The sequence below is a fragment of the Pseudomonas sp. NFIX28 genome (assembly GCF_900107395.1).
Lineage (GTDB): Bacteria > Pseudomonadota > Gammaproteobacteria > Pseudomonadales > Pseudomonadaceae > Aquipseudomonas.
The window spans coordinates 309,787-365,841 of the sequence record NZ_FNPW01000002.1 but is presented as its reverse complement, the minus strand read 5'-3'; the positions used below and the strand labels follow the sequence as shown (position 1 = coordinate 365,841).

Here is a 56,055-nt window from a genome sequence, read left to right as displayed (position 1 = left end):
TGCCGGAGCCCTGAATGACCCTCGAACGCGATGCCGCCGCCAATACCGCCAAGGTCCTGTCCGAAGCGCTGCCTTATATTCGCCGCTATGTCGGCAAGACCCTGGTGATCAAATACGGCGGCAACGCGATGGAAAGCGAGGAGCTGAAGACCGGCTTCGCCCGCGACATCGTGCTGATGAAGGCCGTGGGCATCAACCCGGTGGTGGTGCACGGCGGCGGTCCGCAAATTGGTGATCTGCTCAAGCGCCTGTCCATCGAAAGCCACTTCATCGATGGCATGCGCGTCACCGACGCGGCGACCATGGACGTGGTGGAGATGGTCCTCGGCGGCCAAGTGAACAAGGACATCGTCAACCTGATCAACCGCCATGGCGGCAGCGCCATCGGCCTGACCGGCAAGGACGCGGAGCTGATTCGCGCGAAGAAGCTCACCGTGACCCGCAAGACGCCGGAAATGACCACCCCGGAAATCATCGACATCGGCCACGTCGGCGAAGTGGTCGGCATCAACACCGACCTGCTGAACCTGCTGGTCAAAGGTGATTTCATCCCGGTGATCGCACCGATCGGCGTCGGCGCCAATGGCGAGTCGTACAACATCAACGCCGACCTGGTGGCCGGCAAGGTGGCCGAGGCACTGAAAGCCGAGAAGCTGATGCTGCTGACCAACATCGCCGGCCTGATGGACAAGTCGGGCAAGGTCCTGACCGGCCTGACCACCCAGCAGGTCGATGCCCTGATCGAAGACGGCACCATCTACGGCGGCATGCTGCCGAAGATCCGTTGCGCGCTGGAAGCAGTACAAGGTGGCGTAGGCAGCTCGTTGATCATCGACGGTCGCGTACCCAATGCGATTCTGCTGGAGATCTTCACCGATACCGGCGTCGGCACCCTGATCAGCAATCGCAAGCGTCCTTAAGCAACACAAACAAAAAGACCCCGCTCAGCCAGGCTGAACGGGGTCTTTTTTTGCCTGTGCGATCCCTTGTAGGAGCGAGGCTTGCCCGCGAACGCGATCCGGCAGTCACATCATTGTCGAATGTGACGACGCCTTCGCGGGCAAGCCTCGCTCCTACAGGTCGGTATCAGACGCCGAATTGCGCGCGGTAGGCTTCCACCGCCGGCAGGTGCTGCTTGAGCGCCGGATCGTCTGCCAGGAACTGCAGGACCTGGGTCAGGGAAACGATGCTCACCACCGGAATGCCGAAGTCGCGCTCGACTTCCTGGATCGCCGACAACTCACCGTTGCCACGCTCCTGGCGGTTCAGGGCGATCAACACACCCGCCGCCTTGGCACCTTCCTGGGACTCGATGATCTGCATCACTTCGCGAATTGCCGTACCCGCGGTGATCACGTCGTCGATGATCAGCACATCGCCAGTCAATGGCGCGCCGACCAGGCTGCCGCCTTCGCCGTGTGCCTTGGCTTCCTTGCGGTTGAAGCACCATGGCAGATCGCGCTGATGATGCTCGGCCAAGGCAACGGCTGTCGCGGCCGCCAAAGGGATGCCTTTGTACGCAGGGCCGAAAAGCACGTCGAAGGAAATGCCGCTGTCGACGATCGCCGCAGCATAAAAACGCCCCAGCTGCGCCAGGGCCGAACCGCTGTTGAACAGGCCGGCATTGAAGAAGTAAGGACTGGTACGCCCGGACTTAAGGGTGAACTCACCGAAGCGCAAAACCCCGCGATCGATGGCAAAACGAATGAAATCGCGCTGATACGCCTGCATGAAAAAGCCCCAAATACCACGGATTTAGCTAATTAGGTAGACCTCGGGTATCATACACGCACGTGATTTTTGGGGCCATTTATGCGGATCATCAGTGTGAACGTCAATGGTATTCAGGCTGCAGTGGAGCGAGGTTTGCTCAGTTGGTTGCAAGCACAGAATGCCGACGTCATCTGCCTGCAGGACACCCGCGCCTCCGCCTTTGAACTGGACGATCCAGCCTTCCAACTGGATGGCTACTTCCTTTATGCCTGCGATGCCGAAGTTCCCGCCCAAGGCGGTGTGGCTTTGTATTCGCGGTTGCAACCGAAGGCTGTCATCAGCGGTCTCGGCTTCGAGACGGCCGACCGCTACGGGCGCTACCTGCAAGCCGATTTCGACAAGGTCAGCATCGCGACCTTGCTGCTTCCTTCCGGGCAGAACGGCGATGAAGACTTGAACCAGAAGTTCAAGCTTATGGACGACTTCGCCCGCTACCTGGATAAACAGCGGCGCAAACGTCGCGAGTACATTTATTGTGGCTCGCTGTACGTGGCGCAACAGAAGCTGGATATCAAGAACTGGCGCGACAGCCAGCAATCTCCGGGCTTCCTGGCGCCTGAGCGTGCCTGGATGGACGAGATTGTCGGCAATATGGGTTATGTCGACGCCCTGCGCGAAGTCAGCCGCGAAGGCGATCAATACAGCTGGTGGCCGGACAACGAACAGGCCGAGATGCTCAACCTGGGCTGGCGCTTCGACTATCAGCTGCTGACCCCGGGCCTGCGTCGCTTCGTTCGCAGCGCGCGCCTGCCACGCCAGCCGCGCTTCTCGCAGCATGCGCCGCTGATCGTGGACTATGACTGGACGCTGACCATCTAAGCGCCTTTTCGCAGACACAAAAAAGCCGACATCGCTGTCGGCTTTTTTGTGCGCGCTCGGTTTACTTGATCAATCGCCAGGTGAATGGGTAACGGTACGCCACCCCTTCATTAGCCTTGACCCCAGCGATGATGGTCAGCACCAGGGCGCCGATCGCCAGCAGACCGAAAAGCAGGAAGCCCACCAGCACCACCATCAGCAGGAAGCAAACCAGCGAGGCGATAGCCACCGTGATCTGGAAATTCAGCGCCTCCTTGCCTTGGGCATCGATAAACGGGTCCGTCTCGCGCTTCATCTGCCAGAGCACCAACGGGCCGATCAGGGTGCCGAACGGAATCCAGATCCCCAGCAAGGCCGACAGGTGACAGAACATTGCCCACTGACGCACCTCATGGCTCGGGACAGGCTGCGGAAGCTGGTCGTCACTCATGGTGCCCTCCTTGCTGAAAGTCGCCGGGCAATCAGTCAGCCAGGGCTGCCTGTTGCAATTCAAAGATCTCGCTCATGCCTTTCTTGGCCAAGGCCAGCATGGCGTTCAGTTCTTCCGGCTGGAATGGCGCGCCTTCGGCAGTGCCCTGCACTTCGATGAAACCGCCAGTGCTGGTCATGACCACGTTGAGGTCGGTCTCGGCCGCCGAATCTTCCAGATAATCCAGGTCCAGCACCGGCTCGCCCTGGTACATGCCCACGGACACTGCAGCGATCATTTGCTTGATCGGGTCGCCGCCCTTCAGGCCACCACGCTTCTTGATGACCTTCAGCGCATCCACCAGGGCCACCATGGCACCGGTGATCGACGCGGTGCGGGTACCGCCATCGGCCTGGATCACATCGCAGTCGACATACAGGGTGACATCGCCCAGCTTGGTCATGTCCAGCGCCGCGCGCAGGGAACGGCCGATCAGGCGCTGGATCTCCAGGGTGCGGCCACCTTGCTTGCCGCGGCTGGCTTCACGCTGGTTACGCTCGCCGGTGGCGCGCGGCAGCATGCCGTATTCGGCAGTCAGCCAACCCTGGCCCTGTCCCTTGAGGAAGCGGGGCACGCCGTTCTCGATGCTGACCGTGCAGATCACTTTGGTATCACCGAACTCGACCAGTACAGATCCCTCGGCGTGTTTGGTGTAGTTGCGGGTGATGCGGATCGAGCGGAGCTGATCGGCAGCGCGACCACTTGGACGTTTCATAGGGAAATACCTGTACGGGGACGGAAAACTGCCGATCATTATAGGGCCCGCGGCCTTGCCTGGGCAGTTCTAAAAAGCCCGGCCCGTCGCCGACGCCTCTGGAACGGACCTTCGGTCGCTGCGCAGTGCTTTGTCACACCCGCAATTTGGGAGCATCCGCTGCACTGCGCTACAATCCCGCGCCTTCGCAGCCTGTCGGCTTCAATTCATTCATTTCGGGCCCGTGCAACCCTTCGCAGTTGCTGGCGGACCTGTATCGGAGGTACCTCCATGGTGCACAGCATGACCGCCTTCGCCCGGGTAGAACGGGCCGGCACCCAGGGCACCCTGAGTTGGGAACTGCGCTCGGTCAACAGCCGCTACCTGGAACCGCACCTGCGCCTGCCGGAATCCTTCCGCGACCTTGAAGGCGCTGTCCGTGAAGCGCTGCGCCAGGGACTGTCGCGCGGCAAGCTCGAGTGCACCTTGCGCTTCACCGAGGAAACCACCGGCAAACCGCTGCAGGTCGACCGCGAGCGCGCCGCGCAGCTGGTGGCGGCGGCCGAGTCCGTTGCCAGCCTGATCAAACAGCCGGCAGCGCTCAACCCATTGGAAGTGCTGGCCTGGCCCGGCGTTTTGGTAGCCGATGCCAGCGACCCGCAGGCGCTGAACAACGAAGCCCTGAGCCTGTTCAACCAGGGACTGAAAGAACTGAAGAGCGGCCGCGAGCGCGAAGGCGCGGAGCTGGCGCGCCTGATCAACGAACGCCTGACCTCCATCGAGGAAGACGTCGTGACCCTGCGCGAGCTGGTCCCGCAAATGCTCGCCACCCAGCGCCAGAAGGTTCTCGACCGCTTCGCCGACATGCAGGCCGAGCTGGACCCCACGCGCCTGGAACAGGAAATGGTGATGCTCGCCCAGAAGAGCGACGTCGCCGAAGAACTGGACCGCCTGAGCACCCACATCATCGAAGTGCGCCGCGTGCTCAAGTCCGGCGGCGCCGCCGGCCGACGCCTGGACTTCCTGATGCAGGAACTCAACCGCGAAGCCAACACACTGGGCTCCAAGGCCTTCGACCCGCGCAGCACCCAGGCTGCGGTCAACCTCAAGGTGTTGATCGAGCAGATGCGCGAACAAGTACAGAATATTGAGTAAGGCTACCCAGACATGAACCACAGCACCGGCACCCTCTACATCATTTCTGCCCCCTCGGGCGCGGGCAAGACCAGCCTGGTCAAGGCCTTGATCGACGCCGACCCGTCGATCCGCGTTTCCGTCTCCCACACCACCCGCGCCATGCGCCCGGGCGAAGTGGATGGCGTGAACTATCACTTTGTCTCACGCGAAACGTTCGTGAAGATGGGTGAACACGGCGACTTCCTCGAGCGCGCCGAAGTCTTCGGCAACCTCTACGGCACGTCCCAAAGCCACTTGCAGCAAACCCTGGACGAAGGTCATGACCTGATCCTGGAGATCGACTGGCAAGGTGCCGAGCAAGTGCGCAAGCTGATGCCCCAGGCTCGCTCGATCTTCATCCTGCCGCCGTCCCAGCAGGCCTTGCGCCAGCGCCTGACCAATCGCGGCCAGGACAGCGACGAGATCATCGAGGGCCGGATGCGCGAAGCCGTCAGCGAAATGAGCCATTACGTCGATTACGACTACCTGATCATCAACGACGATTTTGCCCATGCGCTGGACGACCTGAAGGCGATTTTCCGCGCCAACCAGCTGCGCCAGAAGCACCAGCAACAGCGTTTTGGCAAATTGCTTGCCGAATTGCTGGGCTGATTAGCACTTCCCAAAACCGCTGCAAGCGCTTTACATTGGTGCTTGTAGCGCGTCGGAAAGCTTGGTTAAAAAATCAGCGCTTCCCTAATCGCTGGTGATTTTTTAAACTGTTGAGTCCGCTCGCCCATCCGGGCAGCGCGCATATTGCATTTGCTACGAGGAAGACCATGGCCCGCGTAACCGTTGAAGACTGTCTAGAACACGTGGATAACCGCTTTGAGCTGGTCATGCTCTCTACCAAGCGTGCCCGTCAACTGGCAACCGGCGGCAAAGAGCCGAAAGTAGCATGGGAAAACGACAAGCCTACTGTCGTCGCCCTGCGCGAAATCGCTGAAGGCCTGATCGACTACGCAGCTATCGCCGAAGCCGAAATCGTTGAAGATGAACCGCTTTTTGCTGCATTCGAGGACGAGTCCAACGAGGCCGTCTAAGCCTATGCCTGGTCGACGTAGCACGGCGCGGGATCACAGCTTACGGCAGGAGTCATCATGCCGAGCATAGACGCCCTCGCCGATCGCTTATCGACCTATCTCGGCACGGACCAGGTCAATCTGGTCCGCCGAGCGTATTTCTACGCCGAACAAGCCCATGACGGTCAGCGCCGTCGCAGCGGCGAGGCGTACGTCACGCACCCATTAGCGGTCGCAAACATTCTCGCCGACATGCATATGGACCATCAGAGCCTGATGGCGGCCATGCTGCATGACGTGATCGAAGACACCGGTATCGCCAAGGAAGCGCTGCAAGCGCAGTTCGGTGAAACCGTGGCCGAACTGGTCGATGGGGTCAGCAAACTGACCCAGATGAACTTCGAGACCAAGGCCGAAGCCCAAGCGGAAAACTTCCAGAAGATGGCCATGGCCATGGCGCGCGACATCCGCGTGATCCTGGTCAAACTGGCTGACCGCCTGCACAACATGCGCACGCTGGAAGTGCTGTCCGGCGAAAAACGCCGACGGATCGCCAAGGAAACCCTGGAGATCTACGCGCCCATCGCCAACCGGCTGGGCATGCACAGCATCCGCATCGAATTCGAAGACCTTGGCTTCAAGGCCATGCACCCGATGCGTTCCGCGCGGATCTACCAGGCGGTCAAGCGCGCCCGGGGCAACCGCAAGGAAATCGTCAACAAGATCGAAGAATCCCTGAGCCACTGCCTGGCCATCGACGGCATCCAGGGCGAAGTCAGCGGCCGCCAGAAACATCTGTATGGCATCTACAAGAAGATGCGCGGCAAGCGCCGGGCCTTCAACGAGATCATGGACGTCTACGCGTTCCGGATCATCGTCGACAAGGTCGATACCTGCTACCGCGTGCTCGGCGCCGTGCACAACCTGTACAAGCCGCTGCCGGGCCGCTTCAAGGACTACATCGCGATTCCCAAGGCCAACGGCTATCAGTCGCTGCATACGACGCTGTTCGGCATGCACGGCGTGCCGATCGAGATCCAGATCCGCACCCGTGAAATGGAAGAGATGGCCAACAACGGCATCGCCGCCCACTGGCTGTACAAATCCAGCGGCGACGAGCAGCCGAAGGGCACCCACGCCCGGGCTCGCCAATGGGTCAAGGGCGTGCTGGAGATGCAGCAACGCGCCGGCAACTCCCTGGAATTCATCGAAAGCGTGAAGATCGACCTGTTCCCGGACGAGGTCTACGTGTTCACGCCGAAGGGCCGGATCATGGAGCTGCCCAAAGGCTCCACCGCGGTGGACTTCGCCTACGCGGTGCATACCGACGTCGGCAACAGCTGCATCGCCTGTCGGATCAATCGCCGCCTGGCGCCGCTGTCCGAACCGCTGCAAAGCGGCTCCACCGTGGAAATCGTCAGCGCCCCGGGCGCCCGGCCCAACCCGGCCTGGCTCAACTTCGTGGTTACCGGCAAGGCTCGCACCCATATTCGCCACGCGCTGAAGCTGCAACGCCGTTCCGAATCCATCAGCCTGGGCGAACGCCTGCTGAACAAAGTGCTCAATGGTTTCGACAGCTCGCTGGACAAGATCCCGGCCGAACGCGTGCAAGCCATGCTCACCGAATATCGCCTGGAGCTGATCGAAGACCTGCTGGAAGACATCGGCCTGGGCAACCGCATGGCTTATGTGGTCGCCCGCCGCCTGCTCGGCGAAGGCGAGCAGTTGCCAAGCCCGGAAGGCCCGCTGGCCATTCGCGGCACCGAAGGCCTGGTCCTGAGCTACGCCAAATGCTGCACGCCGATTCCGGGCGACCCGATTGTCGGGCACCTCTCCGCCGGCAAGGGGATGGTGGTGCACCTGGACAACTGCCGCAATATCAGCGAAATCCGCCACAACCCGGAAAAATGCATCCAGCTTTCGTGGGCCAAGGATGTCACCGGCGAATTCAATGTCGAGCTGCGCGTCGAACTGGAACACCAGCGTGGCCTGATCGCCCTGCTGGCCAGCAGCGTCAACGCGGCCGACGGCAATATCGAGAAAATCAGCATGGACGAACGCGATGGTCGCATCAGCGTGGTCCAACTGGTGGTCAGCGTGCACGACCGTGTGCACCTGGCCCGCGTGATCAAGAAACTGCGCGCCCTGACCGGGGTCATTCGCATCACTCGCATGCGTGCATAGCTCGCTATACAGCCCGCCCATTACAAGGAGTCATTCATGACCAAAACCGTCATCACCAGCGACAAGGCACCCGCCGCGATCGGCACCTATTCCCAGGCGATCAAGGCAGGCAACACCGTCTACATGTCCGGCCAGATCCCGCTCGATCCAAAAACCATGGAACTGGTGGAAGGCTTCGAAGCCCAGACCGTCCAGGTCTTCGAGAACCTCAAGTCCGTAGCCGAGGCCGCCGGTGGTTCGTTCAAGGACATCGTCAAACTGAACATCTTCCTCACCGACCTGAGCCATTTCGCCAAGGTCAACGAGATCATGGGCAAGTACTTCCAGCAGCCTTACCCTGCCCGCGCCGCCATCGGCGTTGCCGCCCTGCCAAAAGGCGCGCAGGTTGAAATGGATGCCATCCTGGTCATCGAGTAACACGTCCGGCGCGGCTACCCAGGCCGCGCCGTCTTCGTTCTGAAAGGATTTCCTCATGCGCAAAGCGCTAGCCCTCTCGTTGTGCGCCCTGTTTCTCGGTGGCTGCGCCAGCGACCCCGCCGACCGTGATATCAGCGGCACCTGGATCAACCAGGTCGCCATCGACGCCGCCGCCAAGGGCGGACCGCTGCGCGAGGCACTGCAAGGCTACGGCCCGAACCTGGAATGGGACGTCAACACCAAGGCCAGCCAGGCGCGCTATACCAACGGCTTCGAAAACGTCGAAGGCAAGGTGCTGGCGGAAGAGTCCGGCTCCTGGAAAATCGATTTCTACGGCAGCTCCGCCAGCGAATTGAAACGCGACGGCAAGCAACTGCTGCAAGAAGCCAACGACAACGAGCCGGAGCAGGTCTTCGACCGTCCCAAGGATCCGGCCCCGGAAGGCGCGCCACTGGGCGCCAACTTCGAGCGCGCCCTGTATTCGGCCTACCTGGGTGGCGAATGGAAAATCGTCAACGGTCCGGGCGAAGGCGGCACGGTGCTGTTCCAGTCCAATGGCCAGGTCATGGGCCTGCCGGGCGCCGATCGCTACGCGCTGTGCCTCGCCGGCGACTGCGCCTCGATGAGCGGCGGCTACGACAACCTGTGGCTGCAGCTCAACGGCCAGGGCAACCCGTGGATCTTCGCGCGCAACGGCGAGCAACTGGAGATCTTCCAGCCCATCAACGCCTCCCGGGCGGATGAGGTGCCTTCGCTCACCCCAGGCACGCGTCAGTGGCTACTGGAAAAACAGTGACCCAGTAAAAAGGAGCCCCAAGGCTCCTTTTTCTTTATCCAGGCATGCGGCTCAGTCCTGCTCTTGGATAATCTGCGCATACCCTTCGCGAAAACTTGCATACCGCGGAACCCAGCCCAGGGCCCTGGCGCGGGCATTGCTGCAACGCTTGCTGCCGGAGCGGCGCACGCTCGAGCTTTCCGCCCACTCGGTGACGCCCAGGTATTCCCGCAGCCAACCCACCACCTCGGCCAGCGGCACCGGCGCATCGTCGACCCCGATATAGCAATCCTCAAGCGCCACGCCACGCTGATCGGCTTGCAGCAGGAAGGCCAGCAACCCCGCGGCATCGTCGGCATGAATGCGGTTGCCATACAACGGTGGATCGATGGCGACGCGATAACCCTGGCGCACCTGATTCAACAGCCATTCCCGCCCAGGGCCGTAGATCCCGGTCAAACGCACCAGGCTGGCGGGAATGCCGCTCTGCAAGGCCACTTGCTCGGCCTCGAGCATCACGCGCCCGGAATAGCCGTCGGCCTGCGCGGGTGAGGTCTCGTCGATCCACTCGCCGTTCTTCTGCCCATAGACGCTGCTGCTGGAAACGAACAGCAGGCGCTTCGGTGATTGGCCGTTGCGCTTGAGCCAACCCAGCACATGGGTCAGCCCCTCGACATAGGCTGCGCGGTAGCCTGCTTCGTCATGCTCGGTGGCGGCCGCGCTGTACACCAGGTAATCCAACGGTGCAGTGGGCCAGGCCGGCGGGCACTGTTCGCTGAACAGGTCGCCCGCCACGCCGATCACCCCTTCCGGCAATTGCGAGATCGTGCGTCGCAGGCCGTAGACCTGCCAGTTTGCAGCCAGCAGTTGCTTCGCCAGGCGGCTGCCGACATCACCGCAACCAGCGATCAGAACAGAAGGGGCGGACATCGGAAAACTCCTATCAGAAAGGCACAGACTAGCGTCGGCAATGGACGAGCGGCTAGCAATCAAAGAAAAAAAGATACTCTATTACTTCTGTTAACAAGAATTAGTTGCAATAATGATGGCCCATTTGTTCTCGGCCCTGCGAGGCCTAGAAGGACACTTAACCCCTTTTCCCTCTCAGGTCCGGCCAGCATGACACGCAATCAATTCTCCGCTTCGCCAACCCAACGCCCAAGCCCGCTGCGCGCCATGAGCGCGGCCGCAGCGTTGCTGTTCAGCCTGCTGCTGGCACCGACCGCGGCCTTCGCCGATGAGCAGGCCCCGACTGGCGCCGCGACACCTGCGGCAGCCCACGCGCCGGCCGACGCCGCAGCGCCGGTAGCCGCTCCAGCCGCTGCAGCACCGGCACCTGCCGAAGGCGAGCCGGCCGGGGATGCACCGGAAGTCCTCGAAGCGGACAACACCCTGGGCATGGCACACGACCTGTCTCCTTGGGGCATGTACCAGAACGCCGACATCATCGTGAAGCTCGTGATGATTGGCCTGGCCATCGCCTCGATCATCACCTGGACCATCTGGATCGCCAAAGGCTTCGAGCTGATGGGCGCCAAGCGTCGCCTGCGCGGTGAAATCCTCAACCTGAAAAAGGCCACCACCCTCAAGGAAGCCAGCGTCACCGCCGCCAAAGAAGGCACCCTGGCCAACCTGCTGGTCCATGACGCGCTGGAAGAAATGCGCCTGTCTGCCAACAGCCGCGAGAAAGAAGGCATCAAGGAACGCGTCAGCTTCCGCCTCGAGCGCCTGGTAGCCGCCTGCGGCCGCAATATGAGCAGCGGCACCGGCGTGCTCGCCACCATCGGTTCCACCGCGCCCTTCGTCGGCCTGTTCGGTACCGTGTGGGGCATCATGAACAGCTTCATCGGCATCGCCAAAACCCAGACCACCAACCTCGCCGTCGTCGCCCCCGGCATCGCCGAAGCCCTGCTGGCCACCGCCCTGGGCCTGGTCGCGGCCATTCCGGCAGTGGTCATCTACAACGTCTTCGCCCGCTCCATCGCCGGCTACAAGGCCCAGGTCTCCGACGCCTCCGCGGAAGTCCTGCTGCTGGTCAGCCGTGATCTCGATCACCTGCCGACCACCGAGCGCTCCGCGCAACCTCATGTGGTCAAAGTAGGGTAATCAACCATGGGCCTGCATTTGAAAGAAGGCGCGGAAGACGATCTCGCCGAAAACCACGAAATCAACGTCACGCCTTTCATTGACGTAATGCTGGTGCTGCTGATCATCTTCATGGTCGCCGCGCCGCTGGCGACCGTGGACATCAAGGTCGATCTCCCGGCCTCGACGGCCAAACCGGCACCACGACCTGAGAAACCAGTGTTTCTCAGCGTCAAGGCCGACCAACGCCTGTACCTCGGCGACGACGAAGTGAAGGCCGAAGCGCTCGGCGCCACCCTCGACGCCAAGACCCAGGGCAAGAAAGACACGACGATCTTCTTCCAGGCCGACAAAGGCGTGGATTACGGCGACCTGATGAGTGTGATGGATGCCCTGCGGGCCGCCGGATACCTGAAGGTCGGTCTGGTCGGACTTGAGACGGCTACCAAGAAATGATCACGACGCGCCAAAAACTGACGCGTTACAGCGGTAGCCTGGCCATCGTTCTGGGCGTCCATGCGGTCGCGATTCTGCTCGCGCTCAACTGGACCTCCTCCACACCGGTCGAACTGCCCCCCCAGGCGATGATGGTCGAGCTGGCGCCGCTCCCGGCTCCGCCTCCTCCAGCACCGCCCAAGGTCGTGACGCCACCGCAGCCACCGGCTCCGGTCGAAGAGTTGCCGCTGCCCAAACTCGCGGAAGCGCCGAAGCCGACGATTTCCGTGCCCAAGCCGGTCAAACCCAAGCCCAAGCCGCAACCACCCAAGCCGGTGGAGAAAAAGCCGGAACCGCCGAAGGAAAAGCCGAGCGAAGACAAACCCAGCGACGCTCCGCCAACACCGAGCACGGCACCGTCCTCGGCACCGGCTCCAGGCCCTTCGCCGGCGCAGATCGCCGCCAAGGAAAGCTGGCAAGGCACGCTGCTGGCGCACCTGGCCAAATACAAGAAGTACCCGCCGGGCGCTCAGGCACGCGGCAAGGAAGGCCTGAACCGCCTGCGCTTCGTGGTCGACGCTCAAGGCAACGTGCTGTCCTATGAACTGGTCGGGCGCTCAGGCAACGCCGATCTGGACCGGGCCACCCTGGAAATGATCCGTCGCGCCCAGCCGCTGCCCAAGCCGCCGGCGGACATGCTCAACAACGGCTCGATCGAAATCGTCGCGCCCTTCGTCTACTCCCTGGAGAAACGTCGCCGCTGAGCATGACGCACAGGCAATCCCCAGCAAAAAGGCACCCAAAGGTGCCTTTTTGCTTTTCCAGGCATGACCTGCATGCATTGCCCGGTGTCACAGCAAGCACTCCGTCTGATAACGTGCGTCTATCGATTGCAGCCGGTATGCTTGGCCCGCAACCTCATGGACGTCCGCTATGACTCTTACTGAATTACGCTACATCGTTACCCTCGCCCAAGAGCAGCACTTTGGCCACGCGGCCGAGCGTTGCCATGTCAGCCAGCCGACCTTGTCGGTGGGCGTGAAGAAGCTTGAAGACGAACTCGGTGTGCTGATTTTCGAGCGCAGCAAGAGTGCGGTACGTCTGACTCCGGTCGGCGAAGGCATCGTCGCCCAGGCGCAAAAGGTCCTCGAACAGGCCCAGGGCATTCGCGAACTGGCCCAGGCCGGCAAGAACCAGCTGACCGCCCCGCTGAAAGTCGGCGCGATCTACACCGTCGGCCCGTACCTGTTCCCGCACCTGATCCCGCAACTGCACCGGGTCGCCCCGCAGATGCCGTTGTACATCGAAGAGAACTTCACCCACGTGCTGCGCGACAAGCTGCGCAACGGCGAACTGGACGCGATCATCATCGCCCTGCCGTTCAACGAAGCCGATGTGCTGACGCTGCCGCTGTACGACGAACCGTTCTACGTGCTGATGCCAAGCGCACACGCCTGGACCCAGAAAGAAACCATCGACGCCAACCTGCTCAACGACAAGAGCCTGTTGCTGCTGGGCGAAGGCCACTGCTTCCGCGACCAGGTACTCGAGGCCTGCCCGACCCTGGCCAAAGGCAATGATGGCGCCAAGCACACCACGGTGGAGTCCAGCTCCCTGGAGACCATTCGCCATATGGTCGCTTCGGGCCTTGGCATCTCGATCCTGCCGCTCTCGGCGGTGGACAGCCATCACTACGCCCCGGGCGTGATCGAAGTCCGCCCACTGACTCCGCCAGTGCCGTTCCGCACCGTGGCGATCGCCTGGCGCGCCAGCTTCCCGCGGCCGAAAGCCATCGAGATCCTTGCCGACTCGATCCGCCTATGCTCGGTGGCCAAGCCGCCTGCCGCGAGCTAAGCCGTCGCGATGACTGAGCTGTCGAACGTGCCGGTCACGGCACTCAAAGGCGTCGGCGAAGCCATGGCCGAGAAGCTGGCCAAGGTCGGCCTGGAAAACCTCCAGGACGTGCTGTTCCACCTGCCCCTGCGTTATCAGGACCGCACGCGCGTGGTGCCGATCGGCGCGCTGCGCCCCGGACAGGACGCGGTGATCGAAGGCACCGTCAGCGGCGCCGACGTGGTGATGGGCAAGCGCCGCAGCCTGCTGGTACGCCTGCAGGACGGCACGGGCGGACTCAGCCTGCGCTTCTACCATTTCAGCAATGCGCAGAAGGAAGGCCTGAAGCGCGGCACCCGTGTGCGCTGTTATGGCGAAGCCCGTCCCGGCGCCTCGGGGCTGGAAATCTATCACCCGGAATACCGCGCCATCAGCGGCGATGAACCGCCGCCCGTGGACCAGACCCTGACGCCCATCTACCCACTCACCGAAGGCCTGACCCAGCAACGCCTGCGCATGTTGTGCCAGCAGAGCCTGGCCCTGCTCGGCCCGCGTAGCCTGCCGGACTGGCTGCCGCAAGAGCTGGCGCGGGATTATCAACTGGCGCCGCTGGACGATGCGATTCGCTACCTGCACCACCCGCCGGCCGATGCCGATGTCGACGAACTGGCCCTGGGTCACCATTGGGCCCAGCACCGCCTGGCGTTCGAAGAACTGCTGACCCATCAGCTGTCCCAGCAGCGCCTGCGCGAAAGCCTGCGCTCGCAACTCGCCCCGGCGCTGCCCAAGGCCACCCGGCTGCCGGCGCTGTACCTGAAGAACCTTGGCTTTGCGCCCACCGGCGCGCAGCAGCGGGTCGGCAACGAAATCGCCTATGACCTCAGCCAGCCCGAGCCGATGCTGCGGCTGATCCAGGGCGACGTCGGCGCCGGTAAGACCGTGGTCGCCGCCCTCGCCGCCCTGCAAGCGCTGGAGGCCGGGTATCAGGTGGCGCTGATGGCGCCGACCGAGATCCTCGCCGAGCAGCACTTCATCACCTTCAAGCGCTGGCTCGAGCCATTGGGCCTGGAAGTCGCCTGGCTGGCCGGCAAGCTCAAGGGCAAGAACCGCACTGCGGCCCTGGAACAGATCGCCGCCGGGGCGCCGATGGTGGTCGGCACCCACGCGCTGTTCCAGGACGAAGTGCAGTTCAAGAACCTGGCGCTGGTGATCATCGACGAACAGCACCGCTTCGGCGTTCAGCAACGCCTGGCCCTGCGCCAGAAAGGCGTGGGCGGACGCCTGTGCCCGCACCAGCTGATCATGACCGCCACGCCGATTCCGCGAACCCTGGCGATGAGCGCCTACGCCGACCTGGACACCTCGATCCTCGACGAACTGCCCCCGGGCCGCACGCCGGTGAACACCGTGCTGGTCACCGATTCGCGGCGGGTCGAAGTCATCGAGCGGGTGCGCGCCGCCTGCGCCGAAGGGCGCCAGGCCTATTGGGTGTGCACGCTGATCGAGGAATCCGAGGAACTGACCTGCCAGGCCGCGCAAACCACTTACGAAGACCTCAGCAGCGCCCTGGGCGAGCTGCGGGTCGGCTTGATTCATGGGCGCATGAAGCCGGCGGAAAAAGCCGAAGTCATGGGCCAGTTCAAAGCCGGCGAGCTACAGCTGCTGGTGGCCACCACCGTGATCGAAGTCGGCGTCGATGTACCCAACGCCAGCCTGATGATCATCGAGAACCCCGAGCGCCTGGGCCTGGCCCAGTTGCACCAGCTGCGCGGCCGCGTGGGCCGGGGCAGCGCCGCCAGCCATTGCGTCCTGCTTTATCATCCACCGTTGTCGCAGATCGGCCGCCAGCGCCTGGGCATCATGCGCGAAACCAACGATGGTTTTGTCATCGCCGAAAAGGACCTGGAACTGCGCGGCCCCGGCGAGATGCTCGGCACCCGCCAGACCGGCCTGCTGCAATTCAAGGTCGCCGACCTGATGCGCGACGCCGACCTGCTGCCGGCCGTGCGCGACGCCGCCCAGGCGCTGCTCGAGCGCTGGCCGCATCACGTCAGCCCGCTGCTGGAACGCTGGCTGCGCCATGGGCAGCAATACGGCCAAGTGTGAGCAGCGTCTCAGTTAAGGGGCGAATGCCCCGATCAAGCTGGTTATACTCCTGAAATTGTTTGAAAACGGATACAGACCATGACAGAAGTTGCCCTCGCCACCGCAGCCCCGCACGCTCCGTCTGTAATCCGGCTGCTGCTCGGCAAGCTGGACATCGGCTTCACGGAAGTCCTCGACCACCCCGGCCTGTCGGCCGCGCGCAAGGTACAGGCGGTCCTGCTGGACGACGCCGTCGGCGCGCTGATGGTGCTGTTCCCGCAGAGCCAGTTGCTGGACCTCAACCGCCTCGCCGAACTGACCGGCCGCCGCCTGACCGCCGTCTCCACGGAACGCCTGGAGCGCATGCTCGGCAAACACAACCTGAGCCTGTTGCCCGGCCTGCCGGCGCTCACCAGCTCGCCCTGCCTGTATGAAGAAAGCCTGCTGCGCGAGCCGACCCTGCTGATCAACTCAGGCGAGCCGGGCCTGCTGCTGGAAATCACCAGCGACGCGTTCAAAAGCATGCTGAGCAAGGCCAGCGCCGGCAACTTCGGCGAGGCACTGAGCAGCATCCGCCCGAACCTCGACCGTCCGGACGACGACCGCGAGGAAATCACCCAGGCCATGCAGGCCTTCACCGCCCGGCGCATCCAGCAACGCCTGGAAGCGACCATCGAGATTCCGCCGCTCGCCGAGACGGCACAGAAGATCATCAAGCTGCGGGTCGACCCCAACGCCACCATCGACGACATCACCGGCGTGGTGGAAACCGACCCGGCCCTGGCCGCGCAAGTGGTCAGCTGGGCCGCCTCGCCCTACTACGCCTCGCCGGGCAAGATCCGCTCGGTGGAAGACGCCATCGTCCGCGTATTGGGTTTCGACCTGGTGATCAACCTGGCGCTGGGCCTGGCCCTGGGCAAGACCCTGAGCCTGCCCAAGGACCATCCGCAACACAGCACGCCGTACTGGCAGCAGTCGATCTACACCGCCGCCGTCATCGAAGGCCTGACCCGCGCCATGCCGCGCGCCCAGCGCCCGGAAGCCGGCCTGACCTACCTCGCCGGCTTGCTGCACAACTTTGGCTATCTGCTGCTGGCCCACGTCTTCCCGCCGCACTTCTCGCTGATCTGCCGGCACCTGGAGGTCAACCCGCACCTGTGCCACAGCTACGTCGAACAGCACCTGCTGGGCATCAGCCGCGAACAGATCGGCGCCTGGCTGATGCGCTACTGGGACATGCCGGACGAGTTGTCCACTGCCCTGCGCTTCCAGCACGACCCGAGCTACGACGGTGCCTACGCCGAGTACCCGAACCTGGTATGCCTGGCCGTGCGCCTGCTGCGCAGCCGCGGCATCGGCTCCGGCCCCGTCGAAGACATTCCCGATGCCCTGCTCGAACGAGTCGGCCTGTCCCGCGACAAGGCTGAAGACGTGGTCAGCAAAGTCCTCGAAGCCGAAGTGCTGCTACGCGAACTGGCCTCGCAGTTCAGCCAGCACTGAAACCCACAAAAAAGCCCCGCTCCCGTAGGAGCGAGGCTTGCCCGCGATCATCTCCGGCTTGTATACAGCCCGCCCTCAAGCCTTCGGCTTGGCCTTCTTCGGCTTCAGGTACTTGGTCAGCCCCTGGAACCAGATCACCAGCGCCGGGTTGCCCTTGATCTGAATCGACTTGTCCTGAATCCCGGTCATAAAGGCCAGTTGCTTGTTCTTCGCCTGCATCGTGGCAAAACCATAGGCCGCATCTTTAAAGGCAATGACAAATGCCGGCTCGGGATGCACCCCCGATTTGCTGGTAATCCGCTGATCCTTCACCAAAAAATGCCGTGCCACCTTGCCGTCCAGCGTCTGCAGCTGAAACACCAGCGCCTTGTCACCCAACTGCTGCTGGAATGCCGGATTGGTCCGACTGGCCTTGCCCATCAACAGGCCCATCATCCACAGAAGAAAACGAAATTTCATGCGCAAAGCCCCAAAGGAAAAATGAACGGCTGGCGCAGTGTAGCGGCTTCGGAGGGGAACGCCACAGTTATGCAGCGTTAGAGAAAGATGAATGTCTTTTTAGCGAAAATGACCACCAAGTCACTTCAAACTCCCTGTAGCCGCTGCCGCAGGCTGCGATCGAGTGCGCAGCACTCGCAAAGGGATGTGGACCCAACACTATCGTTGCTCAAGGCAACTGCTGTAAGCCCGAGCAAAACGCTCGTCATACCTCAACACCACCGGTTCCTCAGGATCCACCGTGATATCCAGCAACGCCCCATCGTTCACGCCATACCTCACCCACCCAAGCGTGCCCGTCCCCTGCGTATCGAAAAACACCTTGGCCCGGATCGTCTCGCCATCGTCCTCGTCGATCAGCAAGTTGGCCTTCTCTTTGGCGACCTCCCGAAAAGGAAAATTGCTGCTCCTGAGCAACTCGGTGAGGTAACCGTAACAACCCTCTCCCGATTCTTGGGCTTCAGCTGAACAGGTCATGATCGGCAGCAGCGCTCCGAGCAACACTCCAGTGCCAAGCCTGCTCATACGCTTTACAGAGAACAAGCCTTCAAATGCGTTAAAGGAAGGGTGCTGAATGACAAACCTCATGGATTTTTCCACCTTAAACAAGAGAACTCGCGACAACTCGTCATAGTCATGCCTGGCGACCTCCATCCTCATGAGGCCCCAAAGCTGATCAAAGAATCGGGCATGCTGCCGACTCCTTCATCTGGAAGTATTCCCGGTCGGGGTAGCTGGGATTACCTGGTGTGTAGCAGGTTGTCGATACCCGCACCTGATCGCAGGGAAGGAAGTGAACCTGGAGTGCACAGACTTTCTCCCCGTACTGCGGGATATCCACAACAGCGCGATGTTGGGTGTACTTGGCAGCGTGCTTTCGGTATGCCTCTCGATAAGCGTCCGTTCCAAGGGGAGGCCAATTTACAGACTCACCTGGATGGGGATCCTTTTCCCACATCACTGTTGCCTTCAAACCCGGGCGCCAATCGCGGGGTAAAGCAGCGCAACAAACCTCACCCCCACCAGCCAAATTCGGACCAAGATTTGGGCCACCGGCCCCGTTAATGGTGAAGGAATTGATAGTCGCCGAAGTGTGGTTGTATCCGGTTACTGGTGCGCTCAACATTTGCGGGCCGGTCTGACACGCTAAAAGCATCAGTATCCCTGCTATCCCAACTGTCATTCACCCAAGCAATGCTCCTCTCCTTATCAGTCCGGGCATACTTTTGGCTCCGGCATATTCATCGGAAAGTTGTAGGGGTAACCAGCGTACCCAGGAGTAATGCCTGTAGCCGAAACCCGCACTTCATTACAGGGGAGAAAGTGAACATTCAGACTTCCGGGCTCGTTATACCTCGGAATTTCAACCGTCACCTTATGACGTGTGTACTGCCGCTTTTTTGCTTCCATCCGCTTGGTCCAGGCATCTGAGTAAGACTGCTCTGGCCATATCTTCGAAGAGTATGGATCAGAGTCCTTTTCCCACTCGACAATCGCCCTCAGCCCTGGCGTCCAATATCTCGGTACCACCCCACAACAAACCTGACTGCCCCCTCCCTGATGAGGCCCCACATTTCCGCCACCTGCACCATTGACGCTGAACCAATTGATAGCGGCCGAGGTATGGTTGTACCCAGCCACCGGAGCACTCAGCATTTCCTGACGAGCCTGGCATGCAGAGAGCATCAGCGCGCCCAACATCCCCAGCGCCATTCCTCCGAACAATCGCCGCTGGTTCATATCAGCCACCGCGTCGGTCGTTGGTGACAACGAAGGAGTCATCCTTCGGCCCTTCTTTATTCGCCGCCAGCACACCGCAACCCCCTACCTGCACATAAACAAATACGTATTATCTATGTTTTACAAATCACCGAAAATCCTCTGCACTTTTCGGAAGGGCTTCAATACCTTTTGAGGCTGCTCGACTGACGAATGCATAGCCACCTGCCTCGCAAGATTTTCTAAGAATGGCTTTATCATCTTTCAACACGGTCAAGAAACTAACAAAAGCTTGCGCAACAAGATATGTATACTTGCCATTGTAGAATTTAATTATATCTAAATTTACGCTCCCCTCCGAGGCATTAACAACATAGAATCGTCCTTCTGGTGGAAGTTTACTCCTGGGATAAAAAAGTTCTATTTTTTCAGGAGCACCATATCGATACTGCACATACCCCGAACTCGGCTTATCATTACCGGAAGCACACACCGATACAATTTTCCCGCCCGGAAGTGGACAACTGAAGTAGATATCTTCATATGACTCACACAGAGTAATATCCGCCTCCTCTGCAAAAATTGGAGACACAACAAAACTGAATATACAGAATACAAACAAAACTTTAAGACTATTTTTTCTAGGCATACACCATCCTATATATTCAGATCAACCGATCCAAAATCCATATCCCCGCCCACATATGCAACAGCCTTAGCATAATCGATGGGGGGTTACTTTTTATTCATAATGGATACCGTTTTATAGAACCCATCCCAATGAACCAGTTCGCAGATGGACAATTTCATTTACACGAACGCAGGTGAACTGGTTCACACAAGAAAGTCTTTCAGCGGCACCTCTTATATAAGTAAACTGGCCTCTTGTTATTGGCTATTTAGTAAAACACCAAAAATCGGAAAAAATGGCATCGAGCTAATTGGATCCGTATGACTTACTGACTGAGTCAGACTCAAATGCCCCCTCAAAAATTAAGGATTGTCGTATATTACCTTTTGTGCAAAACGGCCCTCATCAATTAAGTCTTTCTCTTTGATACCATACTGACTAATGAGATCATCGAAAGACCCAGAAGAACCAAATGACCGATATGAATTGCTAAAATTATAATAAACCAACTCTCCATCCTTCGAGTAGTAACCATGCCACTCTGGGCAAGAGCCACACCCACCATAGCCACCTATGGAAACTACACCTCCCTTATTACCTTTTAGACAGGCCATAGAGACCACTACATTTGATAAGGACTCTACATTTTCACCAGAGCTTGTGAGTTGAGAGATTTTATCGATTTTACGACGATTTTTTTTACCATTAATATTGATAACTTGATCAGTACATACAGGTAACCCTCCATGAGCCTGCGATATTTCTACTGTGTCCTTCAGGCAATGCGATACCAACTCCACTTTAACCCCATCACAGCTCATGACATCCTTCTTTATATACGACTCAAAATCTGGAGAAGACACAGCCGACCCAGACAATAAAAAATACAGAAAAAAACAAATAACTTTATTATTGAACATATACAAAGACCTCTACTCTAAAAACCTAAAACAAAACCCACCTCCATACATAGTTCACTTTCACCAACCAACACTTTCAACGATCTCATACTCTTCATACGACATACTTCTCTCCAACGCCAATCAAGCCCAATATCAAACTCCGCATCGAATGCCATACATTTTTACAACCTCGACCTTCCCTTGATATGTGAACTTAATCTCTACATCTCTGTCGTCAGACTCTTGATACTCTGAGAAATTATATTTCTTGAGTACCTTATATGAGATCTTCAGCCCTCCATCTCTTGAACTGTAACTTCCCGCATTTTCGTCTCTATCCTTGCCAACTAGCTCAATGATGCTTCCATTTTTCTTGAGATAAATAAAATCTTCTATTTCTACGGCAGTCAGCGATGAGTTTTCGCTTACGCCGAAAAGGCTATATTGGCACCTGTAGTTTTCATCCGAATGCTCTTCATTGAACTTCTCCAATGCCTCTTCATAGGTGATAACGTCAAACCCTTTGCTTATATTATTTTTCTCCGCACATGCAGCCCCACTCAGAAAAAGCAAACATGCCAATGTGCGTACCATGAAAGTTTTAAAAAAAGCAATATTAAAGTTCATGTCAGTTCCTAACAGTTCATTCTGAAACACAAAAAAGCCTTCGGCTTAACCTTCTCCAGCCCCCATTCACCAATGTGTTGGCTTTTGCCCACGGTAAGGTGCTCATCGATGTAGGGTTTCGGGTGATTCAGCAGCAAACAGTAGAACCCGTCCCACGGCATGACGAGGAGCGGCTGGTAGTCTTGTGTTCGGTGGTCATCCATGTACCTCAGTGGAACGATGAAAAAAGTGGCTCTCAAAATACTGACGCTACCAAGCAGAGCACTTAACGACTGTAGGAAAACACCAAATATCGACAGGAGAATTCCTATTTGATGTGCAACTCATAAAAGATCTGTCTGGGGCTGTTACCAAGCCCCACGGAATACACCTTGTCATAAAATGCGGTAATCCTGTCGTTGCAGCCACATACCCTTCCCGTTATCCTTCCGCCGTCGCTGCAAAATCAGCGACCGGGCTTGGTAACCCGATGAGTAAACGGCGCGTAAGCGCCCTCCATGACGAATGCTGGCGCTTTTTTTGCGCCTGCATTTTCGTTATGGCAGCTGTGCGCGGGAGACCTTCGGGTCTGCCGGGCTCGTTTACCCCGGTTTACCAACCTGCGTACAGCTGCCACCTATTCGCTTGGTAACGAAAAAGTGGCGGCTCTAACCCAGTAAACGGAGTTACTGCCATGAACGTTATCGTCCTAACCAGAGCCCACTTCCAAACTGGAGGTGAGCAATGACCAGCACCATCAAAACCATCGGCATCGTCACCTTCGCCGACTGCGGCGAAAAAGAACAAAGCTTGTTCCGCGTCAATCCAGATATCCCAGCTCGGGAAGCCTTGGAGCATGCTTCCAACCTGTTCTACTACGCCAAGAAACTCATGCTCGATGCCGCGATGGAGGAGCAAGGAGAGCGTTATGCTTGGTCAGCTTACTATCTGTGCGAAATGGGCAAAGCTGTAGTGGATGACCTTTCGAATGCCATTTCGCCAAGTCAGTAAAAACAGTACTCAATGAACATTTGATACATAGAAGGCAAGCCATTAAAACTAATGGCTTGCCTAGTGTAATCTCAGAGAGTCACTCAATAGATCGGCATTTGAAAACGCATCCTAGACAAACACCGTTCAGTAGCTTCACCATAAATTTTCTGTGTCATCACACAGTTCTTTTTGGCATATTCAGACCAGCCCGATCCAAAATCCATATCTCCGCCCACATATGCAACAGCTTTAGCATAATCCATAGAGGTTGCTTTTTTATTCACAATGGATACCGCTTTATAGAACCCATCCCCAATGACTCCAGTTCGCAGATATACAATTTCATTTACACGAAAGCTCGTAAACTGGTTCAAACAAGAAAGTCTTTCAATGGGAGCTTCTTGACCGGAAGACTCCTCATCCTCATCATTACATTGCTCGTCCCTCAGACGAATCCAGTTTCTTTGTGTAGAAACCAAGTCAGCCTTAAAATCAGAGGCTAGCTCATCAGAAAGAGCTTTATATTGCTCATTCAAAATTTTATCGATTCTCGAGAGAGAGTTTTGAGAGCTGCGCATTATATCTGAAATCACTTCTGCATTAGTATCTGCCAAGGACATGCATGGAATAAAAATCAATATAGTAACTGCCGGCGTCAATATCTTTCTGAAAACTTCCATCTTTCAACACTCCGGCGAACAACGACTAATGGGGTCATAGATACGGCGTTGGCGGATACTGGGAAAACAGGACTGTCCATAGGACTCTAACATCCCCCTCTAGCTCTCCCTTTTTGGCTTTATATTTTCAAAAGCAGTTTTTACATCAGTAATTTTAGGATCCATCTTATCAACCGACCTTGGAACACAAGCAGACAATGTAGCGGTTGCATCACCTACGCCAACCAAACCATAAAAACAATCAAACAATAATCCCGTTTTAGAAATCGAAAATTTTTTCTGAGCCTTATTAATATTTTCTTCCGAATCCCACAACATAAACGGCGACATTTTTATCCGGAGCGTAGCTGTACCAGATGCTATCGAATCGTCGAGGTTTACCTTGCCCGCCTCGGAAACTTGCTGAATAGTTTCATCCACAGAGTAGTTATAAGTATAGCTACCGTTCCGACTGAACCGTCCCGAAGTATCGAGCCGACTCTTAAACGAGATAGGTTCAATAATAAAATTATTTTCCTCCGCCAACACTGCTGGATTAAGATCCATAGTAGACACTAACTCACCGTAGCAAACATTATCTTCTACTCTGATTGTTAGCTTAAACCCGGGTATTTCAGGAATAGAAACACCACATACCTCTAACGATTCCGATTCTGCCATTCCAGAAACTAGAACGGACAATGCAAAACAGCAGCCAATGATGTAAGCCTTCATTATAATTGCCTTCTATGATACGAGCTTGGCGGCAAAGTAACTAATTCGGACAAAACATAATACGAGTGTTTAAAGAAGGCTCTACGCCAAATGATATGAAATGCTGCCCGATTAATTTGTCTTGTCAAAGTCAAAATTTTCGCATCTGCTGCTGCTTCACCTGCTGCCGTACTTAGCTCTGTTGAACTAAGAGCATCTGCATCTCTATGGATATTTTTTACTCTTCTCAGCACCCACTGCCCGGCTGCGTTTCTGTCCCTTAAGTCCTCTTTCACCCAATAATAACCAGCACTATCGCATGCGTTATCAGCCACATCCGATACATTCAAATAGTTAGTTCCCGTTACAAAATCCATACCTCTATAGTTTCCATATTTCACATATAGCTCACGCCCGGTCATTTGGATAACCCCACGACCTATAAACCTCTCACCGTCCCCTGGGCTACAATTCCCCAACGGAGAAAGATTAGATATACCAGCCCCCCACTCAACTACGACCCGTTGGATAGTTACATTACAACGCCCTTCGTAGGCTCGAGTGTAGTAGTTTGCATTACCGTACTCTCTCGTTGTTTTCATCAGATCTGTTTCGGTCAGCATCTGAGAAAATAGAGCCGACATACGTTCAGCGGTAGAGAAATTATACTTCCTCATCATTTTGTTAAGGCTTAAATGCAATCCAGATGGACGATAAGCGTTCCTATTACCACTCGCAGCGTCTGTCAGCGCCAATGTGACACTGGCATTACTTATCGCAGTCGGAGGAGTATTTGGATGTACCGTCGGGATTAACTGCTTCATTTCGTTAAGGCTTAACCAGCCGCAGCGTCTGAACAGCGCTACAAATTCTTTGGGTGGCAAATGCCAGTGCTCTGCATCTATTCCATCCAGATCCGCATCCTCCCAAAAAGCAAGAGCTTCGTAATGAGCCTTCAGCCTCTTATAAACCTCCGCCGAGACAATAGGGGCATCACCGGAGGTTAACCAGTTAAACCTTTCAGAAAAATTACCTTTTTTCCACTCAGTCGGAAACTTACAAATAAGTCGCCTTATTCTTTTACACATTTCAGCTTGGTCTAATATAGACCTACAATTTTCTCGTTCCTCTGGTGTAACCGGTACGCTGGCAATGCCCAGCAAATCCATTACCATACGTGATTGGCAACGGCCATCTGAGTTGGTGTCATCATCGACAAGTATCCATCCTTGCCAATGCGGAAAATCAGCATCACTATAGATCGTAACAGTCGGGCCATTTAGGTTCACCCAACCGCTTCCACCTGGATATGTGACCTCCCTCCAATGTGCAGCATCGACTGGCTGCAGGGTATCTGTTCCTAAGACCCTACCAAACCGAAGCAACTCATAACCTGCACTTGTACATCGCGGATATAGGTCTGCGGCATGCTTGTAAAGATTGTATTCGTAATCCTGCTCCTCAGCCCTTTCCCCCTGCAGAATCCCATCTTCATTAAATGTTGATAATTTGCACTGGCCACGACTATAGTTCATTCGGATAAAATATGCTTCTGCCGGACGATAAACTATAGGCGAACTATTAGCTGAGCTTGTAGCATTCGCTGGACGCTCTGCATGAAAAACCACCTCCTGTGGAATGTAGAAGTACATATCCCCCCAGCAACTGTCAGCCCTACCAACACTTGTGGTAGACAACTTTGCGTTACTTCTTCCTGTCAGCCGTGAGATTTGCTCTTGACTACAGATAATTTCGAAGTGCATTTTGTGCTCTTCCCCGTAGATGCTTCCAGCAGTGCCAACTTTATCTTTTCGATAGACACGTAATCCCTGCTGGGCATTCGCAAGAGTAACTGAGGATAAATGCATATAGATCGAGTAGAACACCACGCTAGCTTGAACACCGTCGCCAATATCAGTCTCATGCTTCAGCACCAGACAGCCATTATCAGTCCAACCGTTTCGATAATTTTGGGGATCCGTCGGCTCGATATTACGCGCTGACGGTTGACGAACATAAGCAATTGTTCCATCTGCGATCGCACGAACGGGTAGGTACTCATTCCCTGCTTGAGGTGCTGTTAGATGGATTCCGCCGTGCCATCCCATGTCGTGACTTATTGGGAAGGCACCATTTCCAGGCTCTCCGCCAATCATTGCTCGATTTATATAGTCTTGATCGCTTTCATTAGCGACTGCTGCGGGAATAAACGGTGGGCTAATCAACATAGTCTTGATCCATTAACCAATCTTCAAATCCATCGAGAGCTGATTCACAGCGAGAACGGGTAATCCACTTCAGGCTTTATTTCCTGTTTAGCATTCACCAATGCCTCATCCATCAGGCTGCCGGCCTTGTCCGCATCGGCCGCTCCCGGCAACCCCGGCGGCTTGATCCCAATCCCCGTCCCACTCCCCGCCGAGCCCCCCGCGTTGATCTTCACCACCGGCCCCACCACCGTGACGCCGCCGGCATCGAGCTTGATAAAGCTGCCCCCGGCCTTGATGGTCAGTTCGCTGCCGGCTTCGATCACCATCTTGGCGCCGGCCTTGAGGTGGATTTCCTGGCCGGCTTTGGTCAACTGCGCGGTGCCGAGTTTGATGTGCTGGTTTTCGCCGACGGTGAGGTGGTCGTCCGCCTTGGTTTCGATCTTGCGGTCGGCGTGGGTGATCCGGTGTTCTTCGGCCTTGAGTTCGGTGTAGGTGTTCTTGACCACGGTGTCGTGGCGTTCGTGGCCGATGCGGATTTTCTGGTCGTGCTCGATGTTTTCGTCCCAGTCGCGCTGGGCGTGGATGAAGATCTGTTCGGCACCTTTTTTGTCTTCGATGCGCAGTTCGTTGTAGCCACCGCCGCCCGGTGAGCTCATGGACTTGAACAGGGTGCGGGTCTTGTTCGCTGGCAGGGCGTAAGGCACCGGGTGTTCCTTGTGGTACAGGCAGCCGGTGATCAGCGGCTGGTCGGGGTCGCCTTCGAGGAAGGTCACCAGCACTTCCATGCCGATGCGCGGGATGACGAGGGCGCCGTAGCGGTCGCCGGCCCAGCTGGAGGACACGCGCAGCCAGCAGCTGGTCTTGTCGTCGGCTTTGCCTTCGCGGTCCCAGTGGAATTGCACTTTCACCCGGCCGTACTGATCGCAGTGGATTTCTTCGCCCTTGGGTCCGGTGACCACCGCGGTCTGGCTGCCCAGCACCCGCGGTTTCGGGTGCTTCAGCGGCGGGCGGTAGAACACGTCCCACGGCGTGGCGAGAAAGCGGTTGCGGTAGCCCTGGTGGAAGTCGTCCTTGTTGTCGGTGGTGTCGCTGGTCACCGACTCTTCCAGCACCTGCGGCTGCTTGCCTTCATGGACGATGTGGGTGAGCAGCCAGAGGTCGTTCCACTCGCTGCGCGGGTGCTCGGACAGTTCCAGGAAATGGCCGCTGACCAGCCGCGTCTGGTCGCCCCAGCCTTCGGCCTGCTGGTAGTCGGCGCGATGGCGTTCGAGGGCGCGCTGGCTGAGGAACTTGCCGCGCGCGCGGTCGGTGAAGCGCCCCGGGTAGTCGTAGTCTTCCAGGTCCGGCTCGGCGCTTTCGGCCTCGGGTTTATAGGCCGCTTCCAGTTGCAGGCGCGGCTTCTCGAAGTCGTAATCGCGTCGAGTAGTACGGCGGGTGCGGGTTTCCAGGCGCAGGTTGAAGCCCTTGATCACCGGTTCGTCGGCGACCATACCGCTGCCCTGGATATAGGCGGTGGGCTGGCCGAGCTTGGGGAACACGGTCTGGTCGTCGCCGAACACCAGCAAGTGGCCCTGCGGGCTGTGCTGGAAGTGGTAATGCAGGCCTTCCTCTTCGCACAGGCGCTGGATGAAGTGCAGGTCGGTCTCGTCGTACTGCACGCAGTAGTCGCGCTCCGGGCACGGCGTGCCGAGCTGGAAGCGGTAGGCGTTGCCCTGGATGCCGTGCTCTTCGAGGATCAGCGCGATGATCTTCGGCGCCGACAGCTGCTGGTAGATGCGCTGGTTGCTGCGGTGTTCGAGGTAGGCCAGTTGCGGCACCAGCGACACCTTGTAGCGGGTCAGGCGCTTGCCGGCATCGCCCTGGGCCACGCGGTAGATCTGCCCGTGGATGCCCGAGCCCCCGCCGTTAAGAGCAGTCGGCTCGAAGGCGAGAAAAGCCTGCTTGTGCAGCAGTGTCTCCAGGTCCAGGTCGGGGTTCTCGCTGACCAGTTCCAGGTCGAAACGGAACGGCTGGCTGATGCCTTCGATCCCCTCGAAAGACAGCACCTGCAAATCACCCTGGAAGTCGTCGACCGTCAGGCTGAAATGGGTTTCATTGGAAGGGTTGAACATGACTTGCTCCGTGTTCGGTAATCATCCGTTACGCCGTTTGAACCAGCGTTGTAGCCAGGACGAATCCGCGCGCATGGTGTCGCGCAATGCTTGGGCGGTGACGTGGCGCTGCGCCGCGTCGAAGGCCAGCGCCGCACGCAGGGCTGGCCAACAGTGTCTGGGAAGATGCGTGGGCGCCTGCAGCGAACGGTCCAGGCCTTCATCGCGGGCCTGGGTCGACGGCAATCGCCGATAGGGATGTTTGCCGCAGGCCAGCTCGTAGATCACACAGGCCACCGCGTACAGGTCGGCGCTGGCCGACAAGGTTCCGCCCTCGAGCAACTCGGGGGCGGCATAGCCAGGCGTCCAGGCGTTGAAGCGGCTGCGGCTCAGCTGCGGCAGGCCGGGAAGGATGCCCTCCTCGGCCTGGCTCAGGCCGAAGTCGAACAGCCGCACCCCGTCTTCGCAGAGCATCACGTTGCTCGGCTTCAGGTCGCCGTGCAGCACGCCACGCTCGTGGCTGTACGCCAAGGCATCGAGCAATGGCCGCACCACGTCGCGCAGCTCTTTCCAGGGCAGGCCCAACGGCCGTTCGCAGAGCAGTTTGTCGAGGGTCAGGCCGCGCATCAGCTCCATGGTGATGAAGGCGCGCTGGCACTGGGTGTCCACCTCGAAGCTGTGCAGGCGCACAACGTTCGGGTGGCGCAGGCGTCGGGTCAGGGCGAACTCGCTGTAGAGCAAGGCACTGGCATCCGGCGTCTCGGAAAATTCTTCGCTCATGACTTTGAGCGCAATGTACGGGTCGGGGTCGCCGAACTGCTCATGCAGCAGGTCCCGCGCGCGGTAGACCGCGCCCATGCCACCGGCCCCGAGCAGGCGCTCGAGGCGGTAACGTCCGGCCAATACGTCCGGCAGCCCACCCACAGGCGCCACCGGCTTGGCTTTGGCGCGGGTGCGGTTTTTCGAACGGCCCTTGCCCTTGGCCTTGGCAGGCGCCACGGGACGCGGCGCCTCATTGGCTTTGGCGAAGGCGAAATAGGTCAGGTTGCTGGCCTCTTCCTCGCTCATCAGGATGTTATCCAGACCGGATTTGAGCTCGCTCATTGGCGAATCACTACGGCTGTCAGATTGTCCCGCGCCGAGCCGCGCAAGGCGCCGTCGAACAGCCGCTCCAACGCCACCTGCGGCGACGCCAGGCTCAGGGCATTGCCCAGCGCATCGCTGCTCAGCCCCTGGTACAGGCCATCACTGCACAGCAGGAAGGCATCGCCGGGGTAGACCTGCAGCTCCAGCACATCCAGGGTCAGCTGCTCGCTGGCACCCACCGCCCGGGTCAGCGCATTGGCTGCCGGATGGGCGCGCGCCTGCTCGACGCTCATCTGTTGCTCGTCGATCAGTTGCTGTTGCAGCGAATGGTCCTTGGACAGCTGGTACAGACGCTGCCCGCGCCACAGGTAACAGCGGCTGTCGCCGGCCCAGATGCACGCCGCGCGGTCGCCTTCCAGCAACAGCGCGACCACGGTGCTACCCATGATGCTGTCATGGCGCTCGGCGGTGACGGTCAACTCCTGGCCCAGGCGCCGGTTGAGCCAGTGCAGGCACTGGCGCAAGCCCTTGAGCCGCTCGTCGAAGCTGTCTTGCGCCGGCAACTCGGCCAGGCTGGCGACGATCAACTGGCTGGCGATGTCGCCACCCTGATGCCCGCCCATGCCGTCCGCGACCACCCAGAGCCCCTGCTCCGGACAGTCGAGGAAGGCATCTTCATTGCGCGCCCGAACCTTGCCCGGGTCGGTACGCGCAGCGCTGCGCCAGGTACTGGCAACCAGCATCAGAGCTGCACCGGCATGCGGAAGGTGCGCAGCACGCCCATGTCGAACGGGTTCGGCGTGCGCTGGCTCATCAGCAGGTAGTTGGCGCGCAGGCCGCCCAGGTCGGCCTTGAGCACCAGCACGTCACGGCCGGTCAGGTACTCGGTCTGCATCAGGTCGAACAGGCGGAACAGCGACCAGGGGCCGGTGTTCTTTTCAATGCCCACCGGGCGCCCGGCCATCTTGTCCAGCACCAGGCTGGTGCGGCCGTCTTCGGCATCGGTCGGCCACTTGAAGGACACCGGCACGATCGGGCCGTGGCGGTATTCCATGGTCTTGTCGCCGAAACGGAACTCGGAACGGCTGACCGCCGGGTCCAGGGTGTAGGGCTCCAGCTTGAACTGCACCTGCGGCTCCGCCGGGTTCTCCGCGAAGAAGCTCTGGCGGATCACCTGGGCCGCGGCCATCTGGTCGAGGTAGACCTTGGACATCGGCAGGCTGTGGCCATCGATGCTGCGCAGGCGGTAGTTGCCCGGATCGCCGCTGACGAAAGGCCGCATGTAGTTTTCGAAGAAGCGATCGGCAATGCCCTGGGCCTTGAAGAACTCGCGGAAGTCGCTGATGGCGACGTCGCTGGTGCTGTGGGCGCTGAACGGATAACGCTTGCTGATGGCCTTGCCGTAGAAGCTGTACAGCTCGCTCTGATAACGCTGGTTCAGGTACTGGTAGGAGTCGTTGAGCACCAGGCGCCAGGTGTCTTCGGCCAGCACGTTGAACCACACGCTCACCGGACGCGGCAGGCGCACCGAGGCGTTGCGCAGGTTGCTCAGCGCATCGCGCTGGCCGCTCATGCGGGTCTTGGCCATTTCGAACGCCGCCTGGTCGGGCGCGCTGGCACGGGCCAGGCCGGCCAGTTGCAGCTGCAGGTCGTTCAGCGCTTGCAGCGCCGGCGTCAGGTCCGCCGCCGGGCCGTTGTTGTCGTCCAGAAGGCGGTGCAGCGGTTCGAAGCGCCGTTGCAGCGACTTCTTCGCGGTATCCGGCAGGTTCTTGGCCAAGGCTTCCTGAGCCTTGCCCGCGGCAGCCGCCGCGGCCTTGCCCAGCGCCCCGCCCTTCTCGGCCGCCTTGTCCGCCGCGGCGGTCACGTCTTCGGCGCTTTCGGCGATGGCCTGGAAGCGGGTGTTCTCACGCACTTCCACCAGCAGTTGCAGCACCGGCGAGTTGGCCGAGGTCAGGCCAGCGACCTGATCGGCGCCTTCGCCGGCATCGTTGAACGGCTGCAGGCCGACCTGGCCCACCGCTTCGCTCCAGAAGTTGGCGTAGTCGCGGAAGTACAGCTGCTCCAGCTCCACCATCAGGCGGCGCAGGTCCATGCCGCTGATGCCGCTGCCTTCGCCCAGCACCCAGTTGTCACGCAGGATATCGGTGACCAGCGCCGTGCCCTGGACCGAGAAATACTGCTGGTAACCCTGCTGGGTGTAGAAGCCCGGGATCGCATAGTCGGTGCCGACGAACAGGCTGCCTTGCGGCCCCAGGTGCTGGCTCAGACGGTACTCCGGCAGGCTGCGTGCCTGTTCGCGCAGTACGCGATAGACCACGTTGGCCAGCGACTCGCTGCGCAGCACCTGGCGCGCCTGGGCCACCAGCGTGTCGTTGAGCGGATAGCTGAACGGCAGCTTGAGCAGGCGTTCGAAATGCCCGTTCAGGCCGTTCTGCACCGCAGTGTTGCCGGCGTAGCGCGTCGACCAGTCGGTGGCTACCCAATCCTTGAGCCAGGATGGGTCGCGACGATCCTGCATGTTCAGCATCAGGTAGGCGCGCAGGCTGTTGAGCAGGCGATCGCGGTCACGCATGTTGTTGCGGATCTGCCCTTCGAGCATCTGCGCCACCCGTGGCAGCAACTGCGCTTGCAGCTCCCGCTCGTAGGCGCTGAGCACCACCGGGTTGCTTTCCTCGCCCTGGTACAGGCCGACCCGCTCGTGCAGCGAGACGTCGCCCTTGGCCGGGAACACCTTGGTGGCTTCGAAGCTGGTATCGAGGGTCTTGAGCGCCGCCATCGCGTCGTCGCGGGCGGTCAGGGCCGTGCGCTGCTGGTTCCAGTTCTGCGCCAGGGAGCGCAGGTTTTCCAGGCGTTCGTAGTTGGCGGAAAAACCACCGGCCCAGAGCAGGCCGAACAAGGCCAGGGCCACCAGCGCGCCGACATACAACGCACGCTGGCCCCAATGGATGCGATTGCGCTCGCGCTTGTCCAGGCCAGCGAGGTCGGCCTCGGGGAAAATCACCCGGCTCAGCAGGTGGTGAATGAAGCGCGAACGACCGCTGCGCAGGGTCGGCAGCACGCCGGCCGCCATGCCCAGGCTGGCGCCGATGCTGGCGGTGTCGTGGTCGAGCTTTTCAGTCAGGTGCGGCGCGCTGGTCAGGTAGAAACCGCGCAGTTGGCTGGCCCGCTGGTAGCGGTTGCCGGTGAACGCCATGTCGACGAACAGGCATAGGCGCTCGCCGATCTGGCCCAGCTGGTGCGGGAAGTCGAGGATGCGGCCACGGCGCTGGGTGTCGCGCTCCTGGTGCATGCGCATGATCACCTGGCTGTTGAGGCGACGCAGCAGCTCTTCGAACTCCTGGCGCAGCACGGCGACGTCGGTGCCGTTCTGCTCCTTGCGGAAGCTGGTGCCCAGCACCTGGTCGCTTTCCTCGCGGCTCAGCTGGTCGAAGAATTCGTCGAAGCCCAGCAGCTGGTCGGCCTTGCTCAGCACCAGGTACACCGGCACGTCGACGTGCAGTTTCTGGTGCACGTCCTGCAAGCGCGCACGGACCTGGCGCGCCAGGGTTTCGAGATCCTGCTCGTTGCCGCTCAGCAGCAATTCCACCGGAATCGTCACCAGCACGCCATTGAGCGGACGCCCGCGACGGCGCTTGCGCAACAGGTTGAGCAAGGTGCTCCAGGCGCTGCCGTCGACTTCCGCGTCAGGCTGGGTCAGGTAGCGGCCGGCGGTGTCGATCAGCACGCCGTGGTCGGCGAAATACCAGTCGCAATGCCGGGTGCCGATGGTGTCGCGGGTCAGCTTGCGATCGATCTTGTTGATCGGGAACTCAAGGCCCGAGAAGTCCAGCAGGCTGGTCTTGCCGCTGCTCTGCGGGCCGATCAGCAGGTACCACGGCAAGTCGTTGCGCCAGCGCTCGCTGCGCCCGCGATACAGGCTCGAGGTCTTGAGGGTGCGCATGGCTTCCTTGAAGCGGCTGCGCAGCTCTTTCTGTTCCTCGTCAATCAGCTCTTCACGGCGCAGGCGTTCCTGGCCGTCTTCGCTGTCTTCCATTTCTTTCTTACGGACCCCGGCGCGCCAGCTGACGAAGACCATGGTCAGGCCCCAGATCAGGAACAGCACGCTGATGGTCAGCAGGCGCGAGGTCGCGCTTTCCCAGAACTTGTAGTCGTTGACCGCCAGCAGCGGCCCGACGAACCACACCAGCAGCGCCACGAACAGCACCAGCAACAGCGTCCAGACCCACGTCTTGCGCAGGAAGGCGCCGACTTTCTTGAAGAAGTTTTTCATCACACGTCCCTGTATTACGGCTGGGGCTGGACCACGGCCGGGTCAAGCTGCTGATAAGGTTGCAAAACGGTCTCGCGCTGCTCGCCCAGAACCCAGGCGAACCCCGAATACATCACCACCAGGCAGACCACCGTGAACAGCGCGACCATCCACCACGGCACGATGCGCACCAGGCTGCGGCGCTTGTCGTGCAAGCCTTCCCAGTGCGGCGACAGCTCGCGCGGCACGTCGCCACGCAGCTGGCGGATCTGCCGGTACAGCGCATCGCGGATGCCTTCGAGTTCGAGCATGCCGCGGGCCATGACCCGATACTTGCCCTCGAAGCCCAGCGACAGGCACAGGTACATCAGCTCCAGCATCGGCAGATGCTTGACCGGGTTCTTCGACAGCCGATCCAGCAGCTGGAAGAACTTCTCGCCACCAAAGGTCTCGTTGTGGAAGCTGCTGAGCAGGCTCATCTGCGACCACTCGCTTTCATTGCCCCAAGGGGTGGTGACCACCGCCTCGTCGACCACGGTGCACAGCACGTAGCGGGCGGCCATGACCTGGCTGCTTTCGGCGCCGTTGTGCAGGGCGCGCACCTCGAACAGTTTCAGTGCCGCGGTCAGTCGCTCGTTGAGCGCATACAGGTCTTCGCGGGTGTCGCTGTGCTTGAGGCGCACCACTTCCGACAACAGATCGGAGGCCGCCGCCACCAGCGCGTTCAGGCTGATGTTGAAGGCCTCGGCCGGGCGCAGGCGCGCGGCGTAGATCATCCGTTCTTCCAGTTGCTCGAAGCGCGGCGGCGCGGCGAAATCGGTCAGCGGACTCTGCGCCGGGCCATGGCCCTGGCGATCGAGCAGGACGGTCTTGTCGTCCTGGTTGTGTTCCATGTCCTTGATCATGTCGGTCAGTTCCTGATGGCCCAGAATTTCAGTTCAAGCTCGGCGAATTCGCCGGACACGTGGAAGGCGAAACCGCCGGAACGCTCCAGTTGCGCCAGGTCTTCGGAACTGAGTTCGAGGATGAAATAGGTTTTGTTGGAGTGGAACGCGATCTGCCGTGGCGCCACTGGCAACGGTTTGACCTTGATTCCCGGCAGGTGCAGGTTGACCAGTTGGCGAATACGCTCCACCGGGCCGACCTTGAGGTGCGCCGGCAAGCGATGGCGCAGTTCTTCGGAGTCGCAGTTGGCACTGGCGGCCAGGACGAACGAGGCCGACCCCAGCAGCTTGTGGTCGTGCAACGGCGACACGATGATCCCGTACTGGCGCGCCTGCAGCACCAGCTCGATGGCATGCTGTTCAAGCACCATCGACAGTACCTGGCGGATCGCGTCCATCAATTTGCGGAAGCTCGCGCCCTGGTCGCTGTGCTGGTAGCGGCTGTCCAGGCGCGGGCGCTTGCTGTCGCTGGCGAAGGTCGCCAGATCGCCGAGCATGCTCAGCAGCGTGCGGTACAGCTCTTCCGGATGCACCTGCTCCAGGCCCAGGTAGTGGCGCAGCAGCAGCTCGGTGCGGTTGATCAGTTGCAGCATCATGAAGTCGCCGACTTCGGCACCGCCGACCTTGCCGTTGGAACGGATCCGGTCGGCAATGGTGTCGCCGCGGTGGCTGAGCATGCTGATCACTTCCTTCAGGCACGACAGCAGGTAGCTCGAGGCATGGGCGTGGATGAAGGTCGGCACGAAGTCCGGGTCGAGGCTGATCACCCCATCGGGCGTGGTGTCGAGGACTTCACAGAGCTTGAGCTTCACATAGGCCTGGTCGCTCTGCTGCTCGCCGAGCAGCAGGCGGAAGTCCGGCCGGGCGCAGCTGACCTGGCTGCTGGAATCGTCGCCGGCGTTGGAATCGGCCACTTCCGCCTCGTAGGCGGTGTAGCGCGCCAGCACGTCGGACTGCTCCGGACGACGCGCCTCGATGTGGTTGCCGGTCACCAGCGGCAAGGCCAGGTAGACCGGCGTGTTACCGGTGTTCGGTGGCACGTCGAGGGCCAGCGGCTCGGTGTTGCCACCCAGCTCGAACAGGCTGCCGTCGGGCAGGATACCGGACGCCTGGCTGATCACCAGCTTGCCCATGTTGAGGAATTGCAGGTCGATCTCCAGGCTCAGGAAACCCCAGGAATAGCTGCCCAGCAACTGGGTGCGGGTTTTCATCTGGTAGTCGTAGTAGCGATCGTTGTGCTGGAAGTGCTGCGGGCGCAGCAACATGCCTTCCTGCCAAATGACTTTATGCACGTTCATGATTACTTGTCCGCCTTGGCGAGCGTTGCGTTGCTGGTAGTGCGGATACCGGCCTGGTCGAGGGTCAGATCGGCTTCGGTCAACTCCACCGGAGTGAGCTGCACCACATAGCGCCACTGGGCTTCGGAGATATCGCGGTAGGCCGCCAGCACGCCGACGTAGCGGCTGCCTTCTTCGACGCTGAGCTTGAGTTCCACGGTTTCACCCGGGCGCAGTTCCAGTTCTTCGCTGGCCACCATGTCCGGGGACAGGGATTCCTTGGCGCGCTCGTAGAGGCTGAAGAAATCGGCGTTCTCGAAGGCCACCGGGTGCTTGAGCTCGATCAGCCGCACCACGATCGGCGACGGGCGCCCATTGAGGTCCGGGTTGAGCTGGTCGCTGGCGGTCAGCTTGAGGTTTAGCTTGGTCATGGTCGAGTACGGCGACAGCGTCGAGCAGCCAGCCAGCAACGCCAGGGCCGTCAGCGCAGCCAGCGTCTTGAGTAACAGGGTCGAGCAGCGAGACATGCGCATCATCCTTGGTGTTCGGTGTGAAGGGTGGAGATCAGGCGGATCTGTTCTTCGTAGGCCTGGGCGAAGTCACGGGCCAGCAGGCGTTCGCTCCAGTCATCGTCCTGACGCAGGGCCTGGTGGTAGCGGTTGTAGGCTCTCCAGCGGCTGCCGGAGGTGGCCAGCAACGGCTTGTTGTCGCGCTCGAAACGCAGGGTCAGCTGCTGCGGCGAGAAATGCTCGAGGGTGCCGCGCACGGCCGCGCGGCTGGCGGTCAGCAGCGCCACCTGGTGCGCCTGCAGATCGCGGAAAGCCCGGGAGATCGCCTGCTCGGCCGGCAACTGGCCGGGCTTGTTGCCCTGCAGCAGGATGCCCAGCGCCTCGCTGGCGTCCACGGCGAACTTGAGCGGGTTCTTGCTGCCGCCCTGGGCGGTGGTCAGGGCCAGGCGCAGTTCGTTTTTCAGCTCGCTGCGGGTACGCAGGCTCTGCTGCAGGCCGCCAATGCTTTGCTTGAGCAGCCGCGCGGCGTTGAGCGCCAGGGCTTCTCGGCTGTCGTGATCGAGGCCTTTGAGATCGACCCCCAGCGCCGCGCCGAAATGCTCCCAGAAGCCTTCGCTCTGACGCTCCACCGGGGCCGGCTCGACGGCGACCGGCGCCTCGGGCTGCGCCACCAGTTCCGGCACCAGCAGGCTTTCCATGTCGATGCGCGCATAGTCCGCGCGCTGCCGTGGTTCCTGGCGCGGTGTGTTGAGCGCGGTCAGCTCGTCGATTTCCGAATATACCCGCTCCTGCTGGTCCAGCGCGTTGAGCGGGTCGAGGTCGAGGAATGCGTCATCGGGAATGATGCTGCCGGCGGCTTGCGGACGGCCGACTTCGGCATCGAAGGTCGCCGGGTCGCGCACCAGGCGCGCGCGGATCTCGAAATCCCCCAGCACATAGACGCTGCCGTGCTCGATACGCTGCGGCTCGCCCTTGCGCAGGCGCGCACCGCTGTCGCTGGCCTGGATACCGTTGCTGCTGGTATCGGTGAGGAAAAACATACCGTCGCGGTAGCTGACGATCGCATGGTGGTTGGACAGGTGGCGCTTGCGGTCCGGAATGATCCAGTCGCAATCCTCGCCCCGCCCGATCACTCCGCCGGCCTGCTTGAAGGTTTTGCTGCTCAACTCCGTGGGCACGAACTGCTTGGTGTTCAGCATTTCGAAAACCAGTTCCATGATGATGCTCCTTGCGGTCACTTGCCGCGATTGACCGCCTGCGGATCACCCAGTGGGCGATAGGTGTTGTCGTTGAATTTGTAATTACCGCTACAGCCGCCGAGGCCGCTGAGAACGATCAGAGCCAGCAGGGCGGCTTGCCAGTGACGAACAGACATCAGAGGGTCTCCATGGGTAGACAATGCACAAAGCGCCGACCCTTGCGGGCGACGCTTCGAGAAACGAAAAAGGCGCTTGGGGAAGTCATATCGCGCTAGCCCTCGAAGTCGCCGAGATTGATGTTCAGGCGCCCGAGGCGGTACAGCAGCGTGCGCCTGGGCAGCCCCAGCTCGCGGGCCGCCAGGGTCTGGTTGCCATCGTTCTTGCGCAGGCAATCGAGCAGCAGATGACGCTCGACCTTTTCCAGGCGCTCACGCAGGTTCAGCCCGGGCTCCTCGGGCAGCGCTTCGACACTCAGGGAGAAATGCTCGGCCAGCAGCTCGCCGCCCTCGCACAGCAGCACCGCACGCTCCACCAGGCCCTTGAGCTCGCGCACGTTGCCCGGGAAGGTGTAGCCCGACAGGTGATTGAGCGCGGTTTCCGACCAGCTCACCGGGTCGCGCTGCAGGAAAGCACAGGCCTTGTCGGCAAAGTGCCGGGCCAGGTCGAGGATGTCGCCTTCGCGCTGGCGCAGGGCTGGCAGCTCGATCGGGAATTGCGCCAGGCGGTAGTACAGGTCCTCGCGGAACTTGCCTTCGCTGACCAGCACGGCCAGGTCGCGGTGGGTCGCGGCGATGATGCGCACGTCGATCTTGTGGGTGTCGTTGGAACCCAGCGGGCGGATCTCGCCCTCCTGCAATACGCGCAGCAGCTTGGCCTGCAGGGACAGCGGCATGTCGCCGATCTCATCCAGCAACAAGGTGCCGCCATTGGCCGCATCGAACAGCCCCGGGCGGTCGCGGTCGGCGCCGGTGAAGGCGCCCTTGCGGTAGCCGAACAGCTCGCTTTCCAGCAGGTTCTCCGGGAACGCCGCGCAGTTTTGCACGATGAACGCCTGGGAGCGCCGCGGGCCGTAGTCGTGGATGGCCCGCGCCACCACTTCCTTGCCGGTGCCGGTCTCGCCGCGCAGCAACACGGTGTAGGGGCTGTGCAACACCTTGCTGATCAACTGATAGGTCTGGCGCATGGCCGTGCTGTTGCCGATCAGCCCGTAGCCGCTGGCGCTGACCAGGGGGCTGGCCACGGGCGTCGTATCACCCACCGGACGACGCAGGCGTTGCAGCAGGTGCAATTGCCCGAGCACGAACGAGCCCAGCTGGCCCATGGAATCGGCGAAGCCCTGCAGGTCGATATGGTCGCGACTGGCGCACAGCAGCAGGCCCTCGACGGCCTTTTGCGTGTTCACCAGCGGCACGCACAACAGCGACTGCCAGGGCGTCTCGCGGGCCGGCAGGAAGCTGGTTTCATGCAGGCTGCCGCTCAGCCCCACCAGGCTCACCACACGGTTCTGGCACAGGGCGAATTGCAGCAGTTGCTCACCGTTGTAGTCCGCCGGCAGGCTCGCCGCTTCCCGCGGCTGCAGGATGCCGCCCAGGCATTCGGCGCTCAGGCCCAGCCGGGTATGCGTGGCATCGAGCAGGTACAGCTGGCTCAGCTCGCAACCGCTGAGCCCGGCCACCCCGCGCACGAAATCGCCCAGCAGCGCGCCAGCGTCGGCCGCCCGCGACAGGCTGGCGAACTGCGCCAGCAGCGCCTCGGCGTAGATCAGCGGTTGCGGTACACGAGTGAACATCACACCCACCTCAGGCGAACTCGCAGGTCACGCCGCCGCTGCTGTCGAGCGTCGCGTGCACGCGCTTGAGGGTTTCGCCGGTGGCCATGGCATCCAGCAGGCGGTCGGCTACCAGCGGCAGTACGTGCAGATCGAGCAGATGGTCGATCAGGCGCGCGCCGCTTTCGCTCTGGGTGCAGCGTTCGGCCAGGTGATCGACAAGGTTCTGGCAGTGGGTGAAGTCCAGCTGGCGACGGTTCAGGCGTTCGCCCAGACGGCCCAGCTTGATTTCGATCAGCTCGCGCAGCACCGGACCGCCCACCGGGTAGTACGGCACCACGCGCATGCGCGCCAGCAGCGCCGGCTTGAAGTGCTTGCTGAGTACCGGGCGGATGGTTTCTTCCAGGGTCTCGGCGCTCGGCCGTTCGCCGTTCTCGCACAGCGCGCTGATGCGGTCGCTGGCCAGGTTCGAGGTCATCAGGATCAGGGTGTTGCGAAAATCGATCTCGCGCCCTTCGCCGTCATTGGCCACGCCTTTATCGAAGATCTGATAGAACAGGTTGAGCACGTCCGGGTCGGCTTTCTCGACCTCGTCGAGCAGAATCACCGAATAGGGTTTCTGCCGCACCGCCTCGGTGAGCATGCCGCCCTCGCCATAGCCGACATAGCCTGGCGGTGCACCGATCAGGCGCGACACGGTGTGCTTCTCCTGGAACTCGGACATGTTGATGGTGGTGATAAAACGATCGCCGCCGTACAGCAGGTCGGCCAGCGCCAGGGCGGTTTCGGTCTTGCCGACGCCGCTCGGGCCCACCAGCAGGAACACGCCCACAGGCGCATCCGGCTTGTTCAGGCCGGCGGCGGTGGCGCGCATCGAGCGGTCCAGCGCATGCACCGCTTGCTCCTGGCCGCGGATCCGCGTGCGCAGATCGGTGGCGAAACTCGCCACCTTGGCGTTGTGCTCACGGGCCAGTTGCGCCAGCGGCACGCCGGTCCAGGCGCTGATCACTTCGGCCACCAGGCGCGGGCAGACTTCGAAGCTGACCAGGCGCTCCTGGCTCTGGGCATCGCTCAGGGCGCGATGGGTTTCGTTGAGCGCGGCTTCCAGCGCCTCGACGCTCTGCCCCTCCTCCACTTCAGCGGCGAGGGTTTCGATCACCGTGCCTTCGGCATCTTCTTCAACGCTGACGGTCGGCTCGACCGCCGCGGCCTCGCGGGCCTTGGCCAATTGCTGGCGCAATTCGAGCAGGCGCTCGGCCAGGGTGCGCTGTTCGCTCCACAGGGTTTCCAGGGCTTGCTGCTCGGCTTCGGCTTCGGCCAGGCGGGCCTCCAGCGCGTCCAGGGCTTCCTGGTCGATCGCCAGGCCGGCTTCGGCATCGCGGCGCAGCGCCTGGCGCTGACGACCGCCTTCGGCCAGCTCGCCACGCAGGCGCTCCAGGCTCTCCGGCGCCGCCGCCAGGCTGATGCGCACCCGGGCACAGGCGGTGTCGAGCACGTCGACAGCCTTGTCCGGCAGCTGGCGGCCGGCCAGGTAGCGGGCCGACAGCTCGGCCGCGGCCACCACGGCGTCGTCGCGCAGGTAGATACCGTGGCTCTTCTCGTAGACCTGGGCCAGGCCACGCAGGATGGTCACCGCTTCGTTGACGGTCGGTTCGTGCAACTGCACCGGCTGGAAGCGACGGGCCAGGGCCGGGTCTTTCTCGAAGTATTTCTTGTACTCGGCCCAGGTGGTGGCGGCGATGGTGCGCAGCTCGCCACGGGCCAGGGCTGGCTTGAGCAGGTTGGCCGCGTCGGAACCGCCGGCGTTGCCACCGGCGCCGATCAGGGTGTGGGCTTCGTCGATGAACAGAATGATCGGCTTGGGCGAGGCCTTGACCTCGTCGATCACGCCCTTGAGGCGGCGCTCGAACTCGCCCTTCACGCTGGCGCCCGCCTGCAGCAGGCCCATGTCCAGCGACAGCAGCTCGACGCCCTTGAGCACTTGCGGCACTTCACCGGCGGCGATGCGCGAGGCCAGGCCTTCGACTACCGCGGTTTTACCGACGCCGGCCTCGCCGACCACGATCGGGTTGTTCTTGCGGCGACGGGCAAGGATGTCGACCATCTGGCGAATCGCGCCATCACGGCACAGCACCGGGTCGAGCTTGCCCTCGCGCGCCTGCTGGGTCAGGTTGTGGGTGAAGCGCTGCAGCAGCGACTCGCCCGGCGCCGCCGGCTTGCCGCTGGCCGGCTCTTCCTTCTGCGACAGGGCGAAATCCTTCAGGCGCTCGATGTTCAGCTTGGCCAGCAATGGCTGGTAGCGGCTACCGGCGTAACGCATCGGGTTGCGCAGCAGCGCGAGGATCAGCGCCGCCTGCTCGACCTGGCTCTGGCCCAGTTCGAGGTTGGCCACCAGCAAGGCGTCCTGCAGCCATTGCACCAGCTCCGGAGCGAACACCGGGTTGCGCGAGGCGCTGTGCTCGACCCGCGATTGCAGCGCCGCGCTCAGCTCGCCGGCATCCACTTCGGCGTCCTGCAACGCGCGTGCGAGCAGGCCTTGTGGGCGCTCCAGCAAGCCCAACAACAGGTCTTCAACCAAGATCTTGCTGCCGCCACGGGCGACGCAGCGTTCGGCGGAGCTTTCCAGGTCACGGCGGGTTTCGGCGTCCAGCGCCTGGATCAGTTGCTGCAGGTCTACGTTGATCATGTCATCTGTCCTTAATGAATTTTGCTGCCCAGGGTCACCACGCCGTCCGCACGTTCGCGGCCGAGCCAACTGGTCCACCCCAGGCGACAGGCGTTCTGCTCACCGATGCGCAGTTCGCGGATTTCTTCCTGGCGCAGGACCAGGCGAATGTCGTAATCCAGCGGGTCACGCAGGGTGAACCGCACCAGCGCGCACAGCGGCTGGTAGCCGAAACCGATCGGCAGGAATTCGTGGAAGCGTTGCCAGTCGAGCTGGCGGATATGGATACGGAACTTGCCGCTGCGGTCGCGCACCCGCTCGCCCAGCACCAGGTCCTCGCCGAGCTGGCTGTTGGCACGGCCAAGGCGGTTGCGCTGCTCTTCGAGAATTTCCACGCGGCGCTCGATGCACTGCTCGATCACCAGGTCCGCATGCTTGAAGTAGTAGCGCAGCACGGCCTCGATCAATGCCGCCGAGTGGGCCCGCAGGCTGAGCAGGCCGAGGTAGGGCAGCAGGCGCTTCCAGTTCAGCTCCTTGGCCTTGCGGATGTCCTCGCCGCCGAGGCCGATCAGGGCGAACAGCTGGGCGGAAAACGGGTCGAGCGCGCCGCTCTTGAAGCTGGCGCGGTAGCGGTACTTGCGCCAGATCGGCAGCATCAGCCGTTGCAGGCGATGGTGGAACAGGTCGAGGAAGTTGCGGGTCGGGTTGCCGTCTTCGCTGTCGCCCAGGGCCTGCTCGCCGTAGAACGCCGGCAGCGGCGAGCCGGAGCCGAACAGCCCGATCAGGTTGAACCGCAGGCGCGCGCGCATCTGCCCGTGCTCTTCGAAAAACTCCACGCGATCGACGTCGCTGCCAGGGAAACCCAGGCTCGGGTTGGCCTGGAATTCCAGCTGGTCGTAGAGATCTTCTTCGCTCAGGCCCGGATGGGAATCGCGCAGCCGGTCCACCACCAGCAGCACGGCCTGAAACAGCGAGTACTCGCGAATGACCCGGGTCAGCCCGCTTAAAGCAGGGGCTGTAGACCCATACGTGGTGTCCATTGGTACACCTCTCCCTGTGTACTTTTTACCCGCAGCTCGTGGTACGAGTTGAGACTGGCGTAAAGAGCGAAAAACTCGTTGAGAACCGAGGCGAAGACGAACATGTCGCCCTCACCGATATAGCCTTCCGGATCGATGGTCAGCTCGGTGCGCAAACCGCGTAGCGGCAGGCCCCGGTGCAGCCGGTCGACATGTTCGTGGCGGATCGACTTGAGCCCGCCCAGCAGACGCTTGCTGACCTTTTCCAGGTGCTGGTCGTAGTAGCGCGGCAAGTCGTAGGTTTCGAGAATCACCTTGAGCGCATCGACATTGGCCAGCGACAGGTAGTTGAGCGACATGTTGCTGATCAGCTTCCACAGGAAGTCGCGATTCAGCGGGGGCGCGTAGCTTGATGTGGCCGGGGTGATGTTGCGGAAACTGAGGAACTCCGGGGTTTCCTCGCACGCCTGGTTGATCTCGCCGAGCTTGAGTCGACGCGGCAGATTCTGGTTGGTGCAGGTCAGCTCGATGGACAGGGTTTCGTGGGCTTCGGTGTGGCGGATGCCGAAGCTCAGGTAAGTGTCCAGGCCGTCGTGCAGCAGCGAGGAACGCTGGCGAATGCTGTAGTGCGGGCGGCTTTGCGGGACGTCGAAACTCGGATCGTGCTCGAAGGATTCGAACGGCACATATTCCTGGTAACCCAGGCCGCCGGGCTTCCAGCCGGTCACGGTTTCCACCGAGAACACGCCGCAGTTTTCCAGGTCGTATTCGGCCGGCAACAGCAGGTACTCGTCCTGCTTGCCGTCGAGGCGGATCGGCAGGGCGTCGTGCTTGAACAGGTTGGCGATCGGCGTGCAATACAGCTTCACATTGTCCAGGGTCGGCCGCAGGCGCTGGATGCCGCTCTTGCGAATGTCGAAGCGCACCTCAAGGCCGTGCAGCTGCTTGAGGGTGTCCTCCGGCAGCGACTTGAGCAGGTCCAGGCCGTTCAGGTCGACGAACAGGAACTTGTCCTGGAAGGCGAAGTATTCCTGCAGGTAGCGATAGCCGCGGAAGGTGTTCAGCGGATACGGGATCAACGCTTCTTCTTCGGCAAAGCCCACCGGCTGCACACGGCTGCCCGGCATCTTGAAGGACATGGCATCGCCGCTGACGCCCGGGAACGGCTTGCCGTCCATGCCCAGCGGCACCAGCTCGATGCCTTCGAGGTTGCGCAACAGGCTCAGGTAGAGCATCTGGCTGATATAGCGCTCGCCCGCCAGGTGCAGGCGCAGGCGGCTCAGGTTCAGCTCGCCGAGGTGGCCGTCGCAGCTCATTTCCAGGCGCAGGCTGAGCAGCGCGCCGTCGCCTTTGACCGAGTAATTCAGCGCCGTCAGGTCCAGCGGCAGGACTTCGGTCGGGTAGCAGGTGCGGAAGCGGCAACGCACGTCATCGATGGGCTTGCTCTCCACCGGCGTATCACGCTCCACGCGCAGGGCCGGCCCGGACTGCTTCAGCGGGTCGAACTGCAGAATGCTGAACGCCGGCAACGGCCGCATGTAGTTCGGCCACAGCAGGTGCATCAGCGAGTGGCTGAGCTCCGGCAGCTCGTCATCGAGCTTCTGCCGCAGGCGACCGGTGAGAAAGGCGAAACCTTCGAGCAGGCGCTCCACATCCGGATCCCGCCCGGCCTGGCCCAGAAACGGCGCCAGGGCCGGACTACGCTCGGCGAAACGGCGACCCAGCTGACGCAGCGCGGTGAGTTCGCTTTGGTAGTAGTGGTTAAAGGACACGGGTTACCTGCCTGGTATTGAATCTCATGAATAAACCGTCCTGTAGAGCGCGACTGTCAGCCCGGAAACCACGTAGCCCACGATGAGCACACACGGAATGAACACCAGCCAACCGAACATCATTGCCCATTCATGAGCGGCGGCTACTTCGCTTTCGCTTTATCGGAACTAAGGGTTTTTCGCTCTTGAAGAAAAATAGCACCGTCGCCCTCGAAGAAGAGCACATTATCAACAGTGAATGGCTCACTATTTTCATCTCCAAACTTCAGCCAGCCTTCATCCCATAGTGATCCATCATCATTTCGGATCTGGACAAAATAATATGGCCGTTCGGATTTTGTGATTTCTACAAACTGACCACCGTCGGCACCACCTCTCCAGTGAGCGTTAGGGTAATCACTCAATACGTACGGCTTATCTTTAGAAAAAACCATAATATATATACCCACCACCACAACCAACAAAGAAAGCGCACCAATAAACATTAGAAAACGCTTCACCCAAATCAATCTTTTATCTCCAAAGAATCGGTACCATATACATAATTCAAGTCAGGTTTAACCGCCTGAAAATCTTCCATATAGTCTTTAGGAATGACCGCAAAATATGATCTTTTCGGTGCGCCGAGGTTGAGACTATCGACTAAGTCGGCCACAAAGGTCATGCAATTATGATTTCTCAGATCATATGGCTCTCTGTCTAGGGTTTTGTTTTCCTTGAGTTTGTTGTTTAACCATTTTTCGGCTTCAGGATATGCCGCTCCGCGGAGCACCACACCTGATATATTGCCGGACTGGCCAAACTCAACAGCCATTTTCCTCAAGGTTTTTTTCAGCGATTGCTCCGTAATCGCACCAGCTTTAATAGATACGTTGGGAACCGCTCGGACCCTGACTACTCCAGGGGGACCCTCTTCGCCATGATAACGTCCATATTCTCCATACATCGTCTTCCCTGTTTTACCGTTGACAATTAGAACACCCGCATGTCCTAAATTCGGAAACTCGTGACTGAGACCAATCATTTCAACATGAATTTTGTAGTCTGGAAATACGACAGGAATTACAAAATCGTGATCGCTCACCAGATAGATTTGTACAGGTGTCTTATCCTTGGCGGGCGTGGTCGCGACAGTTGCAACTTTTACAGCTTGAGGCATTTTACTCTCCTCTCACCAGCCAATTTGGCTTAGCTGCAATTTCGATATTCTGAACGCTGGCTTTAGTCCCTAACAATGGAGAAAGACCTGCTTCGTCTGTTACGCCATGAATCTGCGAACCATCTTCGAGAGTAGCTATATAAGCCATGTTCTTAAGCGGCTCACCAGACACCGGATCCATGAGCTGAACGCGAATATTAAAACCGAATATATCTAAAGGAATCGGCGGCACAAATCCCGCTGGCGAATGCGAATTGCCAATAATCACCGTCCCCGACCCACCAATAACGATATTTCCATGAGTCCCGACCGAGTCAACCGTGGCCGCCGGCTTGCCATTGATCAGCACGGTAGTCGCCAGGCCGCCGGACATCGCGCCGCCACAGGCCGAGGCATCGCCTTGGCGGGCGGCCGCGAGGCCGTCGAAAAACACATCGCCGGAACCGGCGGCGATCGGGTTGGTCGCGTGGCCGGGGAGCGGGCAGGCGGTGGGGTCGCTGACGCGTGCTGCGGGTTTACCTGACATCCTCGTCTCCTTAACTGACCTTGACCTGGCCGCTGCCATCCAGGCGCGCGGAAAAACTGACCTGGCGCTTGAACCCGTCCACCTCAAGCAAGCCTTCGATATTGAAAGCCAGCTTGAGCTGGTCGTGATCACGCGGCAGGGAAACGACACGCACATTGCTCAGACGCGGTTCGTAGGCTTCGATGAAGCTTTCGATGGCCAGGCGAGCCTGGCTCAGGGCGTCGTGCAGGCTCAGGCGCATGTCGTTGAGATCGGGCAACCCGTAGTCGGACAGCGTCTGCACGCTGCCCGCACGGGTGCTGAGCATCTTGCCCAGATGGGCAGCCACCGACGCCATGGCGGAAACCTCGCGGCTCCAGCCGACACGTTTGTCGGCCTCGCCACTCAGGCGTTCGAAAAGGCTGCCGTATCCGGTCATGACCTAGCTCCTGGTTACTCTTTGTCCAGCTTGCCAACCAGCGACAGGGTGAAATCGGCACCCATGTACTTGAAGTGCGGGCGCACGTTCAGGCTGACGCGGTACCAGCCCGGCTCACCTTCCACATCGCTGACGATGATCTGCGCAGCGCGCAGCGGACGACGGCCACGCACTTCGGCGCTCGGGTTTTCCTGGTCGGCGACGTACTGGCGGATCCACTTGTTGAGCTCCAGCTCGAGGTCGGTACGTTCTTTCCACGAACCGAGTTGCTCGCGCTGCAGCACTTTCAGGTAGTGAGCCAGGCGGTTGACGATCATCATGTACGGCAGCTGGGTGCCGAGCTTGTAGTTCAGCTCCGCAGCCTTGCCTTCGGCGCTGATGCCGAAGAACTTCGGCTTCTGCACCGAGCTGGCGGAGAAGAACGCCGCGTTGTCGCTGCCTTTGCGCATGGTCAGGGAGATGAATCCTTCCTCGGCCAGTTCGTATTCACGACGGTCGCTAACCAATACTTCGGTCGGAATCTTGGTTTCGATTTCGCCCATGCTTTCGAAGTGGTGCAGCGGCAGGTCTTCTACCGCGCCACCGCTCTGCGGGCCGATGATGTTCGGGCACCAGCGGAACTTGGCGAAGCTGTCGGTCAGCTTGGTACCGAACGCATACGCGGTGTTGCCCCACAGGTAGTGCTCGTGGCTGTTGGCAACGGTTTCCTTGTAGACGAAGGACTTGACCGGGTTCTCTTCCGGATCGTACGGGTTGCGCAGCAGGAAGCGCGGTACGGTCAGGCCGATGTAGCGCGAGTCTTCCGACTGGCGGAAGCTCTGCCATTTGGCGAATTGCGGGCCTTCGAAGTGATCCTTCAGATCCTTCAGGTCCGGCAGGCCGGTGAAGCTTTCCAGGCCGAAGAATTTCGGACCGGCCGCGGCGATGAACGGCGCATGGGACATGCAGGCAACGCTAGACACGTATTGCATCAGCTTCACGTCTGGCGAGCTTGGCGACATGAAGTAGTTGGCGATGATCGCGCCCACCGGCTGGCCACCGAACTGGCCGTATTCAGCGGTGTAGATGTGTTTGTACAGGCCAGCCTGCATCACTTCCGGCGAATCTTCGAAGTCGTCCAGCAGGTCCTGCTTGGAGACGTTGAGGATTTCGATCTTGATGTTTTCGCGGAAGTTGGTGCGATCGACCAGCAACTGCAGGCCACGCCAGGCCGATTCCAGGGACTGGAAGTCTTCGTGGTGAAGGATTTCGTCCATCTGGCGACTGAGCTTGGCATCGATCTCGGCGATCATGCGGTCAACCATGGCCTTCTTGACTGGCTCACCATCGTTCTGAGGCTTGAGCAGCTCTTCGATGAAGGCCGACACGCCGCGCTTGGCGATGTCATAGGCTTCGTCGTCCGGAGTCAGGCGGGTTTCGGCGATGATGCTGTCGAGAATGCTGTACTCGCCGTTCTCGTTGCTTTTCTGTTGTGCTGCACTAGTGCTCATAGTGTTTGGCTTCCTTGACTGATAGAGACTCAGGCTTCGGTGGCTGCGGCGTTCAGACCCAGCTCACCGAGTACACGACCGCGCGATTCGTCGTCGGCGAGTACGCCTTCGATGGCTTTACGGAATGCAGGGGCGTTACCCAGCGGACCCTTGAGGGCCACCAGCGCGTCGCGCAGTTCCATCAGTTTTTTCAGCTCAGGCACTTGCTCGACCAGGCTGGCCGGGTTGAAGTCCTTCATCGAGTTGACGCGCAGCTTGACCGCCAGCTCTTCGGTGTCGCCCTCTTCCTGAAGACGGTTAGGCACGCTCAGCGTCAGGCTCAGCTCCTGCTTGGCCAGCACTTCGTCGAAGGTCATTTTGTCGATGCTGATCGGCTTGCGGTCTTCCACTTTGCGCTCGTCCACGCGCTGGGTGTAATCACCGATTGCCAGTAGCTTCAACGGCAGTTCAATCTCTTCCTGAGCACCGCCGGTGGCGGGTTTGAAGGTGACGTTGATGCGTTCCTTGGGGGCTACCGAGCCTTCTTTGGCCATGGCTTTTCTCCTTGCGGTTGTTGGCCCTGGGGCCTATTCGAGTACCACTTCGAGGTCGAGGTGGCACAGCCTGCGATAAATCTCTTCCTTGCGTTCTCGCACTGCGTGGTTCTGCGGCAACAACTCACAGCAGCTATGCAGGAGGTGCAGCACTTCCAACGCAAGATCCGGCTCCCAGGCATGCAGGCCCGAGTTCAGTAATTCTTGATCGAGGGTTTCGAGCTGGGTCTTGGCCAGTTCGTATTTCTTGGCCATGAAGCACAGCCGCGCCAGGCTGAATTGCCAGAAAAACCGTACCCGCCCGCCATGGGCGTTTTGCAGGCCTTGCTTGAGGATCTGCACGGCGGCCTTGAGGCCGTCCTTGCGCAGGATCGGCAATACCTCTTCGAGGGCTTCTTCCCAGGCTGGCTGGGTGGCGGTCACTTCGACCTTGCGCGGCGCGCTGGCGCTTTGCAGATGAGGCATGACGTGAGCGCTGATCCAGCTGCGGGTGGCCGGATCGGCAAACGGCGCGCCGTCGTGGAAGCGCAGCTCGACCACGCCCGGCAAACGCTGCAGCAGGAGCGCGAAGTGAAACTCCACCTCACGCATTGCCTGGTCGGCGTTCAGCCCCTGCAGGCATTCCCAGACCATGCGTTGACCGTCGAACCAGAACGGCGCCCTGGCCAGGCTGGCTTCGAGTTCCACCAACAGGTCGGCGTATTGCCCATTGGCAAAACGCTCCTGATAGGTCTTCAGCTTGTCGGCCGGCAGCCCGCGCAACGCGGTGATCTGCTCGGCATTGCGCTCCGGGACGGCATCGATGGGCAACCACAGCATGGTGCGGTTCAGGCGCAGGGCGCGAACGTCAGTGGCCTTCTGCTTGAGCCACCAGGCGCTCAGCGGCCGGGCGTTTTCCTGCAAGGCGCGCAGGGCTTTCTGCGCTTCCTTCTCGTTGTCGATCGGCGCGCCGGGCGTGAACAGCTGGGTCGCGGCCTGTTTGACCTGCGCCACCACCGCACCGACGGCGCCGGGTTCCGGCTGGTTGTCGGCGGCACGCAGGACCATGGTCGACAGCCGCCGGCAGATCGGCAGCAGCAAGGGGGCATCGTCACCCAGATGCTCGGTAAGCGCGGCATCGAGCCCTTCCAGATGCTCCACCAGGCGGCGGAACAGCGGCAATTGCTCCTTGATCGCGACGTTTTCGCCCAGCACTTGCTCGAGACGCGGCACCAGCCAGCCAATGGCGGCAGCCCGGGTACGCAATTTGGCGGGATGGATCTGCGCCCAGTGCTGTTCGCACAAGTGCTGCAGAAGGCCGATGCCGGCCAGCAGGCCGGGGAAGGATTCACGCTGGTACAAGGCCCAGGTGAGCCAGGCGGCCACCCGCAGATCCTTGGACTGGGTCCGCAGCAGCGCTTCACTGTTTTCGAGGATTTTCAGCCAGTCGATCTGACCGCTTTCGTGCATGGATTGGGCTTTGCCCAGCTCGCTTTCCAACGCCTCGTATTCGCTGGAGAAGCGAACGTCCTCACCTGCGAAACTCTCTTTGGAAATAGAGGCCTTGGCGAGTTCGAGGTAATGGGCAGAAAGTTTACTTGAGTAGGACATCCATGGCCTTTTTTGAGATTACGGTCTATACGCCCGCGAGACTTCTTCGCGTGCTGGACAGTATCGAAGAGCAACTGCTGGTACTCATCCAATTGAGTCGTGCTCTTTCAAGAGCGCGCATCGTAATCAGTATGATGGCCACTAGCAAGCATCCCCTCCGACAACAAGACGAACTGTCATAGGCTATTCGTAAGAGATTGCCCTATATATGACAGGGGATTCCCCTAGGCACCCAGCTCAATTCCCATTCAAACCAGCGCCGCCAAGAGCCGCGAGCCAGAGCCTCGGGTGATATGAACCAGAGAACGCCTCAATGTTTAAGGAATAATCCTGCGTAGAGTCGGAAAGTCCCGAATATGGGAACAATCATAATTCTGAACTTTTATAAAAAAGTGCAGTCACGCACCGACCCGGAACTTCGGGAAGTGCCACTATTATGATGTCATTCGAAGATTAGTTTGCCACTCACTGTATCTGTATGATTATTGAACGATACAGATATCACCAGGCAACTTTCGGATAAGCATTCCTATTTTTTATATGTTTAACGACCGCCCATAAAAAATGGGCATCCGACTATCGGCTTGCCCATTTTCAACACAGTTCTCCCCACTATTGAGGGAGTTCTCAACCGTTATGGATTGACGCTGTCTTTCAGCGATTTGCCTGGCTTGAAGGCTACGGTGTTGCTGGCCTTGATCTTCACCGGCTCGCCGGTTTGCGGGTTCTTGCCGGTACGGGCGCCACGGTGGCGTTGCAGGAAGGTGCCAAATCCTACCAGGGTGACGCTGTCTTTACGGTGCAGGGCGCCGGTGATTTCTTCGAGAACGGCATTGAGAACACGGTTGGCTTGTTCTTTAGTCAGATCCGCTTTTTCAGCAATTGCGGCGGCGAGTTCTGGTTTACGCATAGTGAAGCCTCTTTGACGGTTTTTTGTTGTTATGTCCGTGCTGTTCTTCCGGAACAGCGCCCAAGGCGCCGCAGGCTCTACTCTGCGGCAGACGGGAGTGAGGATGGCACGCAGTTAGGAGTGGCGCCAGTCTCTGCGCGACCTTTGTAGTGGCAAACAGATGATTATTCCGACAGAACGACCGGTATTTAAGCCAACAAGCCGGGAAGCTCCTTGTTCAGGGCCAGTTTGTCCATGACCGCGGCTCCGGTCAGGGCATAACCCAGCAGTTTTCCGCTGCCATCGCGGCACAGAGCCTTGATATCGGCGCCCTGCCCTTCGACTGTCCAGACGCCTTCCATACCGCGTGGCGGTGGCGAAACCACCAGCGGGCAAACCGGGGTTTTCACCGTGATCGGCATTGCTCCGTAGCTGACGGTGGTCGGGTTGCCAGCCAGGGTCTGGGCCAACGCTCGCGCACAGCTCATGAGGGGCATGACATACAACAGATTCAGCCCATCGACCTCGGCGCAGTCGCCCAGGGCATAGATATTGGCGTGGGAAGTCTTGAGATGACGGTCTACCACCACCCCGCGGTTGACCATCAGCCCCGCGGCGGCGGCCAGGTCGATGCGCGGACGCAGGCCGATCGCCGATACCACCAAGTCGCAGGCAATCACCTGGCCATCGGACAGATGCGCCTCGAGGCCATCCGCCGTGCGCTGCAGGCGATTGAGCACTGGCCCCAGGTGGAAGCGCGCGCCCAGGCTTTCCAGCCCGGCCTGTACCGCTGCGGCGGCCGCAGGGTGCAGCAGCGTCGGCATGACCTGCTCGCAAGGCGCCACCAGGTCCACTTCATAGCCACCAAGGATCAGGTCGTTGGCGAACTCGCAGCCGATCAGGCCCGCGCCCAGCAGCAATACGCGGCGCTTGCCGGCCGCGGCAGCACGAAAACGTGCGTAGTCTTCCAGGTCGTTGATCGGGAAAATCAGGTCGCCAGCATCGCCCTCGACCGGCACACGCACGGTTTCCGCGCCCCAAGCCAGGATCAGGTCGCGATAGTTCACCGCTTCTTCACCAATCCATAGGCGCTTGTGGCCAGGGTCGATCCCGCTGATGCGGGTATGGGTGCGCACCTCGGCCTTCAGTTGCTCGGCCATGGCACCCGGTTCGGCCATGCTCAGGCCGTCGGCTTCCTTGTTCTTGCCAAAACCGGTGGAAAGCATCGGTTTGGAATAGGAACGCCCGTCATCCGCGGTGATCAGCAGCAACGGCGTTTCACTATCGAGCTTGCGAAATTCCCGGGCCAGGTTGTAACCGGCAAGCCCGGTTCCCACGATTACTACAGGTGCACTCATTCATTACTCCTTTAATTTCTGGGGACCACATAATCCGGGGAAAGATCACCAACCGTGATCAGCCGATCTCGATCATTTCGAAATCCATTTTGCCGACTCCGCAATCCGGGCAGAGCCAGTCTTCAGGCACGTCTTCCCAGCGGGTACCGGGCACGATGCCGTCGTCCGGCCAGCCGTCGGCTTCGTTGTAGATCAGGCCGCAGACCACACATTGCCACTTTTTCATTTACGCGTTTCCTCAGGTTTCAGGCTATTGCCGGCAGGATGGTCGATGACTCGACTCTGGATGACGCCAGAAAGGCGCGTCCGGCCCAGCGCGCTTTGTACTGATGAGCATCGGCGGATGCAAGCATGTTCGCCGTGGGCGGCCGCGCCATTGCGGCAAAATCGACTGGTGCCATGCTAAGCTCGCTGCCTCATTTGCTGCCAATAATGACCCACTGTGCCGCACTCAATTCCTGCATTTTCCACCCCGCAATGGCTTTCGCAAAGCCGGCTGGCGCCACTTCCCGACGCACAAACCCTCGACTGGCTGTTCGATGAAGGCTCCCTGACCCGGCGCCTGACCCGTCTCTCCAATGACGGCTTCAGCGTGACGCCGCTGGTCGAAGGCTGGCAAACCCTGCGCGCCGACGAATGCGCCGCGCTGGATCTGCCACCGGCCAGCCAGGGCTGGGTGCGCGAGGTGTATCTGCGCGGGCATGGCCAGGCCTGGGTATTCGCCCGCAGCGTGGCGGCCCGCAGCGCCCTGCAGGATGGCGGCTTGAACCTGGACGAACTGGGCAGCCGCTCCCTGGGCGAATTGCTGTTCTGCGACCAGGCTTTCCAACGTCGCCCCATCGAGGTTTGCCATTACCCACGCCCGTGGTTGCCCGACGAGGTGCAGGCCGATGACCTCTGGGCCCGCCGCTCGCGCTTCGACCGCGCAACCCTGAGCGTGCTGGTCGCCGAAATCTTCCTGCCGTCCCTGTGGAGCGCCGTCAGCGCCCAGCCGGAGAACCGCTGATGTATCAGAGCCTGCTCAAATCCTTCAACCGCCTGCATCCGCGCGCCTGGGACTTTATCCAGCTGACCCGCATGGACAAGCCAATCGGCATCTACCTGCTGCTTTGGCCGACTCTCTGGGCCCTGTGGATTGCCGGCGAAGGTTCGCCATCGCTGGCCAACATCGTAATTTTCGTCCTCGGCGTGACCCTCACCCGGGCCGGCGGTTGTGTGATCAACGACTGGGCCGACCGCAAGGTCGACGGTCATGTGAAGCGCACCGAACAGCGGCCGCTGGCCAGTGGCAAGATCAGGTCCAGGGAAGCCCTGGTGTTCTTCGCGGTGCTGATGTTCATCAGCTTCCTGCTGGTGCTGTGCACCAACGCGGCGACCATCTGGCTGTCGCTGGGCGGCCTGGCGCTGGCGGCCACTTATCCATTCATGAAGCGCTACACCTATTACCCGCAAGTGGTGCTGGGCGCGGCCTTCTCCTGGGGCATCCCCATGGCCTTTACCGCCGAAACCGGCGAGCTGCCGGCCAGCGCCTGGCTGCTGTTTATCGCCAACCTGCTGTGGACCGTGGGTTATGACACCTATTACGCGATGACCGACCGCGACGACGACCTGAAGATCGGGGTGAAATCCACCGCAATCCTGTTCGGCGAAGCCGACCGCGTGATCATTCTGACCCTGCAAGGCCTGGCGCTGGTCTGCTTACTGCTGGCAGGCGCGCGCTTCGAACTGGGTGGCTGGTTCCATCTGGGCCTGCTGGCGGCGGCCGGGTGTTTTGCCTGGGAATTCTGGGACACCCGCGATCGCGACCGGATGAAGTGCTTCAAGGCCTTCCTGCACAACCACTGGGCCGGGCTGGCGATTTTCCTGGGAATAGTCGTGGATTACGCGGTGCGCTGAAGATCGTTATCGCAGGCAAGCCTCGCTCCTACGTAGGAGCGAGGCTTGTCCGCGATGAAAGCACCAAGGTCAGTCAGGCTTGGCCACTTTCCAGGCGCCATCCATTTTGCCGTCGCCGGTCATGTCGCCGGCTTTCTTGTCCATCACGAAGGTGTACAGCGGCTTGCCGTCATAGGCCCACTGCATGGTGCCGTCGTCACGCTTGATGACGGTCCACTCGCCCATGGGCTTGTCGGTCGCCTCAGCCGCCAGCGGTGGCCAGTTGGCGGCGCACTTGTCGTTGCACATGGACTTGCCGCCGGCATCCTTGGCAAAGGTGTAGAGGGTCATGCCCTTGTTATCGACGAGCATGCCGTCTTTGGTCATCGCCGGTTCCGCGGCGAACGCCAGCCCCGGCAGGGCCAGCGCAGCGCTCACTAACAGGGCTTTCCAGGATTGCGAGAGTTGAGTCATGGAAACCTTCCTTTATGGTTTCAGGATTCGGACCCAAAGCTTAGTCCACGAATGCAGCCCTCGCCGCAGCACCTAAAATACTGTCACACGACTGCAATAATTCCGTTATCTAATGCGGCGCAAGACAGTTAAATGACAAGAGGATTAAGCATGGTTGGCAGGAGCATTCTGATCGTTGACGACGAAGCGCCCATTCGCGAAATGATCGCCGTTGCGTTGGAAATGGCCGGCTACGACTGCCTGGAGGCCGAGAACTCCCAGCAGGCCCATGCCATCATCGTCGACCGCAAGCCCGACCTGATCCTGCTGGACTGGATGCTGCCCGGCACTTCCGGCATCGAGCTGGCGCGGCGCCTGAAACGCGACGAACTGACCGGTGACATCCCGATCATCATGCTGACCGCCAAGGGCGAAGAGGACAACAAGATCCAGGGCCTGGAAGTCGGCGCCGACGACTACATCACCAAGCCGTTTTCCCCTCGCGAACTGGTCGCACGCCTCAAAGCCGTGCTGCGCCGCGCCGGCCCGACCGACGGCGAGGCACCGATCGAAGTCGGCGGCCTGCTGCTGGACCCGATCAGCCACCGCGTGACCATCGACGGCAAACCGGCCGAGATGGGCCCGACCGAATACCGCCTGCTGCAATTCTTCATGACCCACCAGGAGCGCGCCTACACCCGTGGCCAGTTGCTGGACCAGGTCTGGGGCGGCAACGTCTATGTTGAAGAGCGCACTGTCGACGTGCATATCCGTCGCCTGCGCAAAGCCTTGGGCGATGCCTATGAGAATCTGGTACAAACCGTGCGCGGCACCGGCTACCGTTTTTCCACCAAGGCCTGAAGCCGCCCCCTCCGCCAGACGCTTACAAGGACGCGTGTTAAGTGAACCAGAACTGGCATGGCACCCTGATTCGCCACATGCTGTTATTGATCACCGGCTGCCTGCTGGTCGGCCTGATCAGCGGTT

General features: G+C 60.2%; 57 protein-coding genes (1 of these 57 only partly in view). 19 read left to right on the top strand and 38 right to left on the bottom strand.

Translation table 11 applies throughout. The features are described from left to right. Window positions 1-14: 14 nt before the first annotated feature. Window positions 15-920, top strand: a complete 906-nt coding sequence (gene argB, locus BLV20_RS05135; protein WP_007921120.1) for an acetylglutamate kinase — start codon at window positions 15-17, stop codon at window positions 918-920. Between the two features lie 166 nt (window positions 921-1,086). Here argB and pyrE read toward each other — a convergent pair whose 3' ends face one another. Further along, complete coding sequence (gene pyrE, locus BLV20_RS05130) at window positions 1,087-1,731, bottom strand: orotate phosphoribosyltransferase (protein ID WP_007921122.1); 645 nt, start codon at window positions 1,729-1,731, stop codon at window positions 1,087-1,089. Between the two features lie 81 nt (window positions 1,732-1,812). Between pyrE and BLV20_RS05125 the strand changes: the two genes are divergently transcribed. Next, window positions 1,813-2,592: an exodeoxyribonuclease III gene (locus tag BLV20_RS05125; protein WP_003176915.1), complete on the top strand. Its 780-nt coding sequence runs from the start codon at window positions 1,813-1,815 to the stop codon at window positions 2,590-2,592. A 61-nt stretch (window positions 2,593-2,653) separates the two neighbouring features. On the opposite strand, the gene BLV20_RS05120 is transcribed toward BLV20_RS05125, so the two are convergent. Next, window positions 2,654-3,022 (bottom strand): DUF4870 domain-containing protein, encoded by a 369-nt coding sequence (locus BLV20_RS05120; RefSeq protein ID WP_092297872.1) that lies wholly within the window; start codon window positions 3,020-3,022, stop codon window positions 2,654-2,656. Between the two features lie 31 nt (window positions 3,023-3,053). Then, window positions 3,054-3,776: a ribonuclease PH gene (gene rph, locus BLV20_RS05115; RefSeq protein ID WP_092297869.1), complete on the bottom strand. Its 723-nt coding sequence runs from the start codon at window positions 3,774-3,776 to the stop codon at window positions 3,054-3,056. A gap of 270 nt (window positions 3,777-4,046) precedes the next feature. Here rph and BLV20_RS05110 point away from each other — a divergent pair, with 270 nt between their 5' ends. The 6 genes from BLV20_RS05110 (at window position 4,047) to BLV20_RS05085 (ending at window position 9,350) form a co-directional block, all read left to right on the top strand. Further along, window positions 4,047-4,910: a YicC/YloC family endoribonuclease gene (locus tag BLV20_RS05110; RefSeq protein ID WP_092297866.1), complete on the top strand. Its 864-nt coding sequence runs from the start codon at window positions 4,047-4,049 to the stop codon at window positions 4,908-4,910. Window positions 4,911-4,922: 12 nt separating this feature from the next. Further along, window positions 4,923-5,543, top strand: coding sequence for a guanylate kinase (gmk, locus tag BLV20_RS05105; protein ID WP_092297863.1), 621 nt, complete (start codon window positions 4,923-4,925; stop codon window positions 5,541-5,543). Window positions 5,544-5,710: 167 nt separating this feature from the next. Continuing rightward, window positions 5,711-5,974 carry a DNA-directed RNA polymerase subunit omega gene (rpoZ, locus tag BLV20_RS05100; RefSeq protein WP_007921129.1) on the top strand — a complete coding sequence of 88 codons (264 nt, stop codon included), beginning with the start codon at window positions 5,711-5,713 and terminating at the stop codon, window positions 5,972-5,974. A 57-nt stretch (window positions 5,975-6,031) separates the two neighbouring features. Then, on the top strand, window positions 6,032-8,137 hold the full coding sequence (gene spoT, locus BLV20_RS05095; protein WP_092297860.1) for a bifunctional GTP diphosphokinase/guanosine-3',5'-bis pyrophosphate 3'-pyrophosphohydrolase: 2,106 nt from the start codon (window positions 6,032-6,034) through the stop codon (window positions 8,135-8,137). Between the two features lie 36 nt (window positions 8,138-8,173). Then, window positions 8,174-8,554, top strand: a complete 381-nt coding sequence (locus tag BLV20_RS05090) for a RidA family protein (protein WP_007921133.1) — start codon at window positions 8,174-8,176, stop codon at window positions 8,552-8,554. Between the two features lie 55 nt (window positions 8,555-8,609). Continuing rightward, window positions 8,610-9,350, top strand: coding sequence for a putative periplasmic lipoprotein (locus BLV20_RS05085; protein ID WP_092297857.1), 741 nt, complete (start codon window positions 8,610-8,612; stop codon window positions 9,348-9,350). 51 nt (window positions 9,351-9,401) lie between these two features. Here the strand turns inward: BLV20_RS05085 and BLV20_RS05080 are convergent, their stop codons facing one another. Beyond that, complete coding sequence (locus BLV20_RS05080; RefSeq protein WP_092297854.1) at window positions 9,402-10,259, bottom strand: SDR family oxidoreductase; 858 nt, start codon at window positions 10,257-10,259, stop codon at window positions 9,402-9,404. A gap of 189 nt (window positions 10,260-10,448) precedes the next feature. Between BLV20_RS05080 and exbB the strand changes: the two genes are divergently transcribed. The 6 genes from exbB to BLV20_RS05050 all read left to right on the top strand — a co-directional run bounded on the left by exbB (window position 10,449) and on the right by BLV20_RS05050 (window position 17,267). Continuing rightward, window positions 10,449-11,435 (top strand): tonB-system energizer ExbB, encoded by a 987-nt coding sequence (exbB, locus tag BLV20_RS05075; RefSeq protein ID WP_092297851.1) that lies wholly within the window; start codon window positions 10,449-10,451, stop codon window positions 11,433-11,435. Window positions 11,436-11,441: 6 nt separating this feature from the next. Then, window positions 11,442-11,870: a TonB system transport protein ExbD gene (exbD, locus tag BLV20_RS05070; protein ID WP_007921142.1), complete on the top strand. Its 429-nt coding sequence runs from the start codon at window positions 11,442-11,444 to the stop codon at window positions 11,868-11,870. Continuing rightward, a complete protein-coding gene (locus tag BLV20_RS05065) occupies window positions 11,867-12,613 on the top strand; it encodes an energy transducer TonB family protein (protein WP_092297848.1) in 747 nt (248 codons plus the stop codon). Before exbD ends, BLV20_RS05065 begins: the two co-directional genes overlap by 4 nt. A gap of 169 nt (window positions 12,614-12,782) precedes the next feature. Then, on the top strand, window positions 12,783-13,703 hold the full coding sequence (locus BLV20_RS05060) for a hydrogen peroxide-inducible genes activator (protein ID WP_092297845.1): 921 nt from the start codon (window positions 12,783-12,785) through the stop codon (window positions 13,701-13,703). 9 nt (window positions 13,704-13,712) lie between these two features. Continuing rightward, window positions 13,713-15,788, top strand: coding sequence for an ATP-dependent DNA helicase RecG (recG, locus tag BLV20_RS05055; RefSeq protein WP_092297842.1), 2,076 nt, complete (start codon window positions 13,713-13,715; stop codon window positions 15,786-15,788). 78 nt (window positions 15,789-15,866) lie between these two features. After that, on the top strand, window positions 15,867-17,267 hold the full coding sequence (locus BLV20_RS05050; RefSeq protein WP_092297839.1) for an aminoacyl-tRNA deacylase and HDOD domain-containing protein: 1,401 nt from the start codon (window positions 15,867-15,869) through the stop codon (window positions 17,265-17,267). Window positions 17,268-17,342: 75 nt separating this feature from the next. On the opposite strand, the gene BLV20_RS05045 is transcribed toward BLV20_RS05050, so the two are convergent. From BLV20_RS05045 to BLV20_RS05015, 7 genes are all read right to left on the bottom strand, one after another. Continuing rightward, window positions 17,343-17,726 carry a helicase gene (locus BLV20_RS05045; RefSeq protein WP_092297836.1) on the bottom strand — a complete coding sequence of 128 codons (384 nt, stop codon included), beginning with the start codon at window positions 17,724-17,726 and terminating at the stop codon, window positions 17,343-17,345. A 198-nt stretch (window positions 17,727-17,924) separates the two neighbouring features. Then, entirely contained in the window at window positions 17,925-18,353 is a 429-nt protein-coding gene (locus BLV20_RS05040) for a hypothetical protein (protein ID WP_256577662.1), read from the bottom strand. Window positions 18,354-18,441: 88 nt separating this feature from the next. Continuing rightward, window positions 18,442-18,891 carry a Tli1a family immunity protein gene (locus BLV20_RS05035; RefSeq protein ID WP_256577673.1) on the bottom strand — a complete coding sequence of 150 codons (450 nt, stop codon included), beginning with the start codon at window positions 18,889-18,891 and terminating at the stop codon, window positions 18,442-18,444. An 83-nt stretch (window positions 18,892-18,974) separates the two neighbouring features. Then, window positions 18,975-19,505 (bottom strand): Tli1a family immunity protein, encoded by a 531-nt coding sequence (locus BLV20_RS05030; protein WP_371914297.1) that lies wholly within the window; start codon window positions 19,503-19,505, stop codon window positions 18,975-18,977. 127 nt (window positions 19,506-19,632) lie between these two features. Beyond that, window positions 19,633-20,133, bottom strand: coding sequence for a hypothetical protein (locus BLV20_RS05025; protein WP_092297833.1), 501 nt, complete (start codon window positions 20,131-20,133; stop codon window positions 19,633-19,635). Between the two features lie 344 nt (window positions 20,134-20,477). Then, window positions 20,478-21,035 (bottom strand): hypothetical protein, encoded by a 558-nt coding sequence (locus BLV20_RS05020; RefSeq protein WP_092297830.1) that lies wholly within the window; start codon window positions 21,033-21,035, stop codon window positions 20,478-20,480. 135 nt (window positions 21,036-21,170) lie between these two features. Next, on the bottom strand, window positions 21,171-21,644 hold the full coding sequence (locus BLV20_RS05015; RefSeq protein WP_092297827.1) for a hypothetical protein: 474 nt from the start codon (window positions 21,642-21,644) through the stop codon (window positions 21,171-21,173). Window positions 21,645-22,367: 723 nt separating this feature from the next. Between BLV20_RS05015 and BLV20_RS05005 the strand changes: the two genes are divergently transcribed. Beyond that, window positions 22,368-22,634, top strand: a complete 267-nt coding sequence (locus BLV20_RS05005; protein ID WP_092297821.1) for a DUF3077 domain-containing protein — start codon at window positions 22,368-22,370, stop codon at window positions 22,632-22,634. Window positions 22,635-22,717: 83 nt separating this feature from the next. On the opposite strand, the gene BLV20_RS05000 is transcribed toward BLV20_RS05005, so the two are convergent. The 26 genes from BLV20_RS05000 to BLV20_RS04885 all read right to left on the bottom strand — a co-directional run bounded on the left by BLV20_RS05000 (window position 22,718) and on the right by BLV20_RS04885 (window position 52,966). After that, window positions 22,718-23,296, bottom strand: coding sequence for a lysozyme inhibitor LprI family protein (locus BLV20_RS05000; protein ID WP_256577661.1), 579 nt, complete (start codon window positions 23,294-23,296; stop codon window positions 22,718-22,720). Between the two features lie 99 nt (window positions 23,297-23,395). Beyond that, window positions 23,396-24,010, bottom strand: a complete 615-nt coding sequence (locus BLV20_RS30870) for a hypothetical protein (RefSeq protein ID WP_139192685.1) — start codon at window positions 24,008-24,010, stop codon at window positions 23,396-23,398. Then, entirely contained in the window at window positions 24,010-26,217 is a 2,208-nt protein-coding gene (locus BLV20_RS30865) for a M23 family metallopeptidase (protein ID WP_139192684.1), read from the bottom strand. Before BLV20_RS30865 ends, BLV20_RS30870 begins: the two co-directional genes overlap by 1 nt. Before the next feature lie 44 nt (window positions 26,218-26,261). After that, window positions 26,262-28,310 (bottom strand): type VI secretion system Vgr family protein, encoded by a 2,049-nt coding sequence (locus tag BLV20_RS04995; protein WP_092297818.1) that lies wholly within the window; start codon window positions 28,308-28,310, stop codon window positions 26,262-26,264. Window positions 28,311-28,331: 21 nt separating this feature from the next. Beyond that, complete coding sequence (locus BLV20_RS04990) at window positions 28,332-29,393, bottom strand: serine/threonine-protein kinase (protein WP_092297815.1); 1,062 nt, start codon at window positions 29,391-29,393, stop codon at window positions 28,332-28,334. Beyond that, complete coding sequence (locus BLV20_RS04985; protein ID WP_092297813.1) at window positions 29,390-30,118, bottom strand: PP2C family protein-serine/threonine phosphatase; 729 nt, start codon at window positions 30,116-30,118, stop codon at window positions 29,390-29,392. The genes BLV20_RS04990 and BLV20_RS04985 overlap by 4 nt, the downstream gene beginning before the upstream one ends. After that, window positions 30,118-33,645, bottom strand: coding sequence for a type VI secretion system membrane subunit TssM (tssM, locus tag BLV20_RS04980; protein ID WP_092297810.1), 3,528 nt, complete (start codon window positions 33,643-33,645; stop codon window positions 30,118-30,120). The genes BLV20_RS04985 and tssM overlap by 1 nt, the downstream gene beginning before the upstream one ends. A 14-nt stretch (window positions 33,646-33,659) precedes the next feature. Beyond that, entirely contained in the window at window positions 33,660-34,529 is an 870-nt protein-coding gene (gene icmH, locus BLV20_RS04975; RefSeq protein WP_092297807.1) for a type IVB secretion system protein IcmH/DotU, read from the bottom strand. Between the two features lie 5 nt (window positions 34,530-34,534). Continuing rightward, window positions 34,535-35,866, bottom strand: coding sequence for a type VI secretion system baseplate subunit TssK (tssK, locus tag BLV20_RS04970; RefSeq protein WP_092297804.1), 1,332 nt, complete (start codon window positions 35,864-35,866; stop codon window positions 34,535-34,537). Window positions 35,867-35,868: 2 nt separating this feature from the next. Then, window positions 35,869-36,372: a type VI secretion system lipoprotein TssJ gene (gene tssJ / locus BLV20_RS04965; RefSeq protein ID WP_092297801.1), complete on the bottom strand. Its 504-nt coding sequence runs from the start codon at window positions 36,370-36,372 to the stop codon at window positions 35,869-35,871. A gap of 5 nt (window positions 36,373-36,377) precedes the next feature. After that, window positions 36,378-37,571, bottom strand: coding sequence for a type VI secretion system-associated FHA domain protein TagH (gene tagH / locus BLV20_RS04960; RefSeq protein WP_062824225.1), 1,194 nt, complete (start codon window positions 37,569-37,571; stop codon window positions 36,378-36,380). 17 nt (window positions 37,572-37,588) lie between these two features. Then, a complete protein-coding gene (locus BLV20_RS04955; RefSeq protein WP_007930271.1) occupies window positions 37,589-37,729 on the bottom strand; it encodes a hypothetical protein in 141 nt (46 codons plus the stop codon). A gap of 95 nt (window positions 37,730-37,824) precedes the next feature. Next, entirely contained in the window at window positions 37,825-39,342 is a 1,518-nt protein-coding gene (locus BLV20_RS04950) for a sigma-54 interaction domain-containing protein (protein WP_092297798.1), read from the bottom strand. Window positions 39,343-39,352: 10 nt separating this feature from the next. Further along, window positions 39,353-42,007, bottom strand: coding sequence for a type VI secretion system ATPase TssH (tssH, locus tag BLV20_RS04945; protein WP_092297795.1), 2,655 nt, complete (start codon window positions 42,005-42,007; stop codon window positions 39,353-39,355). A gap of 11 nt (window positions 42,008-42,018) precedes the next feature. Further along, on the bottom strand, window positions 42,019-43,026 hold the full coding sequence (gene tssG / locus BLV20_RS04940; protein ID WP_007930277.1) for a type VI secretion system baseplate subunit TssG: 1,008 nt from the start codon (window positions 43,024-43,026) through the stop codon (window positions 42,019-42,021). After that, window positions 42,990-44,777, bottom strand: a complete 1,788-nt coding sequence (gene tssF / locus BLV20_RS04935) for a type VI secretion system baseplate subunit TssF (RefSeq protein WP_092297792.1) — start codon at window positions 44,775-44,777, stop codon at window positions 42,990-42,992. Before tssF ends, tssG begins: the two co-directional genes overlap by 37 nt. A 143-nt stretch (window positions 44,778-44,920) precedes the next feature. Then, window positions 44,921-45,277 carry a hypothetical protein gene (locus BLV20_RS04930; protein ID WP_256577659.1) on the bottom strand — a complete coding sequence of 119 codons (357 nt, stop codon included), beginning with the start codon at window positions 45,275-45,277 and terminating at the stop codon, window positions 44,921-44,923. 5 nt (window positions 45,278-45,282) lie between these two features. Next, the gene (locus tag BLV20_RS30860) at window positions 45,283-45,936 is read right to left on the bottom strand and encodes a hypothetical protein (protein WP_139192683.1); all 654 of its coding nucleotides are present in this window, start codon (window positions 45,934-45,936) and stop codon (window positions 45,283-45,285) included. A 1-nt stretch (window position 45,937) separates the two neighbouring features. Next, window positions 45,938-46,462 (bottom strand): PAAR domain-containing protein, encoded by a 525-nt coding sequence (locus tag BLV20_RS04925; protein ID WP_092297787.1) that lies wholly within the window; start codon window positions 46,460-46,462, stop codon window positions 45,938-45,940. Window positions 46,463-46,472: 10 nt separating this feature from the next. Further along, entirely contained in the window at window positions 46,473-46,880 is a 408-nt protein-coding gene (tssE, locus tag BLV20_RS04920; protein WP_007930282.1) for a type VI secretion system baseplate subunit TssE, read from the bottom strand. A 14-nt stretch (window positions 46,881-46,894) separates the two neighbouring features. After that, on the bottom strand, window positions 46,895-48,370 hold the full coding sequence (tssC, locus tag BLV20_RS04915; protein WP_007930285.1) for a type VI secretion system contractile sheath large subunit: 1,476 nt from the start codon (window positions 48,368-48,370) through the stop codon (window positions 46,895-46,897). A gap of 29 nt (window positions 48,371-48,399) precedes the next feature. Then, window positions 48,400-48,903: a type VI secretion system contractile sheath small subunit gene (tssB, locus tag BLV20_RS04910; RefSeq protein WP_007930286.1), complete on the bottom strand. Its 504-nt coding sequence runs from the start codon at window positions 48,901-48,903 to the stop codon at window positions 48,400-48,402. A gap of 33 nt (window positions 48,904-48,936) precedes the next feature. Beyond that, entirely contained in the window at window positions 48,937-50,493 is a 1,557-nt protein-coding gene (gene tssA, locus BLV20_RS04905) for a type VI secretion system protein TssA (RefSeq protein WP_092297784.1), read from the bottom strand. A gap of 634 nt (window positions 50,494-51,127) precedes the next feature. Further along, entirely contained in the window at window positions 51,128-51,403 is a 276-nt protein-coding gene (locus BLV20_RS04895; protein ID WP_003213368.1) for an HU family DNA-binding protein, read from the bottom strand. 188 nt (window positions 51,404-51,591) lie between these two features. Next, complete coding sequence (locus BLV20_RS04890; RefSeq protein WP_092297779.1) at window positions 51,592-52,740, bottom strand: NAD(P)/FAD-dependent oxidoreductase; 1,149 nt, start codon at window positions 52,738-52,740, stop codon at window positions 51,592-51,594. Window positions 52,741-52,798: 58 nt separating this feature from the next. After that, the gene (locus tag BLV20_RS04885) at window positions 52,799-52,966 is read right to left on the bottom strand and encodes a rubredoxin (protein ID WP_009051595.1); all 168 of its coding nucleotides are present in this window, start codon (window positions 52,964-52,966) and stop codon (window positions 52,799-52,801) included. A gap of 216 nt (window positions 52,967-53,182) precedes the next feature. Here BLV20_RS04885 and BLV20_RS04880 point away from each other — a divergent pair, with 216 nt between their 5' ends. Next, a complete protein-coding gene (locus tag BLV20_RS04880; protein WP_092297776.1) occupies window positions 53,183-53,746 on the top strand; it encodes a chorismate--pyruvate lyase family protein in 564 nt (187 codons plus the stop codon). Beyond that, window positions 53,746-54,636, top strand: a complete 891-nt coding sequence (gene ubiA, locus BLV20_RS04875) for a 4-hydroxybenzoate octaprenyltransferase (protein WP_092297773.1) — start codon at window positions 53,746-53,748, stop codon at window positions 54,634-54,636. The genes BLV20_RS04880 and ubiA overlap by 1 nt, the downstream gene beginning before the upstream one ends. Before the next feature lie 69 nt (window positions 54,637-54,705). Here the strand turns inward: ubiA and BLV20_RS04870 are convergent, their stop codons facing one another. Further along, window positions 54,706-55,089, bottom strand: coding sequence for a COG4315 family predicted lipoprotein (locus BLV20_RS04870; RefSeq protein WP_092297770.1), 384 nt, complete (start codon window positions 55,087-55,089; stop codon window positions 54,706-54,708). A 150-nt stretch (window positions 55,090-55,239) separates the two neighbouring features. On the opposite strand from BLV20_RS04870, the gene phoB reads away from it, so the two are divergent. Both phoB and phoR read left to right on the top strand, forming a co-directional pair. Beyond that, window positions 55,240-55,929 (top strand): phosphate regulon transcriptional regulator PhoB, encoded by a 690-nt coding sequence (gene phoB / locus BLV20_RS04865; protein ID WP_007896474.1) that lies wholly within the window; start codon window positions 55,240-55,242, stop codon window positions 55,927-55,929. A gap of 77 nt (window positions 55,930-56,006) precedes the next feature. After that, on the top strand, window positions 56,007-56,055 hold the 5' portion of the coding sequence (gene phoR, locus BLV20_RS04860) for a phosphate regulon sensor histidine kinase PhoR (RefSeq protein ID WP_256577672.1). 1,244 nt of this gene lie beyond the right edge of the window; 49 of the gene's 1,293 nt are visible here — the first part of the coding sequence; the start codon lies at window positions 56,007-56,009; its stop codon lies beyond the right edge, outside the window.

Bases quoted from the DNA above. Each gene is read 5' to 3' on its own strand.
- BLV20_RS04985 (WP_092297813.1), bottom strand. From the start codon at position 30,118: ATGCTGGTTGCCAGTACCTGGCGCAGCGCTGCGCGTACCGACCCGGGC.
- tssM (WP_092297810.1), bottom strand. From the start codon at position 33,645: ATGAAAAACTTCTTCAAGAAAGTCGGCGCCTTCCTGCGCAAGACGTGG.
- BLV20_RS05040 (WP_256577662.1), bottom strand. From the start codon at position 18,353: ATGAGGTTTGTCATTCAGCACCCTTCCTTTAACGCATTTGAAGGCTTG.
- rph (WP_092297869.1), bottom strand. From the start codon at position 3,776: ATGAAACGTCCAAGTGGTCGCGCTGCCGATCAGCTCCGCTCGATCCGC.
- icmH (WP_092297807.1), bottom strand. From the start codon at position 34,529: ATGATCAAGGACATGGAACACAACCAGGACGACAAGACCGTCCTGCTC.
- BLV20_RS05125 (WP_003176915.1), top strand. From the start codon at position 1,813: ATGCGGATCATCAGTGTGAACGTCAATGGTATTCAGGCTGCAGTGGAG.
- pyrE (WP_007921122.1), bottom strand. From the start codon at position 1,731: ATGCAGGCGTATCAGCGCGATTTCATTCGTTTTGCCATCGATCGCGGG.
- BLV20_RS04925 (WP_092297787.1), bottom strand. From the start codon at position 46,462: ATGTCAGGTAAACCCGCAGCACGCGTCAGCGACCCCACCGCCTGCCCG.
- BLV20_RS04955 (WP_007930271.1), bottom strand. From the start codon at position 37,729: ATGTCTGTTCGTCACTGGCAAGCCGCCCTGCTGGCTCTGATCGTTCTC.
- tssJ (WP_092297801.1), bottom strand. From the start codon at position 36,372: ATGTCTCGCTGCTCGACCCTGTTACTCAAGACGCTGGCTGCGCTGACG.
- BLV20_RS05120 (WP_092297872.1), bottom strand. From the start codon at position 3,022: ATGAGTGACGACCAGCTTCCGCAGCCTGTCCCGAGCCATGAGGTGCGT.
- tssE (WP_007930282.1), bottom strand. From the start codon at position 46,880: ATGACCGGATACGGCAGCCTTTTCGAACGCCTGAGTGGCGAGGCCGAC.
- ubiA (WP_092297773.1), top strand. From the start codon at position 53,746: ATGTATCAGAGCCTGCTCAAATCCTTCAACCGCCTGCATCCGCGCGCC.
- argB (WP_007921120.1), top strand. From the start codon at position 15: ATGACCCTCGAACGCGATGCCGCCGCCAATACCGCCAAGGTCCTGTCC.
- recG (WP_092297842.1), top strand. From the start codon at position 13,713: ATGACTGAGCTGTCGAACGTGCCGGTCACGGCACTCAAAGGCGTCGGC.
- tssG (WP_007930277.1), bottom strand. From the start codon at position 43,026: ATGGACACCACGTATGGGTCTACAGCCCCTGCTTTAAGCGGGCTGACC.
- BLV20_RS05030 (WP_371914297.1), bottom strand. From the start codon at position 19,505: ATGAACCAGCGGCGATTGTTCGGAGGAATGGCGCTGGGGATGTTGGGC.
- BLV20_RS05050 (WP_092297839.1), top strand. From the start codon at position 15,867: ATGACAGAAGTTGCCCTCGCCACCGCAGCCCCGCACGCTCCGTCTGTA.
- BLV20_RS05000 (WP_256577661.1), bottom strand. From the start codon at position 23,296: ATGGAAGTTTTCAGAAAGATATTGACGCCGGCAGTTACTATATTGATT.
- BLV20_RS30870 (WP_139192685.1), bottom strand. From the start codon at position 24,010: ATGAAGGCTTACATCATTGGCTGCTGTTTTGCATTGTCCGTTCTAGTT.
- tagH (WP_062824225.1), bottom strand. From the start codon at position 37,571: ATGGAACTGGTTTTCGAAATGCTGAACACCAAGCAGTTCGTGCCCACG.
- tssA (WP_092297784.1), bottom strand. From the start codon at position 50,493: ATGTCCTACTCAAGTAAACTTTCTGCCCATTACCTCGAACTCGCCAAG.
- BLV20_RS05090 (WP_007921133.1), top strand. From the start codon at position 8,174: ATGACCAAAACCGTCATCACCAGCGACAAGGCACCCGCCGCGATCGGC.
- BLV20_RS30865 (WP_139192684.1), bottom strand. From the start codon at position 26,217: ATGTTGATTAGCCCACCGTTTATTCCCGCAGCAGTCGCTAATGAAAGC.
- BLV20_RS05045 (WP_092297836.1), bottom strand. From the start codon at position 17,726: ATGAAATTTCGTTTTCTTCTGTGGATGATGGGCCTGTTGATGGGCAAG.
- tssK (WP_092297804.1), bottom strand. From the start codon at position 35,866: ATGAACGTGCATAAAGTCATTTGGCAGGAAGGCATGTTGCTGCGCCCG.
- BLV20_RS04890 (WP_092297779.1), bottom strand. From the start codon at position 52,740: ATGAGTGCACCTGTAGTAATCGTGGGAACCGGGCTTGCCGGTTACAAC.
- BLV20_RS04990 (WP_092297815.1), bottom strand. From the start codon at position 29,393: ATGAGCGAGCTCAAATCCGGTCTGGATAACATCCTGATGAGCGAGGAA.
- BLV20_RS05060 (WP_092297845.1), top strand. From the start codon at position 12,783: ATGACTCTTACTGAATTACGCTACATCGTTACCCTCGCCCAAGAGCAG.
- BLV20_RS04895 (WP_003213368.1), bottom strand. From the start codon at position 51,403: ATGCGTAAACCAGAACTCGCCGCCGCAATTGCTGAAAAAGCGGATCTG.
- BLV20_RS05035 (WP_256577673.1), bottom strand. From the start codon at position 18,891: ATGTTGAGCGCACCAGTAACCGGATACAACCACACTTCGGCGACTATC.
- BLV20_RS05110 (WP_092297866.1), top strand. From the start codon at position 4,047: ATGGTGCACAGCATGACCGCCTTCGCCCGGGTAGAACGGGCCGGCACC.
- BLV20_RS05065 (WP_092297848.1), top strand. From the start codon at position 11,867: ATGATCACGACGCGCCAAAAACTGACGCGTTACAGCGGTAGCCTGGCC.
- tssC (WP_007930285.1), bottom strand. From the start codon at position 48,370: ATGAGCACTAGTGCAGCACAACAGAAAAGCAACGAGAACGGCGAGTAC.
- exbD (WP_007921142.1), top strand. From the start codon at position 11,442: ATGGGCCTGCATTTGAAAGAAGGCGCGGAAGACGATCTCGCCGAAAAC.
- BLV20_RS04885 (WP_009051595.1), bottom strand. From the start codon at position 52,966: ATGAAAAAGTGGCAATGTGTGGTCTGCGGCCTGATCTACAACGAAGCC.
- BLV20_RS05085 (WP_092297857.1), top strand. From the start codon at position 8,610: ATGCGCAAAGCGCTAGCCCTCTCGTTGTGCGCCCTGTTTCTCGGTGGC.
- BLV20_RS05025 (WP_092297833.1), bottom strand. From the start codon at position 20,133: ATGCCTAGAAAAAATAGTCTTAAAGTTTTGTTTGTATTCTGTATATTC.
- phoB (WP_007896474.1), top strand. From the start codon at position 55,240: ATGGTTGGCAGGAGCATTCTGATCGTTGACGACGAAGCGCCCATTCGC.
- BLV20_RS05080 (WP_092297854.1), bottom strand. From the start codon at position 10,259: ATGTCCGCCCCTTCTGTTCTGATCGCTGGTTGCGGTGATGTCGGCAGC.
- BLV20_RS05005 (WP_092297821.1), top strand. From the start codon at position 22,368: ATGACCAGCACCATCAAAACCATCGGCATCGTCACCTTCGCCGACTGC.
- BLV20_RS30860 (WP_139192683.1), bottom strand. From the start codon at position 45,936: ATGCCTCAAGCTGTAAAAGTTGCAACTGTCGCGACCACGCCCGCCAAG.
- spoT (WP_092297860.1), top strand. From the start codon at position 6,032: ATGCCGAGCATAGACGCCCTCGCCGATCGCTTATCGACCTATCTCGGC.
- tssB (WP_007930286.1), bottom strand. From the start codon at position 48,903: ATGGCCAAAGAAGGCTCGGTAGCCCCCAAGGAACGCATCAACGTCACC.
- exbB (WP_092297851.1), top strand. From the start codon at position 10,449: ATGACACGCAATCAATTCTCCGCTTCGCCAACCCAACGCCCAAGCCCG.
- BLV20_RS05015 (WP_092297827.1), bottom strand. From the start codon at position 21,644: ATGAACTTTAATATTGCTTTTTTTAAAACTTTCATGGTACGCACATTG.
- rpoZ (WP_007921129.1), top strand. From the start codon at position 5,711: ATGGCCCGCGTAACCGTTGAAGACTGTCTAGAACACGTGGATAACCGC.
- BLV20_RS04995 (WP_092297818.1), bottom strand. From the start codon at position 28,310: ATGTTCAACCCTTCCAATGAAACCCATTTCAGCCTGACGGTCGACGAC.
- gmk (WP_092297863.1), top strand. From the start codon at position 4,923: ATGAACCACAGCACCGGCACCCTCTACATCATTTCTGCCCCCTCGGGC.
- BLV20_RS05020 (WP_092297830.1), bottom strand. From the start codon at position 21,035: ATGTTCAATAATAAAGTTATTTGTTTTTTTCTGTATTTTTTATTGTCT.
- BLV20_RS04950 (WP_092297798.1), bottom strand. From the start codon at position 39,342: ATGTTCACTCGTGTACCGCAACCGCTGATCTACGCCGAGGCGCTGCTG.
- BLV20_RS04870 (WP_092297770.1), bottom strand. From the start codon at position 55,089: ATGACTCAACTCTCGCAATCCTGGAAAGCCCTGTTAGTGAGCGCTGCG.
- tssH (WP_092297795.1), bottom strand. From the start codon at position 42,007: ATGATCAACGTAGACCTGCAGCAACTGATCCAGGCGCTGGACGCCGAA.